The organism is Microbacterium sp. gxy059 (assembly GCF_050958665.1).
In the GTDB taxonomy this organism is placed as follows: Bacteria; Actinomycetota; Actinomycetes; order Actinomycetales; family Microbacteriaceae; genus Microbacterium.
This window is the reverse complement of record NZ_JAMXWT010000003.1, coordinates 109,508-165,291: the sequence shown is the minus strand read 5'-3', so window position 1 is coordinate 165,291 and position 55,784 is coordinate 109,508. Positions and strand designations below refer to the sequence as shown.

Here is a 55,784-nt window from a genome sequence, read left to right as displayed (position 1 = left end):
GCGCGCCTGTGAACAGGTCGTGGTCGGTCGGGGTGAGGAACAGGCTGAAGCTGAGGCCGAAGACGACGATGCCGATCGTGACCCAGATGAGCAGCTTGCGGCGGCCGAGCGCGTCCGCGAGGGGGCCGGACAGCAGCGTGCAGGCGCCGAAGAACACGACGCCGATGATCTGCATGAGCACGAAGTCGACGTAGGCGAAGCCGAGGCCGGGCACGTCCGCGTCCTGCGGGGTCTGCCCGTACGTGAGCGTGAAGCTCGTCATCAGGTAGAAGAGCACGTACGTCGCGAGCATGTAGAAGGTGCCGAGGATCAGCGCCTTCCAGTTGCGGCGGATCGTGAGCCCGAGCGGGAACTTCTGCACCTGCCCCTTCTTCTCCGCCTTCTGGAACGCCTCCGACTCGACGAGCTTCAGGCGCACCCACAGGCCGATGATGACCATGACGGCCGAGAAGAGGAACGGGATCCGCCATCCCCAGGTGAGGAACGCCTCGCTCGCCTGGCCGTCTTCTCCGGGCAGGGCGAAGTTGATGATGAGGAAGATCGCGTTGGCGATGATGAAGCCGATGGGTGCGCCGAGCTGCGGGAACGTGCCGTACAGGGCGCGCTTGCCCGCGGGGGCGTTCTCGGTCGCGACGAGCGCGGCGCCCGACCACTCGCCGCCGAGGGCGAAGCCCTGCGCGAGGCGGCAGATGAGCAGGAGGAGCGCGGCGAACCAGCCGATCTGCTGGTAGGTGGGCAGCAGGCCGATCACGAACGTCGCGATCCCCATCGTGAGCAGCGAGGCGACGAGGGTCCCCTTGCGGCCGATCTTGTCGCCGAAGTGCCCGAAGACGATCGCGCCGATCGGGCGCGCCACCATCGCCGCGCCGAAGACGCCGAACGATGCCAGGAGCGACGCGGTGTCGCTCTCGGTCGGGAAGAAGAGATGGGGGAACACGAGCGCCGCCGCCGTGGCGTAGGCGTAGAAGTCGTAGAACTCGATCGTCGTGCCGACGAGGCTCGCGGTGATGACGCGGCTGCGGGAGTTCAGCGGCTTCGCGGGAGCTGCTGTCGTGGTCATGGGAAACCTGAATTCGAGGGACGGTGCCGCAGGCGCGGCGTGCGAACGATGACGGCTCGACGCCGAGGGCGTCGAGCACGATCGCTCATTCTACGCCTGTCGACGCGCAGAATGCGCACCCGGAGGGGGCGGTGCGGGCTCCTCGTTCAGCAGATGGCGGGCAGGATCCGCTCGTCGCGCGCAACGTGATGACGAAGCGGCGGATCCGGTGCGCATGTGGGGGAGGCGAGCGCCGTCGGGATGCGCAGACTGCGTCAGCGCAGACGAAGGGCGGGTCGTCGACGAGATGTCGACGACCCGCCCTTCGGAGCGGCTCACCAGATGACGGCGAGCGCGGCGTTGCCGAGCGTCAGCAGGCCCACGAGCCAGAAGAGCGCCGCCGGGGCGGAGCCCGTGCGGCGCTGGCGCGCGCCGCCGATGCCGAGGAGCGCCCCGATCACGACGACGACGACGAGCTTGATGCCGATCTTCATGTAGTTCGGGTCGCCGTCGAGGCCCCACGGGGCGGCGAGGGCCAGGCCGGCGACGAGCGCGATGACGAGGCCCCAGTGCATGGCCTTGGTCATCTCGCGCGTGCCTCGGAACGCCTCGACGACCCACGCGCCGAACAGCACGGCGAAGCCGACGAGGTGGACGAGGACGACGATGCTGCGCAGGATCTCCATGACTTCTACCCTACGTAGAGAAACCGTGGGATGCACACCGGCGCGCACCCCCGCGGCCGCCCTCCTGGCGGGTCAGACGCGGAGCTCGCGCAGGGTGAGCGCGGCGCGCACGGCGGCGTCGGCCGCCTCGAAGCCCTTGTCCTCCTGCGACCCCTCGAACCCCGCGCGCGCGATGCCCTGATCCTCGTCGTCGAGCGTCAGCACGCCGAACCCGACCGGCTTGCCCGTGTCGAGCGCGACGCGCGTGAGGCCGTCGGTCGCCGCGTTCGAGACGAACTCGAAGTGCGGGGTGCCGCCGCGGATGATGACGCCGAGCGCCACGACCGCGTCGGCGCCGGCGTTCAGCGCGCCGAGCGCCACCACCGGCAGCTCGAACGATCCCGCCACCCGCACGACGCGGTAGTCCGCGTCCGCCTGCTCGAGGAACTGCTCGGCGCCCGCCACGAGGCCCTCCGAGATCCGCTCGTGCCACGTGCCCGCGACGACGACGACCTTCAGGCCCGACGCGTCCACGCCGCCCTGCTCGGGCGCTCCCTTGCCGCTCATGCGGTCTCTCCTTCTTCGTTCATCCTCGCGATCGCGGCCTGCAGCTCGGCCTCGCCGATGACGTGGCCCATGCGGTCGCGCTTGGTCTCGAGGTACTGGTGGTTGTTGGGGCCGACGCCGACGATGAGCGGCACCTGCTCGGCGACGTCGAGGCCGAACCCGCGCAGCTGCTGGACCTTGTCGGTGTTGTTCGTGAGCAGACGGATCCGCGAGATCCCGAGATCCGCGAGGATCGCGGCGGCCGCCGCGTAGTCGCGGGCGTCGGCGGGGAGACCCAGCTCGGTGTTGGCGTCGAGGGTGTCGAAGCCGCGCTCCTGCAGCGCGTAGGCGCGCAGCTTGTTGATGAGTCCGATGCCGCGCCCCTCGTGCCCGCGCATGTAGACGACGACGCCGCCCTCGCGGGCGACCTGGTCGAGCGCCGCGTCGAGCTGAGGGCCGCACTCGCACTTGAGCGAGCCGAACGCCTCGCCGGTGAGGCACTCCGAGTGCACGCGCACGAGCGGCGCGTCGGACGACAGGTCGCCGCTCGTGATCGCGAGGTGGTCGGTGCCCGTCACGCGATCCTTGTAGGCGAGGAACCGCAGTTCGCCGTGCGAGGTCGGCACGAGCGTGTCGGCGCGCAGGCTCACGGTGCGCGGTGCCGCCTCGGACGGCTCGCGGGGATCCGTCTCGTCGAGGTGCGCGACGAGCTGCTCGATCGTGATGACGGGGATCCCGTCGCGGCGGCCCATCTCGACGAGGCCGGGCAGGCGCATCATCTCGCCGTCGTCGGCGATGACCTCGCCGATGACCGCGACGGGGGAGAGCCCGGCGAGGCGCATGAGGTCGACGGCCGCCTCGGTGTGGCCGGAGCGATCGCGCACGCCGCCCGACACCGCCCGCAGCGGCAGGATGTGCCCGGGGCGGATGAGGCTGTCGGGCGTCGACGCGGGGTCGGCGAGCACGTTGAGGGTGCGGGCGCGGTCGCTCGCGCTGATGCCCGTCGTCACGCCGGACGCCGCGTCGACCGACACGGTGTACGCCGTGCCGCGCGCGTCCTGGCTGCGGGCGACCATCGGCGGCAGGTCGAGGCGGTCGGCCCACTCGTGCGGCATGGGCGCGCAGAGGTAGCCGGAGGTCCAGCGCACCGTCCACGCGACGGAAGCGGGCGTCGCGAGCTCCGCCGAGAGGATCACGTCGCCCTCGTTCTCGCGGTTCTCGTCGTCCGCGACGAGGACGGGCTTCCCGGCGCGCAGCGCCTCGAGCGCGTCGTCGATCGAGGAGAGGGTGAGGGGGGAGTCGCTCATCGCGCGGATCCTTCCGGTGCGCCGGCGAACGCCTGCAGGCGCTGCACGTGGCGGGCGAGGATGTCGGTCTCGAGGTTCACGCGGTCGCCCGCCGCGCGCTCGCCGAGGGTCGTCGCCCGCAGCGTCTCGGGGATGAGGGACACCTCGAGCCACGGCGCCGGGTCGTCGGCCGCGCTCACGGCGCTCACGGTGAGCGACGTGCCGTCGAGGGTGATGGATCCCTTGTCCACGACGAGCGGCGCGAGGGACAGCGGGATCCCCACGCGGATGACCCGCCACTCGTCTCCGGGGCGCACCTCGACGATCTCGCCGGTGCCGTCGATGTGCCCCTGCACGATGTGGCCGCCCAGGCGGGCACCCGCCGCGAGGGCGCGCTCCACGTTCACGGCGGCGCCCGGTGCGAGCCCGGAGAGAGTCGACATGTCGAGGGTCTGCTTCATGACGTCGGCCGTGAAGCCGTCGGCGGTCTGCTCCACGACCGTCAGGCAGACGCCCGAGATCGCGATCGAGTCGCCGTGGCGGGCGTCTGAGACGGCGCCCGGGGCGCGCACGGTGAGGCGCACGCCGTCTCCCGACGGCGCGACGCGTTCGATGCGGCCGATCTCCTCGATGATTCCGGTGAACATGCTCAGCGTTCTCCCTCTGCGTGGGGTTCGAGACGGGCGACGACCAGCAGATCGTCGCCGAGGCGCCGCACGTCGGAGACGGCGAGACGGCGCTGGTCGGTGATGGTGTCGACGCCGATGTCGGCGGTCGCGAGGCGCGGGCCGCCGATGAGCGTCGGCGCGATGTAGGCGAGCACCTCGTCGGCGAGGCCGGCCCGGAGCAGCGCGCTCTGGAGGCCGGGCCCGCCCTCGACGAACACGCGGTGCAGCCCGCGGTCGAGCAGCGCGTCGAGCGCGGACGCGAGATCGCGCGTCGGGAGGATCAGGGGCGCGTGCGGATGGCGGCGCAGGGCGGCGTCGGCGGGCACGGGCCGGGTGCCGATGACGACCGGCACGGGCTGGCGGGGGAGGAGCGCCTCCCCGTCGCGGGCGGTGAGGGCCGGGTCGTCTGCGAGCACGGTGCCGGTGCCCACGAGGATCGCGTCGGCTTCTGCGCGCCGGCGGTGCACGTCGGCCCGCGCGGCGGGTCCGGTGATCCACTGGCTCGTGCCGTCGGCCGCCGCGGCCCGGCCGTCGAGGCTCTGCGCCCACTTGAGGGTGACGTGGGGGCGCCCGCGCAGCCGGGAGGCGATCCACGGCGCGAGGAGCGCGCGGGCCTCGTCGACGCAGACGCCGCCCTCGACGTCGACCCCGGCCGCGGCGAGGCGGCGGGCGCCTCCGCCCTCGGTCTCGCCCGGATCGTCGAGCGCGTACACGACGCGGGAGACGCCGGCGGCGATGAGCGCCTCGGTGCACGGGCCGGTGCGTCCCGTGTGGTTGCAGGGCTCGAGGGTGACGACGGCGGTCGCGCCGCGCGCGCCGCCCTCGGGCAGGTGCGACAGCGCGTCGACCTCCGCGTGGGGCGTGCCGGCGCCGCGGTGCCATCCCTCGGCGAGCGTGCGGCCGTCGGCGGAGAGGATCACGGCGCCGACCTGCGGGTTGCGGCTCGCGGGCCCGCGAGCGGCGAGTTCGAGCGCGCGACGCATCGCGGCGATCTCGACATCCTGCGCCATGCGCGCTCCCTCCCTGCAGAAACCGGGGATCGCGAAGCGCGGCCATGCGGCGGCCGAGCCGTGCTGCCTTCCATCCGGACTCGCAGGACTCGCCTGCATCACCGTCGGTTCCGGAATCCCACCGGATCAGTCCCTCGGATGAGGGAGTCGCGGACTGTCACCGCCGGTTCGGATTCTCACCGACCCCGGAGCACGTTCTTCTCACAGCATAGGACAACGCCGCAGGGCGGGAGCTATTCCCGTGACGCGGGATGACGCGGGGCTCGGCGCGTGCGGTGCGCGTCCCCGGGGTGGGGCCCACCGCGTCCGCGTCATTCATGCACGACGACGCCATTTCTCGATCGGCTCGGGTGACACGCCGGGGTCGTGGGGTGGCGAGGTGGATTCTGGCGTCGTCGTGCACGAGCAGCCGTCCGGAGCGGCGGCGTGCGCGCGGGAGGCGACGCGGCGGCTCTCACCGTGCCTCCGTGCACGACGACGCCAATTTTCCGGGAGAAGGGCGGCGCGCGGGGCTTTCAGCGTGTGGAGACGGATTCTGGCGTCGTTGTGTACTCGGCCGAGGGGAGCCGGACCCGTGTCTGGGGTTCGGGGACACGCGACCCCGCACCATCCGACAGGAGATCGTCCCACTTCTCCACAGGACCCGCGGAAAACCAGGGGAGCGCGAATCGGCGATCGCCGCGGTTCCGACAGAGTGCGGGCATGCCGATCGAAGCAGAGCACCTGCGGACGTGGTCGCACGCCGCCCTGAGAGCGGAGGGGCATACCCGTGCGGATATCCGGAGAGCGGTGAGCGAGGGGAGGCTCTTCCACGCACGGCGAGACAACTACGTCGAGGGAACAGCGAGCGATGCGATCAAGTCCGCGGTGCGCGTCGGCGGACGGCTGGACTGCGTATCGCTGATGCGCGAGCTCGGAGTCTTCGTCCTGCAGGATGATCCGGGGCTGCACGTGCAGATCGAACGGGGACGCCACTGGCTGCGCGCGCCGAGGTCGCGCTCGATCCGGCTCCGTTCGGCCGCGCACCGCGTCGTCACGCACTGGCGCGTCGACGATGCTGCGGCGGATTCGACGGTCGCCTATCCCGTGGCCGCACTCGCCCAGGCGGTGCGATGTCAGACTCCGCGCGCGGCGATCGCGACGCTCGACAGCGCGGTTCATCGGGGGATCATCCGAGGCCCCGACCTGAGCGAGGTCTTCGAACGTCTCCCCGAGCGCCTGCAGCGGCTTCGCGCGCACATCGACGGCCGTGCGGAGTCAGGGCCGGAGACCTTCGCGCGCCTCATCGTCCGCTCTCTGGGCGTCGACGTGGAACTACAGGTCGTCATCGACGGCGTCGGCCGGGTCGACCTCCTGATCGACGGGTGGATCATCGTCGAGTGCGACAGCAGAGCCCATCACGGAGGCTGGGAAGAGCAGGAGAGAGACCGGAGCCGGGATCTCGCGGCCGCCGCGCGCGGGTTCGCGACGATCCGCCCGACGGCACGGCAGATCTTCGAGCAGCCCCACCTGCTGCGCGAGTCGGTCCAGGGGCTGCTGACAGGAGCTGCGGCGCGGCCGCTCCTTCTGCCAGCGCCCCGCGTTCGAGACGCGGCATGAGCGTGGAGCGGACCGAGGTCTCGCGGCCGTTGCGCTGCGGGCGGCCAGGGTGGCATGTCGCACGGCCGAGCGCGGCCGATCGTGCGCCGCCGGGTCGCCATTCCGAACTCCTTTCCCCGCGTGCTGCCGTGGCGACCTCGGCGAGCTTCGTGACGCGCGGGGCCACGCGGCCCGCTCGCGCGCAGCGGTGTCTCATCCGCCAGTACGCGGATCCTCCAGCAGGATCATCGCGCAGCGGGGGGGGGGGGGGCGCGGGCACCGATGCGAGTGAGCCACATTTCACATGCGTGAGCCGCACGGGCACCGATGCGAGCGAGTTGTCGGCCCCGGACGGCCACGGCGGCCTGTCGCTCTGGCGGGCGCGACGGAGTCGCGTCTGCGCGACGTGCACCAGACGTCGCGCCGTTCGTGCGAGGCGTGCATGGGCCCCGGCGGTGGACCGCACTGCCGACCGTCCCGAACTCGGCCCCGCGGCTAACCTGGAATGATGCCCGCCCCGCGCCTCCTCCCTCGTCCGACGGCGCGGCTGCGGTTCCGCGAGATGGTCGCGGAGGACGCGGGCGATCTGCTGCGCGTCTGGGGCGACGCCGACGCGATGCGCTTCTACCCGGCCCCGAAGACGGCCGATGAGATGGACGAGTGGATCCTCCGCATGCGCCGCCGCTATGCGGAGGACGGCATCGGGCTGTGGATCCTCGAGACGCACGACGGCGCCGTCGTCGGCGACGGCGGCCTCACGTGGCAGGAGGTCAACGGCCGTCGCGTGCTCGAGGTCGGCTACCACGTCGTGCCGGAGCAGCAGCGTCGCGGGTACGCGTCGGAGGCGGCCGCGGCGTGCGCGGAGCTGGCGCGCTCCCGGTTCGCGCCGATCGACCTGACGGCGATCATCCACCCCGAGAACGTCGCGTCGCGACGGGTGGCCGAGAGCCTCGGCATGACGCACACGGAGGACGACCACGGGCACCCGTGGATCGTCCGCACCGTGATGTCGATGTCCCTCGACGCGACTACTTGAGCAGCCGCGACAGTCGGCGGTCGGCGAGGACCTTCCCTCCCGTCTGGCAGGTCGGGCAGTATTCGAGCGAGCGGTCGGCGAAGAACACCGATCGCACGGCGTCTCCGCAGACCGGGCAGGCCCCGCCCGCACGCCCGTGGACGGCCATGCCGCGCCGCTTGGCGTCCTTCAGCTCGGCGGGCGGCTTGCCCTCCGCGGCGTTCACGGCCTCGGCGAGCGTCGCGCGCAGCGCCTCGTAGAGCCGGTCGGCGTCGTCGGCCGACAGGGTCGCCGCGATCGCGTAGGGAGACAGCCGCGCCGCGTGCAGGATCTCGTCGGAGTAGGCGTTGCCGATGCCGGCGATCGTCGCCTGGTCGCGCAGGAGCCCCTTGATCTGCGTGCGTCGGTCGCGCAGGATCTCCGCGAGCGCGTCGCGCGTGAACGCCGGCGACAGCGGATCCGGCCCCAGCCGCGCGATGCCCGGCACGTCGCCGGGGTCCCGCACGACGTACACGGCGAGCGACTTCTTCGTGCCCGCCTCGGTGAGGTCGAAACCGGATCCGTCGTCGAATCCGACGCGCAGCGCGATGGGGGAGCGGCCCGGCTTGACCGGGGTCTGCGGCAGCTTCTCGCTCCAGCGCAGCCAGCCCGCCTTGGCGAGATGGAACACGAGGTGCAGGTCGTCGCCGAGCGCGAGATCGACGAACTTGCCGCGGCGCTCGGCGCCCGTGACCTCGTGCTCGACGATCTGCTCGAGGGGCGGGTCGTATGTCTTCAGCGCCGAGAACGCCGTGACCCGCGCGGAGACGACGCGTCGCCCGACCGCGCGCGTGCGCAGGAAGCGGACGAGTCCTTCGACCTCGGGCATCTCGGGCATGCGGACATCTTCGCCGGGGCCTCCGACATCCGCAATCGTCGGCGGCGTTCGCGTCCGTCGAATCCTGCGGATCCCCGCTGAGGAAGGTACCGTCGCGGCGAGCGAGCGCGGGATCGCCGCGTCCGCGGGCACGACGATGCCCTCTTTCGGGGGCTCTCGCCGAATCGCGGGGGTTCCGCCACCCCGTCGGGCGAGATGGCGTCGTCAGGCGCGCGAGGCCGCGAGCGGAGACGACGGGGCGCCCCTCGGCTCGCCCGAGAGCGCACGAGGTCCGGGGGCGCCGGGGGCGTCGCGACCCGCGTCAGAGGCGCACGGCGCGCTTGAACCCGACGTGCGACGGGGTGAACCCGAGCCGTTCGTAGAAGCGGTGGGCGTCGACGCGGCGGGCGTCCGATGTGAGCTGCACGAGGCTCGCCCCGAGCGCGGGCGCCGCATCGTCGGCGACCCAGCGCATGAGGGCGGATCCGATGCCGCCCGATCGCCGATCGGACCGCACCCTGACGGCCTCCACGAGCAGTCGCGTCGCTCCTCGTCGGGACATGCCGGGGATCCGCGTGAGCTGCATCGTGGCGACGATCCCGTCCGGGGCCTCGGCGACGAGCGCGGCGTTGGCCGGGTCGCGCTGGATCTCGGCGAGCGCGTCCGCATAGAGCGCGCGGTCCTCGGGCGAGGCGACATCACCCCGAGACGCGCTGGCCTCGTCGTCGGCAAGCAGACCGATGAGCGCGTCGAGGTCGCCGTCGTCGGCCGCGCGCAGGACGACGTCGCCGGCGCGGGTGCTCAGGGGCGCGGGGAGGGGGAGAGCGGCGAGCATGATCCGAGTCTGCCGGAAGCGTGCGGCCGGCGGCGAACGCACGACGACGCCAATCCTCGGGGTCGACCCGCGAGCCGGCGGCGTGTCTCGCCAGCGACGGGAGATCTGGCGTCGTCGTGCGGGGGCTCTCCGAGAAGCCCGGCGAGCACATCGGCGTCTTGCCTCGCACGAACTCGACCGCATCTGGGCGAGGGGTCAGCCGACGGGCGAGCCGTCGTCGGGCGACTCCTCCCGGTGCAGCACGGACAGGACGGCCGGCCAAGCGCGCTCGCCGAGCGCGCGGTCGGCGAGCGGCGTCCCGCCGCGCCGCATGCGCATCCCCACCGCGGGCGGGCTCTCTCCGGGGAAGACGACGCGATGACCGGCGTCCGATCCGTGGATCCAGCCGGTGACGACCCCGTGCTCCTCCCGCCGCCGGAAGATGAGCCGGGCGTGATGCTCCGACGGCCAGACCTCGTCGTCTCCACCCGTGATCAGGACCACCTCGGGGATCCGCTCCACGGGGATCCGCGCGGCGGCGCACGCAGCTGGGTGCTCCCGTCGCGACCGCGCGTACAGGTCGGTGAAGGCGGGTGGATCCTGCTTCGGGACCCAGCCGTCGACGAAGGGAACGAAGGGCAGGGCATCGCCGTCGACCGTCCAGTGAGAGGTCTGGGATCCGTCGGGTCGCACCCCGGCCCAGACGACGTCGCTCGGAGCGAGTGCGACGACGGCGTCGACGCCACCGAGATGCGCGGCGGTCGCGAGCGCGGCCTCCGCTCCGAACGAGGTGCCGATGAGGACGATCCGGTCGCAGTCGACGCGCAGCGCCCGGATCCGCTCGGCGAACGTCTCCAACGGGACGAGCCAGGGGCCGGGCTGCTGCCCTTCACCGCCGAACCAGCGGATCGTCTCGGCGATCGCGCCCGTGTGGGCGAACACGCGTGCCCGATCATCGTCCGGGGCTCCGCGCGAGCCGGCCAGGACGAGAACTCCCGTGCCGGTCGCCCGCGGCGGCGCGAAGCGCGTGCCGATCGATCCGATCGGCGACGTCGTCAGATCAGCGAGCATGGCCCGAGTCTGCCGGATCGGGAGTGCGGGCCGGGGCGGCGAATGCACGACGACGCCAATTCTTGGGGCCGACCCGCGACACCGCGGCGTGTCGGACGCTCAACGGGAGATCTGGCGTCGTCGTGCACCGGCGTTCAGCGCCACGGGTCCCGAACGGCGCGCAGACGTGCCGGATCCGTGCGTTCCGCGTCCGCGAGTGCGCCGTTCGCGCAGAACGGCATCCGCGGACGTGGCCCGCCGCGCCGGTGTCCCGGCGCCCGCGGGCACGAGCCCTACAGCCCCCAGTCGACCTCGCGGCGCGGGTCGTCGGCGAGCAGGCCGGCGATCCAGCCGTCCACGCGGCCCTCGGCGCCGCCGATGCCGTGGCCGGGCAGGCCGGCGCGGCGCACGCCCTCGAGGCGGAAGCCGAGCTTCTGCGCGACGCGCGCCGAGCCGACGTTGCCGACGACCGCGTGCCATTCGAGGCGCTCCAGCCGCATGGGCCCGAACGCGAACTCGATGACCGCGCGAGCCGCCTCCGTGATGTATCCGCGGCCCCGGCCGTCCGGCGCCGTCCAGTACCCGAGCTCGGCGGCGCCACCCTGGATCCGGTGCAGCCCCACCATGCCGACGAGCTGGCCGCCGGCGCGCAGCGCCCAGACGTACTCGCTGTCGTCGCGCCACGACGCCGCGACGATCCGCACGAAGCCCTCCGCGTCCTCGCGCGCGTACGGCGACGGGACGGTCGTGTAGTGCTGGATCGCGGGATCCTGGCAGGCCGCGAAGATCGCGTCGACGTCGCCCTCGACGGGCGGCGAGAGGATCAGCCGCGGCGTGCGGAGGACGACGGGCTCATCCACGGCGCAGCAGGCCGATGCGGTCGTAGACGGCCGAGAGCGTCTTCTCGGCGGTCTCCGCGGCCTTCTCGGCGTTCGCCGCGAGGAGCCGGTCGAGCTCGGCCGGGTCGGCGAGCAGCTCGAGCGCGCGCTCGCGCACCGGCTCGAACTCCGAGACGACCACGTCGCGCAGGCCCTTCTTGAAGTCGCCGTATCCGCGGCCCGCGTACTCGTCCTCGATCGAGGCGATCTGCCGCCCGGTGAGGGCGGCGTAGATCGTCAGGAGGTTCGCGACGCCCGGCTTCCCCTCGCGGTCGTAGTGCACCGTGCCGTCGGAGTCGGTGACGGCGCGCATGATCTTCTTCGCCGTGGCCGAGATGTCGTCGAGCAGGTACAGCACGCCCGCCTGCGACTCCGCCGACTTCGACATCTTCGACGTGGGCGTCTGCAGGTCGTAGATGCGCGCCGTGTCCGACTGGATGACGGGCTCCGGCACCGTGAACGTCTCGCCGAAGCGCGAGTTGAAGCGCTCCGCGAGGTTGCGGGTCAGCTCGACGTGCTGCTTCTGGTCGTCGCCGACGGGCACGACGTTCGCCTGGTACAGCAGGATGTCGGCGGCCATGAGCACCGGATAGGTGAACAGGGCGACGCTCGTCTGGTCGGATCCGTACCGCTGCGACTTGTCCTTGAACTGCGTCATGCGCCCGGCCTCGCCGAAGCCCGTGACGGTCGAGAGGATCCACGCGAGCTCGGCGTGCGCCGGCACCTGCGACTGCACGTACAGCGTCGACTTCGACGGCTCGATGCCGGCGGCGATGTACTGCGCCGCGGTGCGGCGGGTCTTCTCGCGCAGCTCGGCGGGATCCTGCGGCACGGTGATCGCGTGCAGGTCGACGACGCAGAAGAACGCGTCGTAGGCGTCCTGCATGTCGCGCCACTGCATGAGCGCCCCGATGTAGTTGCCGATCTGGAGCGAGTCGGCGGAGGGCTGCATGCCGGAGAAGAGTCGTGCCTGAGTCACCCGACGATCCTACGCCCCGGAGCTCCCGCCCCTCACGCGCGGGCGACGTGGGTCTCGATCGCGACGATCCCGGATCCCGGGGCGTCGCGCGAGACGTGCACGACCGTGAACGAGCCCGTCTTGAGCGCCGCGCGCTCGGCGAGCTCGCGGGAGCGCACCGTGCCGGTGGCGAGGGCGAGGGCGTCGAGGAGGCCGGGCAGGACGGGGCCGTGCGAGCAGAGCACGGCGCCCTTCGCCTTGCGCACGCGCTTGCCGATGACGGCGGTCGCGTCGCTCTCTCCGCTCTCCCACGCGTCCTGGCTGATGAGGGCGGTCTCGTGGATGCGCGCGCCGATGCGCTTCGACAGGGGCGTCACGGTCTGCAGGCAGCGCCTGGCCGTCGACGCGTAGATCCGGCGCACCCCGAACGCCTCGAGCACCCCGGCCGCGCCGCGCGCCTGCTCCTTGCCGCGGGCGGTGAGGGGACGGGCGCTGTCGGGGCCGTCGACCGCCGACGGCGACTCGGCTTCGCCGTGCCGCATGAGCACGATCGGGAAGGTCCCGAGGCCGCCCGCCTCGACGAGCCGCTCGAACGCGTCGAGGATCTCGCCGTCGACGGGATAGCTCAGCCGCTCGCGCGCCTCGTCGAGCGTCACCCAGTCGATCCCGGAGATCTCCTTGTTGGGCCGGAACGTCGACGCCTTCACCGCGTCCTCGTCCACCTCGACCGCCCAGTAGCTCACGTGCTTGTGCCGGCCGGACGGCATGATGAACCGCACGGCGCCGAGCGACGGGCCGAGGTGTCCGCGGATCCCCGTCTCCTCCCAGAGCTCGCGCACCGCGGTCTCTGGCAGCGACTCGCCCGGATCCACCTTGCCCTTCGGCAGCGACACGTCGCGGTACTTCGTGCGGTGCACGAGGAGGATCCGCAGCACGCCGTCGACGCGTCGCCACATGACGCCGCCCGCGGCGTAGACGTCCGGCCGGGACGGGCGCTTCCTCTTGGCGTTCGACGAGCGGGAGGATCCCATGCGCATCACCTGGTCTTGCGCGCCCGACGCCGGCGCTGGATGAGGGACATCGTGCGGTCCTGGACATCGACCAGGGGACGGCCGTCGGCGTCGAGGTGGCGGCGCTCCCAGGCCCCGTCGGGGCCGAGATGCCAGGTCGAGCTCGTCTCGTCCATCGCGAGGTCGAAGAAGCTCACGACCTCGTCGATGTGCTCGGGGCGGGTGAGCTCCACGAGGGCCTCGACGCGGCGGTCGAGGTTGCGGTGCATCATGTCGGCGCTGCCGATGAAGGCCTTCGGCGATCCGCCGTTCTCGAAGGCGAAGATGCGCGAGTGCTCGAGGTAGCGTCCGAGCACGCTGCGCACCCGGATGTTGTCGCTGACGCCCGGGAGGTCGACCCGGATGCTGCAGATGCCGCGCACAGACACGTCGACCTTCACGCCCGCCATCGACGCTCGGTACAGGGCGTCGATGATCTCCTCGTCGACCATCGAGTTGACCTTGATGCGCACGTGCGCCGGCTTGCCGGCCAGTGCGTTCTTGCGCTCGCGCGCGATGTGCTTGAGCAGCCCCTTGCGGAGGTGCAGGGGCGCGGTCAGCAGGCGGGAGAACTTCTTCTCGATCGCGTAGCCGGACAGCTCGTTGAACAGGCGGGTCACGTCGCGGCCGACGACGGGGTCGCACGTGAACAGGCCCATGTCCTCGTACACGCGGCTCGTCTTCGGGTTGTAGTTGCCCGTTCCGACGTGCGTGTAGTGGCGCAGGTGGCCGTTCTCCTCGCGCACGACCGAGGCGATCTTGCAGTGGGTCTTGAGCCCCACGAGCCCGTACACCACGTGCACACCGGCCTTCTCGAGGATGCGCGCCCACTCGATGTTGTTCGCCTCGTCGAAGCGGGCCTTCACCTCGACGAGCGCGAGCACCTGCTTGCCGTTCTCGGCCGCGTCGATGAGTGCCTGCACCACGGGGCTGTCTCCCGAGGTGCGGTAGAGGGTCTGCTTGATCGCGAGCACCTGCGGATCCCGCGCCGCCTGCTCGAGGAAGGCCTGCACGCTCGTCGCGAACGACTCGTAGGGGTGGTGCACGAGCACGTCGCCCTGGCGGATCGCGGCGAAGACGTCGGCCTTCGCGTGCTTCGAGTCGGAGTCGGCGGGCTGGAGCTCGAGCGCCGTGACGGGCACGTGCTTGGCGTACTTCAGGTCGGGGCGGTCGACGCCGCCGAGCCCGAACAGCGCGCGGAGGTCGAGGGGGCCGGGCAGGCGCGAGACCTCCTGGTCGGAGATGTCGAGCTCGTCGAGGAGCAGGCCGAGGGTCACGTCGTCCATGTCCTCGGTGATCTCGAGGCGGATCGGCGGGCCGAACCGGCGGCGCAGGAGCTCCTGCTCGAGCGCCTGGATGAGGTTCTCCGACTCGTCCTCCTCGATCACCATGTCCTCGTTGCGCGTGAGGCGGAACGCGTGGTGCTCGAGGATCTCCATGCCGGGGAAGAGGTCGTCGAGGTGCTCGGCGATGAGCGACTCGAGGGGGATGTAGCGCGCGACCTCGGGGCTGGCCTCGCGCGGGGGGACCCGGACGAGGCGGGGGAGCATCGGCGGCACCTTGATGCGCGCGAACTCCTGTCGGCCCGTGCGCGCGTGGCGGATGCGCACGGCGAGGTTCAGCGAGAGGCCCGAGATGTAGGGGAACGGGTGCGCCGGGTCGACCGCGAGCGGCATGAGGACGGGGAAGACCTGCTGCTGGAAGAACTCGTACAGGTCGGCGCGCTCGCCGTCGCCCAGCTCGCTCCACTCGAGCATCGAGATGCCCTCGGCGGCGAGGGAGGGCCGCACCTGGTCGTTCCAGACGTGCGCGTGGCGCATCTGCAGCGCGTGCGCCTCGGCGTTGATCTCGTCGAGCACCTTCTGCGGGGCGGTGCCCACGTTCGTCGGCACGGCGAGTCCCGTGAGGATGCGGCGCTTCAGGCCCGCGACGCGCACCATGAAGAACTCGTCGAGGTTGCTCGCGAAGATCGCGAGGAAGTTCGCGCGTTCGAGCAGCGGCACGTTCTCGTCCTCGGCGAGCTCCAGCACGCGCTGGTTGAACGCGAGCCAGCTCAGTTCGCGGTCGGTGTAGCGGTGGTGGGGCAGATCGGCCTCCGGCGCCTCCACGAGGGCGTCGAAGTCGTCGTCCTCCGCGTCTCCGAGGCCGGTGTCGACGATGCTCGAGTCGTTCATGGGGGACATCCTGCCATCCTCGTGAGACATCGATGTGAACAGTTCGGAACGCGTCCGACGTCAGGCCGCGGGCGAGGCTTCCTCGTCCGGAACGGCGAAGCGATATCCGACGTTGCGGACCGTGCCGATGAGCTGCTCGAGGTCGCCGAGCTTGGCGCGCAGCCGCCGCACGTGGACGTCGACGGTGCGGGTGCCGCCGTAGTAGTCGTACCCCCATACCTCGCTCAGCAGCTGCTCGCGCGTGAAGGCCCGCGAGGGGTGCGTGGCGAGGAAGTGCAGCAGCTGGAACTCGCGGTAGGTGAGGTCGAGGGGCCGGCCGTGCGCCTTGGCCGAATACGACGACTCGTCGATCGTGAGGCCGGACGTCTGCACGCGGGTCGCCTCGGGACCGGTCGGCGCGCGCCCCTGCGCGAGGCGGATCCTGGCGTCGACCTCCGCCGGGCCGGCGGTCGGGAGGATGACGTCGTCGACCTGCCACTCGCTCGTCACGGCCGCGAGCCCGCCCTCGGTCGTCACGAGCAGAACGGGGGCGGATCCGCCGGCGGTGCGCAGCACCCGGCACAGGCCGCGGGCGCTGACGAGGTCGGTGCGCGCGTCGACGATGATGACGTCGGCCTCGGGCGCGTCGACGAGCTGGGCGGCGGCCAACGGGATCTGGCGCGCACGATGCTGACCCAGCAGCTCGAGCGCGGGGAGCGCAGGATCGGTCTGCGGGGCGGGACTGACGACGAGCAGATGTGCCACGGGGAGATCCTTCCGGGCCCGCCGGAGCCGGGCCCTGCAGGAACACCACTTTAGCGAGAGACGGGACGCGCCCGAACACGCGGCCTGTTCTCGGACTCCGTCCGGCAGAATGAAGGGACCGTCCGCCGGTGCGGATCCGCGGACGGCGAAGGGGGATCATGGCGTCGTCTGCTGCTCGTCCGCGCCGACCGCTCGCGCGTCTCGGCGCGCGCCTCGTCGGCACGCAGGGCCTCGTGCTCCCCTGGGTCGTCGCGGCCCTCCTCGGCATCGCGGTGCTCGTCGCGGCGCCGCATCTCGACTTCTGGTCGGCCAACGCGGCCGCCGCGGGCATCTGCCTCGTCGTCGTGTTCATGACGCAGCTCTCGCTCGGGCGCGTCGACGGGTTCCTCCTGCGCACCTCGACCGCCTCGCTCGGGTGCGTCCTCATCCTCGGCATCCTGTCGGCGGTGGGGCTGCTGCTCCAGGGGGTCGCGATCGGCATGGCGCAGTTCTCCGTCCTCTGACCCCGCTCTCGGGCCGGGTTCTGCGCCGCGCCGCGAGGTCGCTAGACTGATCGCATGCTCGAATTCCTCGCCGGTGTCGACGTCTTCGCGCTCGAGATGTTCTTCGTGGGGCTGCTGGGTCTCGCGAGCGTCGCGATCGCCTTCGTGTCGGGCGCCGTCCTCGTCAACCTCTTCCGCGGCCAGAAGTAGACCCTCCGCGGCGCGGCGCCCCGGGTGCCGCCTTCTCGCGCGCCCGCGTGGCATCCTCGCCGCCCGGCGCGCGCACCGGGATACCCTGGGATCATCATGATCGAGATCCCCACCGACCTTCCCGCTGACGTCGTCCCCCTCTCGTGGCTCATCGGAACCTGGGAGGGCACGGGCGTCATCGACTACCGCGTCGGCGACACGGCCTACGTCGGCGAGTTCCGCCACCGCGCGACCTTCTCGCACGAGGGCGGCGACGCGCTGCTCTACCGCGCGACCGGCACGCTGCTCGGCGACGGCGACCGGCCAGAGCAGGAGCTCGTCGCCGAGACGGGGTTCTGGCGCGTGGCGCGCCCGTCGGGCGACGGCCAGGCGGGCCCCGGCCTCCTGCCCTCGCTCGCGCCCGATGCGCCGCGCACCGCCGACGACCTCGAGGCGCTGCGCACCGCCGACGGCGGATTCCCGCTCGAGGTGATCCTGTCGCACGCCGACGGCGTGCAGGAGCTCTACGTGGGCGAGGTGACGGGGCCGCGCATCGACCTCGGCACCGACGCGGTCGTGCGATCCGCGTCGGCGAAGCCCTACGCCGCGGCGACCCGCATGTACGGCCTCGTCGACGGGCACCTCCTGTGGGCCTGGGACATCGCGGCGCTCGGCCGCGAGCTCGGATCCCACGCGTCCGCGCGCCTCGCGAAGGCGTCGTCGTGACCGACGCCTTCCTCGCGCGCGACGGCGTCGTCGCCGACGACCAGGGCGTCGTCCAGCACGCGGGGAATCCCCTCCTCGAGCAGCGGCGGCTGATCCAGGGGCGGGCCGTCGCGCCGCGCGCCGACCGCGCGATCATCGAGGTGTCGGGGGAGGACCGGCTCACCTGGCTCGACTCGATCACCTCGCAGTCCGTCGCGCGCCTCGCGCCCGGCGAGAGCGCCGAGCTGCTGGTGCTCGATCCGCAGGGGCGCGTCGAGCACGCCGCCGGCGTGGTCGACGACGGATCCGCCGCCTGGCTGCTCGTCGACCGCGGCGACGCCGAGCCGCTCGCGAGATGGCTCACGATGATGCGCTTCCGCTCCCGCGTCGATATCGCGGTGCGCGACGACCTCCGCGTCGTCGGGTTCGTCCGCGGGGACGACGCGGAGCGGCGCGCGACCGCGGCCGCGCTGCGGGGCGGCGAGACGCCGCTGGTGTGGGCGGATCCGTGGGTCGCCGTGCAGCGCGGCGGCTGGCAGTACGCGACCGTCGACGCGCATCCCGGAGCCGAGCTCCCGTGGGCCGAGGCGATCCTCGACGAGGAGGGCGCCGCCCTGCTCGCCGACCTCGACGTCGCGGGAGCGCTCGCGGTCGAGGCGCTGCGCGTGGCCAGCTGGCGGCCGCGGTGGGCGAACGAGGCCGACGACCGGGCGATCCCGCACGAGGCGGACTGGCTGCGCAGCGCCGTGCACCTCGACAAGGGGTGCTATCGCGGCCAGGAGACCGTGGCGAAGGTGCACAACCTCGGCCACCCGCCGCGCCGCCTCGTGATGCTGCACCTCGACGGATCCGACAGCGTGCTGCCCGAGAAGGGCGACGCCGTCTTCGCGGGCGAGAAGGAGGTCGGCCGCATCACGTCGGCCGCCAGGCACCACGAGCTGGGCCCGATCGCGCTCGCGATCGTCTCGCGCCGCACGGCGGCCGACGAGACGCTCGAGGTCGACCGCGACGGCCAGCGCGTCGCGGCGGCGCAGGAGGTCATCGTGCCGGCCGACGCGGGTGCGACGGCGGAGGTGCCGCGGATCACCCGCCTCTCCCGCCGCCGGCAGGCCGAGCCGCCCGCCCGCTGACCCGCCGACCTCGCCGGGTACGCTCGGAGCGTGCCCGAGACCGATCCGCTCACCGAGGTGCTGCCGACCCGGTGGCATGAGGGATACCGGCCGCGCGCGGGGCTGAGGCGCCTGCGCGAGTCCTGGCTCGCGATCGCGCAGATCGTGCTTGCCGTCTCGGCCGCCTACCTCGTCTCGGGGCTGCTCATCGGCCACGAGATGCCGCTGCTCGCGGCGACCGTGACGATCTCGAGCCTCGGTCTGCTGCGCAGCGCCCGGCCGGGCGCGGTGCTCCAGACGGTGCTCGGGATGCTCACGGGGATCGCGATCTCGGAGCTCGCCCTCCTCGTGCTCGACCCGGGATGGTGGCAGCTCGCGATCGTCCTCACCCTGACGCTCGTCGTCGCGCGCTTCCTGTCCCCGGCGCCCGGGTTCCCGATCTCCGCCGGGATCCAGGCCGCGATCGCGTTCATGCTGCCGCTCGGCGACTTCACGGGCATGCGGATCCTCGACGGCGCGGTCGGCGGGGTCATGGCGCTGATCGTCACGGCGCTGCTGCCGCGCAACCCGATGCACGTCGTGCGCCGCGACGCCCGCGCCCTGTTCGACGACGTCGACGGCACGATGAACCGGGTCTCGCAGGGGCTGCGCCGGGGAGACCGGATCCGCGCCGACCGCGGGCTCGTGAAGGCCCGCGACCTGCAGCGGCCCCTCGACGTGTGGGGCACATCGATCAGCACGGGACAGGCGATCTCGAGCATGTCGCCGTTCCTGCGCTCCCGGCGGCTCGAGCTCGCCCGCATGAAGCGCATGCAGGACGCGATGGATCTCGCCACCCGCAATCTCCGCGTGGTCGCGCGCCGCGCGCTGTACGCGGTCGACGACGGGGAGCCCCGCCCCGCGCTCGCCGACCTCGTGGGCGGGATCCGCCGCGCCGTCGCGCTCGTCGCCGCGTGCGTGGACGACGCCGCGGCCGAGCCGGCGGCCCGCGACGCGCTCGGCCGCATCGCCGAGGCGCTCGACCCCGTCGAGCTGCTCCCGGAGGCCCCGCTGGGGGATCAGAACGTGATCCTGTCGATGCGCCCGCTCGTCGTCGACCTGCTCGTCGCGGCGGGGGAGGACCGCCAGGTCGCATCCGCTCGGATCCCGCGCATCTGAGCCCGGGCGCGCACCGCCCGCTGGCGCCGGTCAGTAGCATGGGATCCATGACGCACACGCTGATCCTGCTCCGCCACGGGCAGAGCGACTGGAACGAGAAGAACCTCTTCACGGGATGGGTCGATGTGCGACTCACCGAGAAGGGTCGCGCGGAGGCCGCCCGCGGCGGCGAGCTGCTGAAGGAGCAGGGCGTGCTGCCCGACGTGCTGCACACCTCGCTGCTGAGCCGCGCCATCCAGACCGCGAACCTCGCGCTCGACGCCGCCGACCGCCTCTGGGTGCCCGTGAAGCGCTCGTGGCGCCTCAACGAGCGCCACTACGGCGCGCTCCAGGGCAAGGACAAGGCGCAGACGCTCGCCGAGTTCGGCGAGGAGAAGTTCATGGAGTGGCGTCGCTCGTTCGACGTGCCGCCGCCCGCGATCGACCCCGCCGACGAGTACGCGCAGACCGACGACCCGCGCTACGTCGGCATGGACGGCGAGATGCCGCAGACCGAGTCGCTGAAGCTCGTCATCGACCGCATGCTGCCGTACTGGGACGACGCGATCGTCCCCGACCTCCGCGCGGGGAAGACCGTCATGGTGGCCGCGCACGGCAACTCCCTGCGGGCCCTCGTCAAGCACCTCGACGGCATCAGCGACGACGACATCGCGGGCGTCAACATCCCGACGGGCATCCCGCTCGTGTACGAGCTCGACGACGACATGCGGCCCACGGGCCCCGGTCGCTACCTCGACCCCGAGGCGGCGGAGGCCGGTGCCGCGGCGGTCGCCGCGCAGGGCAAGAAGTAGCCCCGGACGCGAGGAGGGGGATCCGGCTCTGCCGGATCCCCCTCCTCGCGTCTTCCCGTCGGGTCAGACCTCGGCGAGCTCCTCGCCCGACCAGTCGCCGGTGGCGAGGTAGACGACCTTCTTCGCGACGGCGACCGCGTGGTCGGCGAAGCGCTCGTGGTAGCGGCTCGCGAGCGTCGCGTCGATGGCGCCGGGGATCTCGCCCGCGAACGAGTCGCCGAGGACACGCTCGTACACCGACGCGTGCAGCTCGTCGATGTCGTCGTCGGTGTCGCGGATCTTCGTCGCGTACGCGAGATCCTGCGTGCGCAGCAGCTCGGTGAGCGTGCGCGCCACCTCGACGTCGAGCTCGCCCATGCGGCGGAAGGTCTTCTTCAGCCCCTTCGGGATCGCCCGCTCCGGGTAGCGCGAGCGCACGAGCTGCGCGATGTGGTCGGCGAGGTCTCCCATGCGCTCGAGCGACGCGCTCGCGCGCAGGGCTGTCACGATGACCCGCAGGTCGGCGGCGACGGGCTGCTGCATCGCGAGGGTCGCGATCGCGATCTCGTCGGTCGTCAGCACGAGCTGATCGATCGTGTCGTCGTTCGCGATGACCTCCTCGGCCAGCGCGACGTCGCCGGTCTCGAAGGCGCGGGTGGCCTTCTCGATCGCCGTCGCGACGAGCTCGGAGATCTCGACGAGGCGGTTCTGGATCTCCTCCAGAGTGTCGTGGAACACTTCGCGCATCGTAAGGGCCTCTTTCTTCAGGTCAGGTCGTGGCCGACGCCCAGCGTCGCGCACGGCGGGGGCGGTCAGGTCGAGCGAAGGTTAACGGACGGTGTAACCCTCGTGAACACTGGTCCTCGCAGTCCCGGTCGGAGCCGGGAGCGTGCCGAGCGCCGTGACGGATGACTCTACCCTTGAATCATGCCCGAAGCTCTGCTGGCCCTCCTCGTCGGAGTGATGATCGGAGTCGGGGGAACCGTCGTCGTGGTCCTCGCGCTGCGCGCGCGGGCCCGCGCCGAGGAGGAGGCGTCTCCGCGCCTGCCGTCGGCGATCGCCGCCGTGCTCGACGTGCTCGACGACGCCGCGATCGTCACCGACGGGTCGGGGCTCGTCATCGCGGCCTCCCCGTCGTCGACGTGGCTCGGGGCGACGCCCGGCGAGGCGCTCGAGCAGGAGGAGCTGCGCGGCCTCATGAAGGAGGCGCGCCAGACGGGACAGTCGGAGTCGCAGACCCTCCGGATCCTGGCCGGGCGGATCGCCCGCGAGCAGCGCCTCGTCGTGGCCCGCGCCGCGCAGATCGGCCGCGGGTTCATCCTCATCACGGTGCGCGACATCTCCGAGCAGGAGCGCCTGCAGCAGATGCGGCAGGACTTCATTCAGAACACCAGCCACGAGCTGAAGACCCCGGTAGGGGCCATCGGCCTGCTCGCGGAGGCCATCGAGATGGCCGCGGACGATCCGGCCCAGGTGCGCGACTTCTCCGAGCGGATGAGCGCGGAGGCCGAGCGCCTCGGGCAGCTCACCGCCCGCATCATGAACCTGTCGCGGCTGCAGGCCGCGGACGAGCTCGTCGACATGGGCCGCGTCGCGATCGACGAGGTCGTGCAGGCCGCGGTCGACGCGCACGCCGTGACCGCGGAGGCCGCCGAGCTCGATCTCGTCACGGGCGGCGAGAAGAGCCTGTACGTCGAGGGCGACCGCCGCGTGCTCATCGAGGCCGTCGGCAACCTCGTCTCGAACGCGATCGCCTACTCGCCGCCGGGATCGCGCGTCGGCGTGGGCGTGCGCTCCGCGGACGGCGCGGTCGAGGTCGCCGTCAGCGACCAGGGCATCGGGATCGCCGAGGCCGACCAGAAGCGCATCTTCGAGCGCTTCTACCGCGCCGACCAGGCGCGCTCCCGCCGCACGGGCGGCACGGGGCTCGGCCTGTCGATCGTGAAGCACGCGATCCAGCGCCACGGGGGAGAGGTGCGGCTCTGGTCCCGGGAGGGACAGGGCTCGACGTTCACCATCAGACTGCCGCTCGCCGACGCGCCCGACCGGGCGACGGAGGGCAAGCGCGGGAAGAAGCGCGCGGGGAAGAAGCCCGCGCACGGGAAGAAGGAAGGGACCGCATGACGCGCGTTCTGCTCGTAGAGGACGAACCCGATCTCGCCGAACCGCTGGCCTATCTCCTGCGCAGGGAGGGATACGAGGTCGAGATCGCGGACGACGGCGAGAAGGCACTGCGTCTGTTCCGCGACCACGGCGCCGACGTGATCCTGCTGGACCTCATGCTGCCTGGCATCCCCGGCACGGAGGTGTGCCGCCAGGTGCGCACGACCTCCCAGGTGCCGATCGTGATGCTGACCGCGAAGGACAGCGAGGTCGACATCGTCGTGGGGCTGGAGCTCGGCGCCGACGACTACGTGACCAAGCCCTACTCGTCGCGGGAGCTGCTCGCCCGCATGCGCGCCGTGCTGCGGCGCACCGCGACGCCCGAGGAGGATCTCGAGGAGCACATCCTCGAGGGCGGCCGCGTGACGCTCGACATCGACAGGCACACGGTCGCCGTCGACGGCGCGCAGATCAACATGCCGCTGAAGGAGTTCGAGCTGCTCGAGCTGCTCATGCGCAACACCGGGCGCGTGCTGACGCGCGGCCAGCTCATCGACCGGGTCTGGGGATCCGACTACTTCGGTGACACGAAGACCCTCGACGTGCACATCAAGCGGATCCGCTCGCGGATCGAGGAGGTGCCGTCGAAGCCGGTCATGCTCGTCACGGTGCGCGGCCTCGGCTACCGCTTCGAGGGCTGAGGGCCTCGACGACGATCCCCCGGCGCCGCGATGCGGCGCCGGGGGATCGTGTTCGCGAGAGGGGGAGAGCTCAGTGGTGGCTCTCGACCTCCTTGACCTGCTCGCAGTGCGCGCCCTGCGGGTCGTCGTTGGGGGCGAGGTCGGCGTACTCCTCGAGGCAGTTGTCGAGCACGGGGATCTCGATCTCGGTGCCCTGCGCGTCGCCCGACTGGAAGAACATGCTGACGGTCGAGCCGGGCTGGGCGTCGAGGCCCGTGACGAGCAGCGGCTCGTCGCCGGCGCCGAGGCTCACCGTCTCGCCCGCGGGGATCGTGATCGCGGCGTTGCCCGCGGCCCAGTCGACCGTCAGACGCTCCTGCGAGGACCCGGTGTTGGCGACCGTCGCGACGAGGTTGCCCTCCGCGCCGTCGCGGTCGGCGACGACGAGCACGTTGCGCACGGCCAGGGCGCTGTCTCCGTCGTCGAAGATGTTCACGCCGTCGGAGGGCGTGTACTGGAAGGTCGTCGCCTGCGGGGCGACCGCTCCGCAGCCGGTAGCGGTCAGCAGCACGACGCCGCCAAGGGCGAGGGACGCGATGGTGCGCGATTTCACGGATCCTCCATGGGGTGCGGGCGCAGCCCGGCAGCGGGCCTCCCCACATCCTATAAGGGCGGCGGCTGGGAGAAGGGAACCCGCGGCGGCGAAAGGGGCGTGATCCTAGCACCTCTTGGCCTGTGGTAAACTCGATAAGGCCGGAAGGACGTAATTCTTATGCTTTTTGAGGTTGGCGAGACTGTCGTTTACCCCCACCACGGGGCCGCAACCATCACCGAAGTCAAGACCCGAGTGATCAAGGGCGAGGAGAAGACCTACCTCAAGCTCAATGTGACGCAGGGCGATCTCGTCATCGAGGTGCCCGCCGAGAACGTCGACCTCGTCGGCGTCCGCGACGTCATCGGAGAAGACGGACTCAACGAGGTGCTCGAGGTACTCAGGGCGCCGTTCACCGAGGAGCCGACCAACTGGTCGCGCCGCTACAAGGCGAACCTCGAGAAGCTCGCCTCGGGCGATGTCATCAAGGTCAGCGAGGTCGTGCGCGACCTGTGGCGCCGCGACCAGGATCGCGGGCTGTCCGCGGGGGAGAAGCGCATGCTCGCGAAGGCGCGCCAGATCCTCGAGTCCGAGATCGCCCTCGCGAAGGATCTCAGCGAAGAGGGCGCCGCGACGTTCCTCGACGAGGTCCTCGCCAGCGCCTGATCGACCACGCGTCGCCGCGCCCCGTGCTCGCCGAGCACGGGGCGCGGTCGTGTCCGGATCCCCTACTCTGAGGCCCATGGACATCGCCTCGCGCATCGACACCGCGATCGTCGTCGTGGCCGCGGGATCCGGAACGCGACTGGGCGGCTCCGCGCCCAAGGCGTTCGTCGGGATCGACGAGCACAGCATCCTCCGGCACTGCCTGGCGGGGGTGTTCGACGCCGAGCAGGCGCAGGTCATCGTCGTGGCGCCCGCGAGCCGCGTCGGCGAGGCGCTCGCCGAGGCGGAGGAGGTCGCCGGGGAGCGCCGGGAGCTCGTGACGGTCGTGCCGGGAGGGGCGACCCGCCAGGAGTCGGTCGCCGCGGGGCTGAAGAGGCTGCTGCCCACGGTCGAGACGGTGCTCGTGCACGACGCGGCCCGCGCCCTGACCCCGGGCGAGACGATCGACCGCGTCGCCCGCGCGGTGCGCGAGACGGGGCGGGCCGTCGTGCCCACGCTGCCCGTCGTCGACACCCTCAAGCGGGTCGACGACGACCGGATCGTCGGCGTGGTCGATCGCGCCGCGCTGGCCGCCGCGCAGACCCCCCAGGGCTTCGCGCGCGACGTGCTCCTCACGGCCTACGCGGCCGCCTCGCGGGAGTTCACCGACGACGCCGCCCTCGTGCAGGAGGCGGGGCACCAGGTGCTGAGCGTCGAGGGGTCGGCCCTCGCGTTCAAGATCACGACCCCCGCGGACCTCGATCGGGCGCGGCACCTCGTCGCCGGATCCTCGCGGGCGCCCGCGGTGCCGGGTCGCGCGGCCGGGGCGTCCCCCGCGCAGCTGCCACGGATCGGGATGGGGACGGACGTGCACGCCGTCGGCGGAGACGGACCGCTCCGGCTCGCGGGCCTCGAGTGGCCGGACGAGCCCGCCCTGTCGGGACACTCGGACGGCGACGCGGTCGCGCACGCCATCGTCGACGCGCTGCTGTCGGCCGCCGGGCTGGGCGACATCGGCGCGCTCTTCGGCACCGACCGCCCCGAGTTCGCGGGCGCCAGGGCCGACGTGTTCCTCGCCGAGACCCGGCGCCTCGTCGAGGAGGCAGGGTGGCGCATCGGCAACGTGTCGGCGCAGGTGCAGGCGCGGCGGCCGATCTTCGCGCCCCGTCGCGCGGAGGCGCAGGCCGCGCTCTCGGCGGCCCTCGGCGGCGCGCCCGTGTCGGTCGCGGCGACGACGACCGACGGCATGGGGTTCACGGGATCCGGCGACGGCGTCCAGGCGTTCGCCGTCGCGCTGCTCGTGCCCGCCTGATCCGCGTCGCGACCATGCCCCGCCCCGCGCGAGCGTGTCTCACGTGGGGTGGGTATGGCGGCCCTTTTCCCGCGGAACGTGAGACATGATCCGGCGGGGGAGTGCGGCATGTCTCGTCTTGCGCGGGTATGGCGGCCCTTTTCCCGCGGAACGTGAGACATGATCCGGCGGGGGAGTGCGGCATGTCTCGTCTTGCGCGGGTATGGCGGCCCTTTTCCCGCGGAACGTGAGACATGATCCGGCGGGGGAGTACGGCATGTCTCGCCTTGCGCGGGTATGGCGGTCTCTTTCCCGCGGAACGTGAGACATGCTTCCGACGGGGAGCGCGGCATGTCTCGCCTTCTGCGGGTATGGCTGTACCGTCTCCGCATGTCGTGAGACACGGATCAGAAGACCAGCATGCGGTGCACGACGCCGGGATCCGCGGAGAGCGCGGCAAGTAGGCTGGATCCGTGACTCTCCGGCTGTACGACTCCCGCGCCCAGGCGCTTCGCGACTTCGCTCCGATCGACGAGCAGAACGTCACGATGTACGTCTGCGGGCCGACCGTGCAGTCGGGGCCGCACGTGGGGCACCTCCGCGGAGCGCTCGCGTTCGACCTGCTGCGGCGCTGGCTCGCCCACCGCTACGGCCGGGTGACGCTCGTGCGCAACGTCACCGACATCGACGACAAGGTGCTGCAGAACGCGACGCCGGAGGAGCCCTGGTGGGCGCTCGCGTACCGGATGGAGCGCGCCTTCACGGCCAGCTACGAGGCGATCGGCATCCTCCCTCCCGACTACGAGCCGCGCGCGACGGCGTCGATCCCGCAGATGCAGGAGCTGATCCAGCGCCTCATCGACGCCGGCCACGCCTACGCGGCCGACGGCGACGTGTACTTCGACGTGCGCTCGTGGCCCGAGTACGGGTCGCTCACCCGGCAGGCCGTCGACGACATGGAGGACGCCGCGGAGGCCGACCCGCGCGGCAAGCGCGACCCGCACGACTTCGCGCTGTGGAAGGCGGAGAAGCCGGGTGAGCCCGCGAGCGCCGTGTGGGAGTCGCCGTGGGGTCCCGGCCGCCCGGGCTGGCACATCGAGTGCTCCGCCATGTCGCGCCGCTATCTCGGCCCGGAGTTCGACATCCACGGCGGCGGTCTCGACCTACGCTTCCCCCACCACGAGAACGAGCTCGCGCAGTCGACCGCCGCGGGCGACTCCTTCGCGCGCTACTGGGTGCACAACGGCCTCGTCACGGTCGACGGGCAGAAGATGTCGAAGTCGCTCGGCAACTTCACCCTCGCCCAGGATCTGCTGGCCTCCCGCCCGGCGCCCGTCGTGCGCTACGCGCTCGCCGCGGCGCACTACCGGTCGAACCTCGACATCTCCGATCGCGCGCTCGACGAGGCCCGCTCGGCGCTGGACCGGATCCGCGGATTCCTCCGTCGGGCCGAGAGCGCGACGGAGGAGGCGGAGCGACGGGTGAACGCGTACATGAACACGCTGCGCGACGAGGAGCTGGTCTCGGAGTCGTGGGCGCGGCTGGACGAGGCCGTTTACGAATCCGCCGGCCTGCTCCCCGACGCGTTCCGCGAGGCGATGGACGACGACCTCGGCACCCCGCAGGCGCTCGCCGTCGTCCACGAGCACGTGACGCGCGGCAACGTGGCGCTCGATCAGGGCGACGAGGCGGAGATCGTCAGCATGTTCCATGCCGTGTCGGGCATGATGGACGTTCTCGGCTTCTCCCCGGACGACGGGTCCGCGGCGCACGACGGCGCCGGACAGGCGCTCGCGACGCTCGTGGACGAGCTCATCGCGCAGCGCCAGAGCGCCAGGGCCGAGAAGGACTGGGCGACCGCCGACCGCATCCGCGACCTCTTCGCGCAGGCGGGCGTCGTCCTCGCAGACACATCAGACGGAACTGTTTGGAGCATCGATGGCTAAGCCAGGACGGCCCGGCGCGGGCGGCAAGGGCAAGAAGGGCTCGATCAAGGGCTCGGGAGGCCAGGGGCGCCGGAAGCTCGAGGGCCGCGGCCCCACGCCCAAGGCGGAGGACCGCGTCTACCACGTCGCGCACAAGCGCAAGCAGCTCGCGGAGCGCTCCGCGGCGAAGCGCGGCGGCCAGCAGCGCGCTCCGCGGCGCCGCCCCAACGACGACAACGAGTACGTCACCGGGCGCAACAGCGTGCTCGAGGCGCTGCGCACGCGGATCCCCGCGACGACGCTCTACATCGCCCAGCGCGTGGAGATCGACGACCGCGTGACCGAGATGCTCGCGATCGCCCGCAAGCGCGACCTGCCGATCCTCGAGGTCACGCGCCCCGAGCTCGACCGCATGGCCGGGTTCGACGGCGTGCACCAGGGCGTCGCGCTGAAGGTGCCGCCGTACGAGTACGCGCACCCGCAGGAGATGCTCGAGGAGATCGTCGACCGCGGCGAGACGCCGCTGCTCGTGGCGCTCGACGGCGTGACGGACCCCCGCAACCTCGGCGCCATCATCCGCTCCACCGCCGCCTTCGGCGGACAGGGCCTCATCATCCCGCAGCGCCGCTCGGCTGGCGTCAACTCGGCGGCCTGGAAGACGAGCGCGGGCGCCGCGGCGCGGATCCCCGTGGCGATGGCCCCGAACCTCACGACGACGCTCAAGGAGCTGAAGAAGCAGGGTGTGTTCGTGCTCGGCCTCGACGGCGGCGGCGACGTGCGCATGCCCGAGGTGGAGCTCGCCGATCGCCCGCTCGTGCTCGTGATCGGCAGCGAGGGCGACGGCCTGTCGCGCCTCGTGACGGAAACGTGCGACCAGATCGTCTCGATCCCGATTTCCGACGCCGCGGAGTCGCTCAACGCCGGCATCGCCGCGTCGGTCGCGCTCTACCAGGTGTCGACGCTGCGCGCGGCGCAGGAGGAGGCCGCCGAGTAGGCATCCTCTCGCGCGGGCCGCGGATCCCTTCGGGGCCGCGGCCCGCGGCGTTCCCGGGGCGCGTGCCGTCGGGCCCCGATGCACGACGACGCCATTCTGCGCGCGGCGGGGCCGCGAGCGCGGCGTGTCGCGTGGTTCAGCCGAGTTCTGGCGTCGTCCTGCACCGGGCCGTGGTTTCACGCGCCCGCCCCGCAGACGCCGAAGGGGCGCCCGCCGGAGGAACCGGCGGACGCCCCTTCGGACGCGATGCGATCAGATGGAGCTGGAGATCGCCTTCTCGATGAGGCGGTCGCCCGTCTCGGCGTCGAAGACGTGCACGTGGCCCGGGTTGGGCGCGAGCGTGACGGTCTCGCCGGCCATCGGGTGCTTGCGGCCGTCGACGCGGGCGACGAGCTCGACCTGCTCGCCGTCGATCTCGGTGTGGCCGTACAGGTAGCCATCGGCTCCCAGCTCCTCGACGAGGTCGACCTTGACCGAGAGGCCGTCGCCGCCGGGGCCGCTCACCACGAAGTCCTCGGGGCGCACGCCGGCCTTGACCTTGCTGCCGTTGGCCTTGTCGAGCGCCGTGCGCTCGACGCCGACGACCGAGCTGCCGAAGCGCACGCCGCCGTCGGCGATGTCGGCGGCGAAGAGGTTCATGGCGGGCGAGCCGATGAAGCCCGCGACGAAGTCGTTCTTCGGGGTCTCGTACAGGTCGCGCGGCGTGCCGACCTGCTGGAGGAGACCGTCCTTCAGAACCGCGATGCGGTCGCCCATGGTGAGAGCCTCGGTCTGGTCGTGGGTGACGTAGACCGTCGTGACGCCGAGGCGACGCTGCAGCGACGCGATCTGCGTGCGGGTCTGGACGCGGAGCTTGGCGTCGAGGTTCGACAGCGGCTCGTCCATGAGGAACACCTGCGGCTCGCGGACGATCGCGCGGCCCATCGCGACGCGCTGACGCTGACCGCCCGAGAGGGCCTTCGGCTTGCGGTCGAGGTAGGGCTCGAGGTCGAGGAGCTTCGCCGCCTCCTCGATCTTCTTGCGGCGCTCCTCCTTGCCGACGCCCGCGATCTTCAGGGCGAAGCCCATGTTGTCGGCGACCGTCATGTGCGGGTAGAGGGCGTAGTTCTGGAAGACCATCGCGATGTCGCGGTCCTTCGGCGGCACGTCGGTGACGTCGCGGTCGCCGATGCGGATCGCGCCGTCGTTGACCTCCTCGAGGCCCGCGAGCATGCGCAGCGAGGTGGACTTTCCGCAGCCGGAGGGGCCGACGAGGACGAGGAACTCGCCGTCCGCGATCTCGAGGTTGAGCTTGTCGACCGCGGGGCGGGTGCCGCCCGGGTAGAGACGGGTGGCGTTGTCGTAGGTCACAGTGGCCATGACTGCTTCTCCTTCACCGGCAGGTACGTGCCGGACGATCCGTAGTGAGTGGAGCGAGGCCTCGCGGCTCCGCACGCCCTCCGTTGGGCGCTCGGGCCAGTATGGCACGGATCCTGAGCGTTCGCGCAGAACGGCCGGCCCCGGCCCCGGATCGGCGGGGCCCGGAGCGAGTGGATCGCCCTCGCGCGCGCTCGTAGAATATCGCCATGTCCGCCGTCACGAGCACCTCCGCGTCCGCCTTCCGCTGGGGGCTCGTCCAGGTCTCCCTCTCGGGCGTGCTCTGGGGCACGGCCGGGCTCGCCTCCGAGCTGCTGAACGACGCGACGGGCGCGCACCCCCTCGTGCTCGGGGCGTGGCGAGCGGCCGGCGCCGCCGTCATCCTCCTCGTGATCCTCGTCGCGCTGCGGCAGCTGCGCCCCGCGATCGACCTGCTGCGCCGCCACCCGCTCACGGTGGTCGGCGCGGGCATCTGCACGGGGCTCTACCAGACCCTCTACTTCCAGGGCGTCGCCTGGGCGGGCGTGACGGTCGCGACCGTCGTGAGCCTCGGCATCGGGCCCGTCGTCGCGACGGTCGTCGAGGCGATCGCCCAGCGCCGCCGTCCCTCGTGGCTGTCGCTCGGCGTCGTCGCGGTCGCGCTCACGGGCCTCCTGCTGGCGGCCTCCGCGGGCGGACACGGAGCCGGCGGCACCCGCCCGGTCGAGGGCGTGCTCATCTCGGCGGCGGCCGGCATCGCCTTCGGCTCGGCCACGCTCATCGGCAGGGCCCCCGCGCAGCACGCCGCCGCGCTGCCCCTCACGACCGTGACGACGACCGTGTCGGCCTTCCCCGCGTCGCTGCTCGCGCTGATCCCCGTCGCGACCCAGGGTGCCGCCGTCGTTCCGGCGCAGACCGCCGGGCAGTGGGGCGGGATCATCTACCTCGCGGCCGGCACGATGGCTCTCGCCTACCTCTCGCTCTACGCGGGCCTCAAGCACGTGCCGGGCTCCGCGGCGCTCGTGGCGACGCTGCTCGAGCCGGTCACCGCGGCCTTCGCGGCCTTCGTGCTGCTGGGCGAGCGCATCGGCGCGACCGGCTGGATCGGCACCGCGCTCATCCTCTTCGCCGTCGTCGGCCTGTCGTTCGAGGCGCCGCCCGCGGACGAGGAGGATCCGGTGCGCGAGCGCCTGCCGGATCCCGCGGGGGAGGAGCGCGTGCCGGTCGCGACAGGGCCGATCCCGCGTGCGGACGGCGACCCCCTCGGCGGATGATGTCCGCCTGACGGGGTGTTTCTCAGCGCACCTCACTACCATCGGAGGGTTGCAGTCGCACACGAGCGATGCGAGGAGATCCCACCATGACGAATGACGACGCGCCCCAGGGGGCGGGACGCCGCGACGCCGTGCGCGAGAAGGCCCAGGTGGTCACCGCGCGCATCCGCCGCCGGAAGATCGCGAAGCGCGCGACGATCACGATCCTCATCGTCGCCGCGGTCGCGGCGGCGGCATGGGCTGTGTGGCGCACGGTGCAGCCCGAGCTGGAGCGGGAGGTCGTCGTGCCCGAGAACGTCACGGGCGACGGCATCGACGTGCGCACCATCCTCGCCGCCGGAGGCGAGGAGCTGCCAGAGACCGACGCGGAGCAGGATCCGATCCGCGTCGAGGTCTACGCCGACTACCTCGACGCCGACGCCGGGCTGTTCGAGCGCGAGAACTCCGAGCAGCTCCTCAGCTGGGTCGAGGAGGGCGCGATCGATCTCGCCTACCACCCGCTGTCGCTGCTGTCGGGGCAGTCCAACGGCACGCAGTACTCGACCCGCGCGGCGGCCGCGGTCGTGTGCGCGGCCGACTACGCGCCGGAGTCGTTCGTCGCGTTCAACCACGCGATCCTCGACCAGCAGCCCGAGCTCGAGAGCGAGGGGCACACCGACGAGAAGATCATCTCGATCGCGAAGGACGCCGATGTCGCGCAGATCGACGCGGTGAGCGACTGCATCGAGACGCGCGAGTTCGCGCCGTGGGTCGCGGACGCCACCGACCGCGCGCTGGAGGGATCCCTGCCCGGCACCGACGGCGTCGCGATGACGGGGTCCTTCCTCGTGCTCGTGAACGGCGTGCCCTACGAGGGCGTGCCCGACGACCCCGCCGAGTTCGCGCAGTTCGTGCTCACGGTCTCGAGCGAGGAGTACTACAGCACGCCGACGCCCGAGCCGAGCCCGGAGGAGACGGCGGAGCCGGAGCAGACCGACGCCCCCGCCGACGACGAGTAGGCTCGTCTCGCGGCCTCCGGGCCGAGCCGGCTTAGCTCAGTTGGCAGAGCACCGCTCTTGTAAAGCGGGGGTCGTGGGTTCGAACCCCTCAGCCGGCACCGCCCCGCCCCGGCGCGAGTCCCTCTCGCGCCGGGGCGCGCTCGTTCCCGGATCCCCGGATCCGCGCGTCAGGATGCTGCGAAGGCACCTTCGCAGCACGAACCAGCGTGTGTTCGCGTCATCCGGACGGCGCGTCGCCTGCGGAGCGCGAGCGCTCGGCCTGACGTATGCGCGCCGCGACATACGCGGCCCCGTAGCGTGCGGAGAAGCGATGGGCAGCCGCCTCTGGCTTCATCCCGGTGCCGACGGGCGACCGGCAGACAGACGGGTGCCGCTCGTGTCCACGACCTCCCTCGAATCCTCCGGCCGGCTCGGCGCCGTGCGCCAGACCTACGCCCGCAAGGAGGACTTCCCGCCCATCGGCCGCGCCTACGCGCAGGTGTCCCAGGTCGTCCGCGAGACGGGCCTCCTGCGGCGCGCGCCGTGGTTCTACGCCCTCGTCGGCACCGCGATCGCGGTCGGATTCGGCGGGGCTATCACCGGATTCGTGCTGCTCGGCGACAGCTGGTTCCAGCTGCTCATCGCGGGCGCGCTCGGGATCCTCTTCACCCAGGTCGCGTTCCTCGCGCACGAGGCCGCGCACCGCCAGATCCTCGCGTCCGGCCCGGCGAACGACCGCCTCGCGCGGTGGCTCGCCGGCGCGGTCGTCGGCATGAGCTATTCGTGGTGGGACTCCAAGCACAGCCGTCACCACGCCAACCCCAACCGCGTCGGCAAGGATCCGGACATCGAGGTCGACACGATCTCCTTCCTCGACGAGGACGCGGCCGAAGCGCGGGGCCTGCGCCGGCTCATCACCCGTCACCAGGGGTGGCTGTTCTTCCCGCTGCTGACCCTCGAGGGCCTCAACCTGCACCGCCTCAGCATCCAGCACCTCCTCTCCCGCGGGCCGGTGAAGGGCCGCTGGGCCGAGCTCGGCATGCTCACGGCGCGCTTCGCCCTCGTGTTGACGCCGATCTTCGTCTTCCTGCCCCTCGGCAAGGCTTTCGCCTTCCTCGGCGTGATGCTCGCCGTGTTCGGGGTCTACATGGGGGCCTCGTTCGCTCCCAATCACAAGGGGATGCCCGTCATCGCGCCCGACGCGAAGCTCGACTTCTTCTCCAAGCAGGTGCGCACCTCGCGCAACATCCGCGGCGGCTGGTGGGCCACCTGGCTCATGGGCGGCCTCAACTACCAGGTGGAGCACCACCTGTTCCCGAGCATGGCGCGGCCCCATCTCGCTCAGGCGCGCGAGATCGTCCGCGAGTTCTGCGCGGCGAACGACGTGCCCTACACGGAGACGTCGATCGGCCGCTCGTATCTCATCGTCATCGACTACCTCAATCGCGTCGGCCTCGCCGCGCGCGACCCGTTCGACTGCCCGCTGGTGTCGGCCTACCGCCGGGTGTGAGACGGGGCGCTCGTGATCGGCGGTGTGTCGGAGGCGAGCACTATATTGGTCTGACGCCGTCATCGACACCTGAGGCGCGCGGGTTCGTCTGCTGAGGCGCCCGAGCGCGAGAGCCTGCGCGCAGCAGGCGCGTCGAGGAGCGGGCACGGCCTCGTCCGGGCGCCCTGGGGCACCCGCGAGCGAGACCGTTCGGTGCGAACGATGAAAGACGAACAAGCATGGACAACCTGATCGGCATCCTCCGGGTGCTGTTCCCCTTCCCGCCGACGAGCTGGTCCGACGGGCTGACGTTGGCCTTCATCGTCGTCATCATCGCGGTCATGTGCTGGTCGTTCGTCGCGCTGCGGCGATATCGGCGAGATGCCGAGGCGCGGATCGCCGCGGTGGGCCGGCTCGCAGACAGCCTCGGAAACGGCGGATCCGCCGCGCCCGCGCCGCCGACTGACGAGGCATCCGAAGCCGAGAAGACCGCGGGAAAGCTCTGGGGGGAGTTCTGCGAGACCCTCGTCCGCGGGGACGACGGCCGGCTGCGCAACACGGTCGAGGCCGACTTCTTCTTCAACGAACGCTCGCTCGCCGGGGGCCTCTCGCAGAACCGTCTCCTCGTCGCCGCTCCCGGACTCCTGACGGCACTCGGCGTGCTCGGCACCTTCCTGGGGCTCGTGCTCGGTCTCTCCGGGTTGCGCGTGGGTGACGAGAACGACCTGCTCACCGGCATCGAGCATCTCATCGAGTCGGCGGCGATCGCCTTCGCGACCTCGGTGTGGGGAGTCCTCACGAGCATCCTGGTGAACGTCGCCGAGAAGAGTGACGAGCGCAAGGTGCTCGCGAAGATCCAGGAGCTCCAGGCCGACATCGATGGCGCGCTCCTGCGCATCACACCCGAATCCGCGCTCGTCGACATCCGCCGGTCGGCGCACGAAGCCGACCAGTCGCTCCGACAGCTCGACGAGCGCATCGGAGACAGACTCCAGGTGGGGCTCGACCAGGTGACCTCCCGCATCGAGAGCTCCCTGCACGGGGCGATCACCGACTCTCTCGGCCCCGCCATCGAAAAGCTCGTGGAGCGGACGACCCAGCAGTCCGAGACGGTGTTCGAGGTGCTCGTGAACCGCTTCGCGGAGTCGTTCAGCAGGCTCGGCGAGCAGCAGGCGAAGGCGCTCAGCCAAGCTGCGGCCGAGCTGAGCATAGCGGTCTCCGCGGTGACGCAGACGCTGGAGGAAGTCCGCGTCGCGCACCGCGAGACCGCCGATCAGCTGCGCGATCTGACCGAGGAGACGGCACGCCATCTCGCCGGAGGCGCGGAGGCGGCGAAGGAGTCGCATGAGCGGCTGGACGCGGCCGCCGAGAAGGTGCGCGAGGTGCTGAATGCCGCACTGGGTGTCATCGTCGACGTGCAGGGACGAGCCCAGCGGCAGATCGACCTCTTCGAGACGACGTCCGCTCGAGCAGCAGAGCTCCAGGAGGTCATCTCCGTTTCGGCGACGCTCATCGGCGAGGCGCAGAAGGACGTTGGTGACCAGATGACGGCGCTGACCGCCCAGCAGACCGACTTCGGGCAGCAGATCGACAGCGCGGTGCGTGCGACCTCCGAGCAGCTGTCGTCGCTGGTGTCGGACCTCGAGAAGCAGACGTCGGAATGGCTCGCTGCCTACTCCTCAGCGGTGGAGAGGCAGGTCGAGCACCGGATGGGCGTGTGGGATGAGCACAGCCGTGACTACGCGGGGAAGATGCTCACCGTCGCGCAGACGCTGGAGCAGGTGATCGGGGAGATCGACGACCGCCTTCCGCGTCGTGCTGCGGAGGCAGGGCTCCCTGCTGCACCGGTCGCAGAGCCCGCGCCGGCCGCCGCCGTCGCGACCCTGCAGCCGCCGGTGCCCCCGCGGCCTCCGCTTCCGCAGGGCTTCGGGAGGCCTGAGTGAGGACCTTCTCGCGTCGGCGCGCGGCGGCCCCAGACGAGGAGCCCTCGTACTGGATCTCGTTCTCGGACATGATGTCCGGGCTGCTGGTGATCTTCATCCTCGCCGCCGCCGCTCTCATGCTGCAGCTCATGCAGCGCCAGAGCGAGGTCGCGGCCATCCTGGAGACGCAGCAGGAGCAGGAGCGCCAGTTCAGCGCGCAGGTCCGATCCCTCAGCGACAGCGAGGTCTCGCGCGCGCAGATGCTGGGGGAGGTGCGGGACTCGCTGGTCGCCAGCGGGATCGAGGTGGTGCTCAACGCCGACTCCTCCGTGCTGAGCATCCCCATCTCGGCGCTGGGATTCGCGTCGGGCTCGGCGGACATCCCCGACGCGAACGAGGAGACGGCGCTGCGGATCGGGCAGGCCCTCAGTCAGGTCATGAACGACCAGGAGCGCGCCGCACATCTCGACACGGTGTTCGTCGAGGGCCACACCGACGGCGTGCCGTACGATCAGCCGGGAGGGAATTGGCGGCTGTCGACCGACCGCGCCATCGCGCTGTGGCAGCTGTGGGAGAGCGGGCTGCCCGACGCGGAGTCCCTCGACGCGCTGACCAACGCATCGGGTCGTCCCCTCTTCTCGGTCTCGGGGTACGCGGACACGCGTCCGGTGGAGGGAACGCCCGCGGGTGCGGTCGACCATCCGCCGAACCGCCGGATCGACATCCGCATCACGGTCGTCGCCCCGACGAGCGACGAGCTCGAGGGCATCCTCGACGCGTACCGAGACGGCGAGACGGACTGACGATGTCCGTCGATTTCGTGCCGCCGGTGGCGCACATCTCCCCGGACTGGGAGGAGGAGACGATCCGCTCGTGGGCGGGGCTCTCGACGCGGGCGGGTGGGCGGGCGACTCATGTGACGCAGGCTCTCATCGGCGACCGCGCCGACGAACTCCGGCGTCTCTTCGCCGCCGGGAGATGCCACGAGGCGCGCGCGCTGATCCGCGACAAGCGCTATGTCATCGCACTCGCGTCGATCTGGGGCCGCGCGGGGATGGACGACAGCGAACGGGGTCTCTCCGCGGCGCTCGTCGGCGATCTGCGTCAGATGAGGCGGATGCCGGCGGTCGCGCTCCCGATGCTCGCGCAGGTGTTCCTCGAGCGCTTCGACGGCCTCGACGCGGTCGAACCGCTCTTCGGCGAGGAACGACGCGGCCAGCTCCTCGACGAGCTGTCCGAGCTCCTCGCGCAGCACGAGACGACCCCGGGCCGAGCACTGCTGTGGTCGAGAGAGGGGCCGCGTCGATTCGCGTCTGCGATCTGGGATGAGGCCATCGCGCCGGGGGAAGCGATCCGGCGCGCCCGTCTGGAGGCCGCTCGCGGCGGCCGCTTCATGGATGCTCTGGACGACGAGCTCTACCTGGAGGAGCTGCGGCGTCTCCCGTTCGGTCATGAGGGGCCGGCTCTGGCGCGGCTGCGGGAGCGGGAGACGATCGATGCGCCGCACGCGGGGCGTCTCCTCGGCCACGCCGCCCTCGAGATCCTCATCGACCGGGCGAGGGAGACCGACCAGGACCCCGGCGAGGTCTGGCGCGATGCCGTCCTCGCTGTTGCGGGCGATCCTCGCCTGCGGCACAGCGACGCGCACGCGATCTGGTGGCAGCCGCTCGGGCGGGACCGCATCGACGAGGTCATCGCGTGGATGGCGCGGACCGACCTTCGCGCGTTCCTTGAAGCGCTGCGGGAGTACGCGGAGACGAGCGGTCACGAGTCGATGAGGCGTCTGTACCCTCCGCGCCAGACGCTCCTCGAAGGTCTTCTCGAGCGGGAGGGCATCGTGCGCCGCAGTCGCCTGATCGTGGGGTCGCGTGTCCGGGAGGAGATGAAGAGCAAGCTCCCGACGTCGATGCATGCGTCGCTGGCGAACCTGCAGGGCAACGGGAAGCGGGACTCCGCGCTCATCTATCTCGACTGCGGAGCCTTCCACCTCATCGAAGGCACCCACAACATGCCCCTGCACGTCTATCTGGGCACGCCGTCGCGCAGGATCATCGCCTCCACCGAGCGTCGCTTCGTCTACGAGAGCGTCACGAAGGACATGCCGGAGGACTTCGCGGAACGCTGGGAGGCCGCCCGTCCGGACGCCGCGACGGCCGGCCACAGCGAGATCTCGCATCGCGGATTCTGGCAGGAGCGGCTGCTCCGGTTCCTGGCGGAGGCCGGGATCCGCATCGCGTCGCAGCTCGTGCTCACCACGGAGGACTACGTGCGGCTGCGGAACCACGGAATCCCCGTCGTCCGTTCCGAACGGGTCGACCCGCTGCCGCTGGAAGGGGAGAACGATGGGGCTTCGTGACCTCGTGAGAACAGTGCTCGGCGACCGCTCGAGGGCTGCCGAAGAGGAGCCGGAGGGGTTCCAGATCACGACCGCAGACGACGGCATCGATCTCGTCATCGGCCGAGAGGCGCTGCGGCGTCTCGAGCGGAGAGCTGAGCCGAACCTCGCCACGGCCCAGCTCATCGCGCTTCGCATGCTGACCGAGTCGGGAGCCGCGGGTGAGACGGGCAGCGGATTCCTCATCCCCACCCGCTTCGCTGCGCGTCTCGACGAGGCGTTCCGCGAGCTGTTCGCCCTGCCGGACCGCTGGTGCGGGAGCTTCGAAGCGCGAGTGGAGGGAACGACGAGCCAGAGCCGCTTCGGCGTCACCCTCCTGGCGAGGACCGACGACGGAAGCCTCGCTCCCGTGCGCCGATACGGCGCGATCCTGACGATCGGATCAGCGGCTCACCTCGTCTCGGCAGAGCAGCTCGACGCGCTGATCGCCATCGAGGCGCACGAGGCGCTCGCTGCTGAGGCGCGGACGCCGGAGGCGAATGTGCGCCTCGTAGCCGACCTCCAGCACGCTCGCTCAGAGGGCCTGGACATAGACCTCGCGTACTTCGACAGAGGTGGCTTCGAGACCGTGACGCCGGAGACGATCGGCATCCGAGCGCGTCCGGATGCTGACGGCGGGCTGACGCTCTCCCCGACGGTTCCCGGTATCGACCCCGACGACCTCGAACCGCGATGGGGGCAGACAGCGGAGCGGAGCCAGGGAGTGGTGCGCGTGGGCACCAAGCTGATTCTGCTCGAGGAGCGGCAGATGGCCGCCGCTCACGAGATCCTGAAGAACCGGCGGATCGCGCCGGAGAGCGTGCCGCTGTTCATGAAGGCACCGAGCGCCTTCCTCGACGGGGCGCTCGTGAACCTCGACCTCGGATTCTCCGTGCGCGTCGAAGGCATCGGACGGATCGAGCACGTCGACTTCGGGATCGAGGCGGAGGGCGGACTGGACTGGTTCGCGAAGGAGCAGGCCGTCTCTCCGGCATCGCTGCTGGTCTCGATGATCCGCACGACGGAGGATCTCGATGAGGCGGAGCGCCTCATCGCCGCGGCCCGGGCGGACGGAGCCGATGCGATCCGGTTCGATGAGGTCCTCGTGGACATCGGGTCGCCTGAGGCCGTTGCGAGGGCGCTGTCCGAGGCGCGTCAGAGAATCGCCGAGCAGCCGGACGGCATCGCCTCTCCGCCCGGCGCCACGCCCACGGCGACCGGGAAGGAGCAGGTCGGGTTCCTGATTCGCGAGGCAGGGAATGCCGCGGGCCCCCTCCGTGATCTCGCTGAGCGCGCCCTCGTGCCCCGTGAGCCGGCGTATGACAGGCTGCGCCGCCGGCCCTTCCCTCACCAGCGGGAGGGAATCGAATGGATGGTCGGCCTTATGTGCGCAGCCCGGCGCGGGGACAGGACGGAGATGCACCGCCTGCAGGGAGCGCTGCTCGCCGACGACATGGGCCTCGGGAAGACCTTCATGACGCTCGTCGCCGCCGCGGAGCTGAGGCGCGACGTGGAGGAATCAGGGGAGCGGATCAAGCCGATGCTCATCGTCGCGCCGCTCAGCCTCATCGAGAACTGGGAGGACGAGATCCGCAAGACCTTCTCGGACCCGCCATTCGAGGAGGTCGTGGTGCTCCAGAGCAGCCGCGACCTTCCGCGCTTCCGGATGCGGGGCAGGGGGAGAGAGACGCTGCAGGAGTCCGCAGCGCTCGACGAGGACGGGAAGGTCGACGCGGCCCTGCTGCGCACGTCGCTTCGCGTCGGCCCCGAGTACGGATCCTCCCGGCTCGATGCGCCAGGGCGGCTCGTGCTCACGACGTACGAGACGCTGCGCGACTACCAGATCTCTCTGTCGCAGGTCGACTGGGGACTGGCGGTCTTCGACGAGGCGCAGGCGATCAAGACGTCGACCACATCGAGGGCCCGCGCTGCGAAGGCGCTTCGCGCCGACTTCCGTCTTCTGATGACGGGGACGCCCGTCGAGAACAGCCTGGCGGAGTTCTGGTGCCTCGTCGACACGGCGCAGCCGGGTCTGCTCGGGAGCTGGTCCGACTTCCGGGAGACGTTCGTCGTGCCGATCCGCGACGCGACCGGAGAGGAGGAGCGTCTGGCGATCGGGCGGCAGCTGCGCCGCGCGGTCGGGCGCTTCATGCTGAGGCGGGATAAAGAGGACCACCTCGAGGGACTGCCTCGGAAGACGGTCTTCTCGGGCGCGGCACCCGTGCATGTCGCAGAAGACCGGATCCACGACCCGGCGCTCGGCCCGCTGATGCCGCACGCGCAGCGGGCTGAGTACGACGCACGGATCGCGGCGATGCGCGAGAACGGCGCCACGGCGCTCGCGACGCTTCAGCGGCTCCGACTGGCATCTCTGCACCCGCTGCTCGACATCGGGGAGAGGCATGCGGCGCGGCCCTCATCGCTCCGAGAATCCAGCGAGCAGGTCGCGATGTCCGCGAAGGCGATCGCGGCGATGACGGTGCTGCACCGGGTGCGCGAGCGCGGCGAGAAGGCGATCGTGTTCATCCTGTCGCGAGAGGCGCAGCTCCTCTTCGCGCTCTGGTGCTCATTCGAGTTCGGCATCCGCCCCCACGTCATCAATGGCGACACGGCCGCGACGTCGAACAGCGACGGGACCTCGCGCAGGCAGCTGATCGAGTCGTTCGAGCAGTCCGAGGGATTCGACGTGATCATCATGTCGCCGATCGCGGCGGGGGTGGGGCTGACGGTCGTCGGAGCGAACCACGTGGTCCATCTGGAACGCCACTGGAACCCTGCCAAGGAGGCTCAGGCGACGGATCGCGCGTATCGGATCGGTCAGACCCGGGATGTCAGCGTCTACCTGCCTGCGTCGATCCACCCGCACTTCGACTCGTTCGATGTGCTCCTCGGTCGTCTGCTTGAGAGCAAGAACCGCGTCAAGGATGCCGTGATGACACAGGGGGCCGTGCAGGAGAGCGACATGATGAACGCGGTCTCGCGTGCCGTGCGGGGACCGACGTGAGCGTCAGTCGCCGGACTGGTCGTACCACCACGTGCGGGGCTTCGGCTCCGGCTTGCGGGTGCTCACATGGATGGCCGCGGCCTCGGCGCCGCGCCCCTGGATCACGGGCCAGCGATCGATGTAGACACGCTGCACATACCCGCCTTCGTCGCGCACGAGCACCTCGCCCGTCGGTCTGATCCGGATGACGGGGCTGTCGGAGTAGCCGAAGCGGTAGGGCAGGCCCGGCACGTGCGCCCCGTCGAGCTCGAAGGGGATGTCCTCGCCGGTCACGGCGCGGGCGGTGATGCGCCCCTGCCCGGAACGAGGATGCGCTGCGCGGCTGCGCGCGAAGTCGTAGGTGAAGGCGAGGGTGCTCTGGGTGAGCGCTTTGGCCCGGTTGTAGAACGGTGTGTAGGCGGGGTAGAGCGTCTCCTCGTGCTCCTGACCGGAATCGCCGAGCCAGCTGAGGACGAGCGAGAAGCCGGGCCTGTGGAGGTTGAGGCTGTCGTATGCCCGATCCGCGCCGAGACCGCGCGCGATCAGCGTCTCGGGGTTCCTGTCGGTATGGATCTGCTCGGGACGGAACCACTCGTGGAAGGCACGCGTGATCATGGGGACGCGCGACATTCCTCCGGCGAGAAGCACGTAGCGGATTCCTCTCGCCAGCTCCGCCTCAGCGAGGCTGCGGGCCGACTGGGGTGTCATGGAGGAGCCGTCCTCCGCGCTCTGCGTGACGAGCGCGGCTCGAGCGACAGCCCACACCTCCTGCATGCTGCGTTCGAGGAGACGCTGGAACTTCTGTTCGAACTCGGAACGGCGCACCTCGACGACGGGGAGCCGGAGCCCGGGATAGGGGATCGGCACGAGAGCCGATTCGGAGGAGGAGAGCTCGACCTTCGCCTCTCGTGCCGCGCGGACGAGCCACGCCGCGAGATCGGGGTGCGCGTCGAGCTCCCGCGTGGAGACGCCCTCCTGCACGAGCTTGCCGCGGATCGTCTTCGCGAACTCCTCGTCGACGGCGTCACCTGCGACGTCGGTGCCATGTGCGGACTGGACGGACACAGTGGCCGGGTGACCGGGAGAAGCATCGACGTCCAGGACCGCGATGTCGAGTGTGCCGCCGCCCATGTCGTAGATGAGGACCTTCCCGCGGGTGGGCTCCCGACGCCGCAGACGATCGTTCACCCACGCGATGCCCGCGGCGATCGGCTCGTCGATGAGCGTCGTGTCGTCGACGTTCAGCCCCGCGGACTGCGCCGCGTCGAGGAGACGCCTCCGCTGATCTCCGTCCCACATGGCGGGGCACCCGAGGCGGACCGTGGCATCGCGGTCCGTCACCGACTCGAACTCGGAGGCGGCGCGCTGCGAGATCGTCCGGAAGAGGTCGGCGATCACGTCATCGGCGTCCACGACGACCGGGTGGTCTCCGTTGTGGTAGATCGCGGCCTGCTCTCGCAGAGTGATCGCGCGCTTCACCGAGCGGATGAGGGAGTTCTCCGGCAGGGTCGCGGCGTCATCGCCGACGAGCCATCGGTTCCGCGTCCCACCGGCGATGGAGGGCATCCACTGCTCCTGCGCGCCGAGGGGGATCAGCTCGGCGCCGAGCGGACTGGAGACGGAGAGGAGGGAGGTCGACGTTCCGAAGTCGACCCCGCGGATGGCGGCGGCCATGGATCAGCCTTTCGACACGAGGGTCTTCACGAGAACGGCGGTGTCTCCGTCCTGCGTCCACACATACCCGGGACGTCCGACGAACACAGGATCGCCGTCATCGGGACGATCCCCCGGGGCTTCATGGAGAGCCGGGTCGAACGCGACGGTCTCGCCGCTCTCCCCGACCGGCAGGACGCCGCTTCGCGCAGCCAGCTGCCTCGCCCTCCCAACGAGCTGATCGGCGCTCACCTGACCGGCGAGCTCATCCAGAGTCGCGAGCACACGGGCCAGCGCACGGTACGCGTCGCGCGACGCCTGTGCGAGCGCGCTCCCTCGCACCTGGGCAGCCGTGCTCTGCAGATCGGCCAGCTCGGACGCGGTCGCCGACAGCCGCTCCGTCAGCTGCGCGATGATCTCGGATTGAGCGGCGATCTGCTTCTCCGCGTCGTCGTCCGAAGGCGCGGCGGGCGTCGGCTCCTCCTGCGCCGCGGGCTCCTCCGCCTGCGGCGCGAGACCGTGGACCCACGTGCGCAGCTGAGCATCGTGTGCGTGCACGTGGGCGAAGGCGCGTCGGCCCGCTTCCTCGGGGGCGAAAGCCGTCACCGCCGGCGAGGCGAGCAGACGGAACACCCGGCGCCTCTGCGTCGCGTCGTCGAGAGCGGACGCGCAGCGGCTCGAGATCTCATCTCGCCAGGCAGGGGCTCCGGTGAGGCGCTCGATCCCCGCCTGCTCGAGATCGAGGATCTCCTCGATGCCGAGGCCCTCGAGCCACGCCGCGTCGAGTGCATCGGCGATCGGCGGACGGACCAGCGAGCCGAGGAGCGCCACGCGCTCCGGCGACCAGGGCAGGGAACCGACCAGCGCGCGGACCTCGTCGAGTGCCGTGAGCAGGCCCGGAGCGTCGTCGTCGGCGACGATGCTCCGGAGCACGCGAATCGCGGTCTCACGGAGCTTCACGGTGGCCTTGCCCAGCGCATATCGCAGGAGCGGGAGCGTCTGGAGGGGCGGATCCTCGCGGAGTCGCGCGGTCACCTCGGCGTTCAGCGACGTGCGCTCCTTTGGGGCGAGGGAGGAAGGATCCTCGAACGCCCGCTCGACTCGCTCGACGAGAGTCGGCTCGATGCGCGGAGTCTGCGGATTCACAGGAGCGTCGTCGAGGTGAGCGGCATCGCCCACCTTGGCGCGGCTAGCCTTCGCTGTGCTCTTCTTGGACTCGGGCGTCGAACGATCCGGACTCGAGATCTGGGCTGGGGGAAGCGTGCCGCGCTGCGCCTTCGCGTCCCGCTCGCTGTCTTGCGTGGGGGCGCCTTCATCCGGTTTGTCGGCCTCGCGGTCGGTCAGGATTCGCACCAGGCGCTCATATCTCTCCGACCACCCGGGCGCGCGGAGGACGGGTGACTTTCCGGGCGCCAGACTGAAGACGCGCGTGCTCTTCTTCGCGCGAATCTCGACATCCGGGCTCGCCTCGGCGAGGGGGAGTGCGTTCTCGAGGATCGGCGCGCTCTTTTTCGCGGGCACACCTGCTCGCTGGGTGAGTGCGTCGGCGATCCGCTTCTGCGCCATCGGCTCTCGTGCCGGAGAGCTGATGGCGGCGAGAAGCACATCGAAGGCCGCCTCGGAGTCGCTCTCCGCTTGGTCGATGCGGGCGGGGTAGACCAATCGCAGAAGCTCGAGGCTGTTCGGCCGCACCGAGACCAGCGCGTCCGCGGCCGAATCGTTCTCAGCTACCTCGCCGTCCTCCCAGACGAGGAGCCCCGGCTTCCCCTTCTGCGCTCGGGTGATGCCGAGGCGGTTCCTCTGGCGGTCGATGACGATGAAGGCCGTTTCCACGTCGCAATCCTATGAGGCGATATCCTTCATCGAGTCGGTTGTATGCGGAGGAGACGCGGATGCGGCAGCTGTTCCTGTTCGAGTCGCAGGATCGCGACGGGACGATGCGTCGCATCGGCGGCATCGCAGAGAGCGAGCCCCGCGCCCGAGAGCTCATCCGGCAGCGCGGAGAGAACCCGGGCCGGCTCGTGGAGACGCAGCACGTCGAGGGCGTGAGCGAACAGGCGACGGCGCCGCCCGCCGCGGACCCTTTCTGTCCCGCAGAGCGGAGCGCTCCGCCCGCCGACCCTCGCCCGCAGCCTGTGGAGGCGCCGCGTCCGTCGCCGGAGTCGGCAGCACCGCGCAGCGCGCCCCCGGCGGATCCCGCGTCGAGGATCCCCACCCGGCCGCCGCTCCCGACCGCGGTGCCGAAGCGTCCCGCGGCTGCACCGTCTGTCCCGGCGCCGCACGAGACGAGTGCGCCGGTGGCTCCCGACAGCCCGGCGTCGACGGCGCCGACCGTGTCCACGCCTCCCGGGCCTGTCAGCTCCCACCCGGCGGCCCCTTCCCCGGAGCGTTCTCCCCGTGCGACGAGCTCGGATGACGAGACCGGTTCGAAGATCCCGTCGTGGGGACGCGAGCTCCTCGCACTGGAGCTGTTCGAGCTGGGCGTCGGACTGGAGGACATCGCGGCCTCGGTGGCGACGGATGCGGCGGTGGTCGCTCACGCGCTCGCGCTGCGGATCCTCCAGATGCGTGTGCCCGTTCCCGAGTTCCGTGAGGCGGAGCTCCTCTCCGACGAACGCCGCAGCTCCCTCGCGAAGCTCCACGAGGCGAATCTCGACCTGAAGACCATCGCGGTGGCCAGCAGTGTCTCCGAGGCGACGGTGGTGCTCTCGGTGCTCTTCGCGCCGAATGGGCGCCGCGCGGTCCCCGACGCCGTGCGGGAAGACCTGCGCGAGTGGATCCGTTCCGCAGCCTCCTGAGGCCTCCTCCGCTTGACCTCAACAGCGGTTGAGGTCTTACGATCTCGCTCGGAGAGGAGACGCCGTGACCTATGTGATCGCGCTGCCGTGCGTCGATGTGAAGGACCGCGCGTGCATCGATGAGTGTCCGGTCGACTGCATCTACGAGGGCGAGCGCAGCCTGTACATCCATCCGGATGAGTGCGTGGACTGCGGGGCGTGCGAGCCGGTGTGCCCGGTCGAGGCGATCTACTACGAGGACGATCTGCCTGATGAGTGGCAGGACTACTACAAGGCCAACGTCGAGTTCTTCGACGATCTTGGATCTCCCGGCGGCGCCGCCAAGATGGGCGTGATCCCCAAGGACCACCCGATCATCGCGGCGCTTCCCCCGCAGAGCGCCGACGGCTGATCCCGGGCGCTCGCCCGGATCAGAGGGAGAACCCGGCGGGGAACGGATCGGTCGGGTCGAGCATCTGCTGCGTCGTCGCGGTGATCCACGCCCGGCCGGTGATCGCGGGGACGACGGCGGGGCGACCGGCCACGTCGGTCTCCGAGGCGATGCGCCCCGTGAAGGTCGTGCCGATGAACGACTCGTTGACGAGGGCGTCTCCCGCTCCCATCCGGCCGCGTGCGTGCAGCACCGCCAGCCGCGCGCTCGTCCCGGTGCCGCCGGGGGAGCGGTCGAGCCAGCCCGGCGCGTTGATGAGCGCATGCCGGGTGCGGCGCTCGTCGGATCCGGGCGCCAGCAGCACGACGTGCTCGCATCCCGCGTAGCCCGTGGTCGGATGCACGGGGCGCATCTGCGCGTTCACCGCCGCCATGATGTCGCGCCCCGCGGCGAGGATCCGCTCCGATGCGTCGCGGCGGAAAGGGATCCCGAGGTCGTCGAGGTCGGCGAACGCGTAGAAGTTTCCTCCGAAGCCGATGTCGACGCGCAGCCGGCCGAAGCCCGGCACCTCGAGCTCGGCGTCGAGCGCGTGCGCGTACGAGGCGACGTTCGCGATCGTGACCTCCTCGGCGCGGCCGTCCCGCACCCGCACCTCGGCCGTGATGAGACCGATGGGCGCGTCCAGGCGGATCGTCGTGACGGGCTCCGCGACGGGAACCATGCCGGCCTCGACGAGCGCGGTCGCGACGGCGATCGTGCCCGCTCCGCACATCGGCAGCACGCCCGTCACCTCGATGAACAGCACGCCCCAGTCGGCGTCGGGGCGCGTCGGGGGCTGGAGGATCGCGCCCGACATCCAGGCGGATCCTCGCGGCTCGCACATGAGGAGCGTGCGCAGGTCGTCGGAGTGCGCGGAGAACCACGCGCGTCGCTCGTCCATCGTCTCGCCCGGGATCGGCGGCGCGCCGCCCGTGACGATGCGCACGGGCAGCCCCTCGACGTGCGTGTCGATCGTCTGCAGCATGCGAGTCGCTCTCATTGCTCCTCCTCGGCTCGGCGCGCGGCATCCACGAGCGCCGCGTGCACCCGCGGATCCAGCCGGACCTCCGCAACGGGCTCGCGCCTCCGGGCGAACCGCACGCCGTGCTCGGTCTCGAGGCGCGCGAGGTGCTCCTCCGCCCGCCGGGGATAGTCGTCGTCGAGCGCGCCCGGATCCACGGCGATCAGGAACAGCCCGAGGCGGGGCGACTCCTCGCCCCGGTCGAAGGGAGGGGCGTCGAGCGAGAAGGATCCGCCCGACAGCGCCGCGAGCATCTCGATCATGACCGCGATGTTGGATCCCTTCGGCCCGCCGAACGGCAGCAGGGCGCCCGCGAGGGCCGCGTCGGCGTCGGTCGTCTGCTCGCCGTCGGCGTCGAGCGCCCACCCCTCCGGGATCTGCTCGCCGCGCCGGGCGGCGTCGCGCACCCGCACCCACGCGGTCGCGCTCGCCGCCTGGTCGAACGCGCGAGGGCCGGAGGGGAGCGGCAGGCCGAAGGCGAGCGGGTTCGTGCCCGCGACCGCTGAGCGCGCCCCGGAGAGCGCCATGAGCGGCGAGGAGTTCGCGCACGCGAGCGAGACGAAGCCGCGCTCCGCGAGCCGCACGGCGTAGTCTCCGAGCTCGCCGGCGGCGTACGCACTGCGCACCGAGGCGACCGCGACGCCGCAGTCGATCGCCGCTTCCGCGAGGTCGGGCAGCAGCATCTCGAAGGCGAGCTGGGCCGGGCCCTCGTCGGCGTCCGCGGTGACGATCGCCGAGCGCGTCCGGGCGACGGAGGGGCGGGGATCGCCGTTCAGCCGGCCCGCGCGGAGCGCATCGAGGTAGTCGAGCAGGTGCGCGGCGCCGACCGCGGGCCTGCCGCGTCGCTCCGCCGCGACGGTCGCGGCCGCGAGCACCCGCGCCACCTCCGGGGAGCCGCCGGATCCGCGCACGGCGCGATCGCAGAGGCGTTCGAGGTCGTCGATCGGCAGAAGCGGAGAGGACGTCATCCCCGGCCACGATACCGAGGGACGGTCGTCGTCGGGGTCTGGGCGGGCGCGTGCTCGCCGCGCCTGCGGGAGGCGCCGGCCACAGGAGGAGTCCGAGGTCCTCGCCGGCGCGTGCTCCCCGCGTCTGGGCGAGGGCGCGCCCTGTCGCGCACGGCGACGACCGGGCCGCTCAGAACAGCATCGGCGCGGGCGCCGGTTCGGCGTCCGCGACGAGCGCCCGGCGAGGCGTCGACCGAGTGGGGCGGTCGTCGAGGCCGAGGCGGCGCAGCAGGGGGCGGACGCGCGCGGCCAGCTCGCGGCGATAGGCGACGGGCGCGCTCGCGGTCGACCCCGGGTAGAGGTCGCGGTAGGCGGGAACGAGGTCGGGGCGGTGCTCGCGCAGCCAGGAGAAGAACCAGGGCTTCACGAAGGCGCGCAGGTGGAGAGCGCCGAAGACCACCGACTGCGCGCCGGCGTCGCGGATCCCCTCCAGCAGCCGCGCGAGCTGGGGCGTCGCATCGGTGAGGTGGGGGAGGATCGGCATCACGAACACCCGGGGCGCGAAGCCCGCATCGCGAGCCGCCGCGATCGTCTGCAGCCGCGCGGCGGTGCTCGGCGTTCCCGGCTCGATCGACTGCTGGAGCGCGTGGTCGCCGATCGCGATCGACATCGCGAGATCGACATCGACCTGCTCGCGTGCGCGGGCGAGAAGCGGCAGGTCGCGGCGCAGGAGGCTGCCCTTCGTGAGGATCGAGAAGGGCGTTCCGCTGTCGGCGAGCGCCTCGATGATCCCGGGCATCAGGCGATACCGGCCCTCCGCGCGCTGATACGGATCGGTGTTCGTGCCGAGCGCCACGTGCTCCCGCGTCCACGCCGGACGCGCGAGCTCGCGTCGCAGCACCTCCGCGACGTTGACCTTGACGACGATCTCGGCGTCGAAGTCGCGCCCCGCGTCGAAGTCGAGATAGCGATGGGATCCGCGGGCGAAGCAGTAGACGCAGGCGTGGGAGCACCCCCGGTACGGGTTGACGGTGTGCGAGAAGGGCATCGCCGAGGTCTCCGGCACCCGGTTGAGGGCGCTCTTCGCGAGCACCTCGTGGAAGGCGACGCCGCGGAACTCGGGCGGCCGCACGGTGCGCAGATGGCCGGGCATCGCCGCGACCGCCGCGAGCTCCATGCCCGGCAGGGCTCCGTCCTCGCTCGGGGGATCCGTGACGCTCTGACCGCTCCATCTCATGAGAAGATTCGAACAGATGTTCGATGGATGCGCAAGAGCGTCCTCTCTGCTCGTATCCTCATACGGTCATGGGAATCCCGAGCAGAGGCCGGGCTGGCCTCGCGGTCGGCGTCATCGGCGCCTACCTCGTCGGAGCGCTCACCGCCCTGCAGGCGCGCCTCAACGGCGACCTCGGCGCGGGGCTCGACGACGCCTTCCTCGCGGCCGTCATCTCGTTCGGCTCCGGCCTCGTCATCGTCGCCGCGCTGTCGGCGCTGCTGCCGGCCGGGCGGCAGGGGCTGCGGCGCCTGCGCGAGGGCGTCCGCCGCGGCGCACCCGACCGGATCCCCTGGTGGATGCTCTGCGGAGGCGCCGCGGGGGCCTTCACCGTCACGACCCAGGGCCTCACCGTGGGGGCGATCGGCGTCGCGCTGTTCTCGGTCGGCATGGTCGCCGGGCAGACGGTCGGCGGCCTCGTGCTCGACCGGATGGGCGTCGGCCCGGCGGGCGTCGCGCCCGTCACCGCCCCACGGCTCGTCGGCGCGCTCCTCGTGCTCGCCGCGGTGGTCGTCTCGCTCGGAGGCGACGCGCTCGCGAGCGTCCCGTGGTGGATGCTCGCGCTGCCGTTCGCGGTCGGCGCGGGAGTCGCCTGGCAGACGGCGGTCAACGGCCGCCTGCGGCAGCGGGTCGGATCGGCGCTCGCCGCGACGACCGCGAGCTTCGCGGGCGGCACCGTCCTGCTCGCCGTCGTGGCCGCCGGGAGCGTCCTCGCGAACGGATGGCCGACGTCGTTCCCGACTGAGCCCTGGACCTACGCCGGCGGCCTGCTCGGCGTGATCTACATCTTCACCTCGGCGACGCTCACGCCCCGCACCGGGGTGCTCGTGATGACGGTCGGATCCGTGCTCGGGCTCATCACCTCGTCGATCGCGTACGACCTCATCTGGATCCCCGACGTCCCGACCCCGCCGTGGCGCACGATCGCGATGGCGGCGCTCGCGCTCGGCGGCGTGGCCGCGACGCTCTGGCGGCGCCGGCGCTGAGACGCCGCGCGCCCCGGGGAGCGGTCTCCCCGGGGCGCGCGACGGCGCGGGCGCGTCAGTCGGCCAGCGCCTCCTCGATGAGGGGCACGAGGTTGTCGATCGCGTACTCCTGCGCGCCGACCGTGCTGAGCGAGTAGGCGCTCGACAGGTCGCCGTCGATGACGATCGCGCGGCCGTCCTCGACGGCGGGGATCGCGTTCCACAGCGGGTCGTCCGTGATCTCGGTCGTCTCGATGTAGATCGGGAACGCGACGATGAGGTCGGCGTCGAGGGCGTCGAGCTGCTCGTTCGAGAGCGCGACCGAGAAGCCCAGCGCGTCCGTCTCCATGTCGGCGATCGCGGGGTTCTGCACGAAGCCGAAGCGGGTCAGCAGGTCGACGCGCTCCGTGCCCTCGATGTACGCGCCCCCGCCCTCGCTCGTGCGCGTCGCAGAGCTGACCGTGAGCCCCTCCCACTCGGGGTGCTCACGGCCGTCAACCGCTTCATCATCCTGCGCGCCGAGACCGAGGTGGCGATGTCGGCGTCGATCTGGCAGGCGGGATCCATCTCGCTCGTCACGTGGGGCGAGGTGATCCCCGTCGCCGTCGCGGTGCTCGTCTGCGTCGTCGCGTTGGCGGCGCTCGCGCCGTCGCTGCGCCAGCTGGAGCTCGGCGACGACGCCGCGAAGGCGCACGGCGTGCGCGTCGAGGCGGCGCGGATCCTCCTGCTCGTCGTTGGCGTCGCCCTCACGGCCCTCGTCACGGCGAGCGCGGGGCCCATCGTGTTCGTCTCGCTCGCCGCCCCGCAGGTCGCCCGTCGGCTGTTCGGCGGCCCGGGCATCCCCCTGGCGGGCAGCGCGCTCGTGGGGGCGTTCCTGCTGCTGGCCGCGGACGTCGTCGCGCAGCACGCGCTCCCCGCCGCCGTGCCCGTCGGCATGGTCACGATCCACGATCGTCGTCGGCGGCATCTACCTCATCGCCACTCTCGTCACCCGATCGAGGAGGACCTCGTGACCGAACCCGCCCGGCTGCGGACCCGCGGCGCGACCCTGGGATACGACGGACGCGTCATCTCCCGAGACCTGTCCGTCGGGATCCCCGACCGCTCGTCCACCGCGATCATCGGCCCGAACGCGTGCGGCAAGTCCACGCTCCTGCGGGGTCTCTCGCGGCTGCTCGCCCCGTCGGCGGGGGAGGCCGTGCTCGACGGCAAGGTGCTCGCGTCGTACCGTCCGAAGGAGTTCGCCCGGGCGGTCGGGCTGCTGCCGCAGACGTCGATCGCGCCCGAGGGCATCTCGGTGCGCGACCTCGTCGCGCGCGGACGCTTCCCCCACCAGGGGCTGATCCGCCAGTGGACGGCCCGCGACGAGGAGGCGGTCGCGGAGGCCATGGCCGCGACGCACCTCTCCGACTTCGCGGCCCGCGGCGTGCACGAGCTGTCCGGCGGTCAGCGGCAGCGGGTGTGGACGGCGATGGCCCTCGCGCAGGAGACGTCGATCCTGCTGCTCGACGAGCCCACGACGTATCTCGACATCGCGCACCAGTACGACCTCATGGACCTCCTCTCGGCCCTGCACCGCGACGGGCGGACGATCGTCGCCGTGCTGCACGATCTCGCCCACGCCGCCCGCTACGCGACGCACCTCATCGCGATGAAGGACGGCCGCGTCGTCGCGGAGGGGGCGCCGCGCGACGTGCTCACGGCCGACCTCGTCGAGGAGGTCTTCGAACTCGCGTGCCTCGTGATCGAGGATCCGCTCACCGGCACGCCGCTCGTGGTCCCGCGTCCCCGCTCCTGACGCGGCGCGGTCAGCTCTCCTCGGGCGCGAAGTCGAGCGAGAGCGAGTTCATGCAGTAGCGATCCCCCGTGGGCGTGCCGAAGCCGTCGGGGAACACGTGGCCGAGGTGCGACCCGCACCGGGCGCACCGCACCTCGGTGCGCCGCATCCCGAGGCTGTCGTCGTCGAGCAGCTCGACCGCCTCGGGGCGCACCGACTCGTAGAAGCTCGGCCATCCGCAGTGCGAGTCGAACTTCGTGCCGCTGCGGAAGAGCTCCGCGCCGCACGCGGCGCAGGTGTAGAGCCCCGCGCGGTGCTCGTCGAGGAGGTCGCCCGTCCAGGCCCGCTCCGTGCCCGCCTCGCGCAGCACCGCGTACTGCTCGGGCGTCAGCTCGGCGCGCCACTCGTCCTCGGACCTCTCCACCTCGTAACCCATGGCCTCAGGATACGTCCGCGGGGGAGGGCGGGGCTCGGGTTGAATGGGGGGCATGACGGATCCCCTCCCCGCCGGCCGCGACGTCGCCGAGCGGTACGCGCGGTTCGCGCGCGACGAGGCGCCCGGCCGCAGCGCGATCTACGCGGAGTGGGCTCACGGGGTCGCGGAGGATCCCGCGATGCAGCGCCTCCTCGCGCCCCTCGCCTCCCCGCACCGGCAGCCGCCGGTCGTGTTCGCGGTGACGCGGATGCTCGGCGCCCCGCTCGCGGGCTACGACGTCTGGGCGGCGTTCGTGCGGGAGCGCGCCGATGAGGTGATCGCCGAGTGCGCCGAGCGCACCACCCAGACGAACGAGCCGCTGCGCTGCGCGGCGCTCCTCGCCGCTCTCGAGCGGATCCCCGGTCCGATCGCGCTGCTCGAGGTCGGAGCGTCGGCAGGGCTGTGCCTGTTCCCCGACCGGTTCTCGTATCGGTTCCGCGCGGGCGACGCCTGCGCGGCGGCCGACCCCGCGGACGGGGCGAGCAGCGTGACGCTCGCGTGCGAGCTGCGCGGGGGACAGCCCGCGCCCGCCGGATCCCCGGAGATCGTGTGGAGGGGCGGCATCGATCCGCAGCCGCGCGACGCGGCGGATCCGCGCGATCGGGCGTGGATCGAGGGCCTCGTCTGGCCGGGGGAGACGGCCAGAGCCGCCCGGATCGCCGCGGCGCTCGACATCGTCGCCGCCGATCCGCCGCACCTCGTCGCGGGGGACGCCGCGGAGCCGGGAGCGCTGGAGGCGCTCGCGTCGCGGGCTCCCTCCGACGCGACGCTCGTCGTCACCACTCCCGGCGTGCTCCCGCACATCCCCCGCGCGGGTCGCGAGCGCCTCATCGAGACGATCCGCTCGCTCGACGCGCGCTGGATCACGCTCGACGCCCCGCGGCTGCACGACGCGTGGACGCGGCCGATCGATCCCGACTCCTGGCCCGGCTTCGCGCTCGCGCTCGACGGCGATCCCATCGCGGCCGCCGACCCGCTCGGGTCGTGGCTCGCCCGCGTGTGATCGGGGCGTGTCTCGGCGGGCGCCCAGCGCGCCGGGGCTAGCCTGACGCCATGGAGCGACAGGCCGGAGAGTCCCGAGAATCTGCGCCGCGCGGCGGCCTCGACGAGACGGCGCGCGCCATCCTCGCCCTCGAAGCCGAGTGGCCCCGGTACAGCGGCGCGAAGGAGGAGGAGATCCGGTCGCGCCTCGGCCTTCCGCCCGCCCGCTACTACCAGCTGCTCGGCCGGCTCGTCGACGATCCCGACGCGCTCGCGGCGGAGCCGCTGCTCATCGGGCGGCTGCGGCGGCTGCGCGAGCGGCGCTCCGCGCACCGCTCGCGTCTGCTCGCGACATGACGCCCGCCTCGTCGGCCCGCCCGGTTACGATGTCCCGGATGTCCGAGCCCACCTTCCCGCGCGATCGCTTCGACGACCTGCCGCACGATCCCGACCGCGTCGGCGCGCACCGCGCGCCGCGCCCCCGCTACGGCTGGGTCGTGGCTCTGCTGTGGTGGCTGCTCGCGGTCGCCGTGCTCACGGGCGCCGGGATCCTCGCCTTCATCGTCATGTCGCAGAACGACGTGCCGCTCCCCGTCTCGCGCCCGACGCAGGAGGCGCCCGCCGAGGTCGAGCCCGTCGTGGATCCGTCGATCCCCGTCCTGCTGTTCAACGGCGCCGGGGACGAGGTCACGCTCGACGGCATGGAGGAGCAGCTCTACGCGGAGGGGTGGGCGGACGCCGACGTGCTCACCGCCGTGGACGACAGGGACATCCCCGCGACGAGCGTCTTCTACATCTCCGAGGACCAGGAGGCCGCCGCGCGCGGCGTCGCGCAGGTGCTCGGCATCGAGAGCGTCGTGCTGGATCCCGAGTTCGCGTCGGTGAACTCGGACGGCGTCACGGTGCTCGTCGGCCTCGATCGGTGCGACGCGCCCGCCGAGTGAGCCGGATCCCTCCCGGAGGTTTGCACTCGCGGGGGTCGAGTGCCAGAATGCTTTTAGCACTCGGCTCGTCTGAGTGCTAAAGACCACACGCCTACGTCCGGGAGGGACGACAACACATGGCAAAGATGATCGCTTTCGACGAGGAGGCCCGCCGCGGCCTCGAGCGCGGCCTCAACACGCTGGCCGACGCCGTCAAGGTGACGCTCGGCCCGCGCGGCCGCAACGTCGTGCTCGAGAAGAAGTGGGGCGCTCCCACCATCACGAACGACGGTGTGTCGATCGCCAAGGAGATCGAGCTCGACGACCCGTACGAGAAGATCGGCGCGGAGCTCGTCAAGGAGGTCGCCAAGAAGACCGACGACGTCGCCGGCGACGGCACGACGACCGCGACCGTTCTGGCCCAGGCGCTCGTGCGCGAGGGCCTGCGCAACGTCGCGGCCGGCGCCGACCCGATCAGCCTCAAGCGCGGCATCGAGAAGGCCGTCCAGGCCGTCACCGCCGAGCTGCTCGAGAACGCCAAGGAGATCGAGTCGAAGGCGGAGATCGGCGCGACCGCATCGATCTCGGCTGCCGACCCCGAGATCGGCGCGCTCATCGCCGAGGCCATCGACAAGGTGGGCAAGGAGGGCGTCGTCACGGTCGAGGAGGCCCAGGCCTTCGGCACCGAGCTCGAGCTCACCGAGGGAATGCGCTTCGACAAGGGCTACCTCAACCCGTACTTCGTCACGGACCCGGAGCGCCAGGAGGCCGTCTTCGAGGACCCGTACATCCTCATCGCGAACCAGAAGATCTCGAACATCAAGGATCTCCTGCCGGTCGTCGACAAGGTGATCCAGTCGGGCAAGGAGCTCGTCATCATCGCCGAGGACGTCGAGGGCGAGGCTCTCGCGACGCTCGTGCTCAACAAGATCCGCGGCATCTTCAAGTCGGTCGCCGTCAAGGCCCCCGGCTTCGGCGACCGCCGCAAGGCCCAGCTGCAGGACATCGCGATCCTCACGGGCGGCCAGGTCATCACCGAGGAGGTCGGCCTCAAGCTCGAGAACACCGAGCTCGAGCTGCTCGGCCGCGCGCGCAAGGTCATCGTCACGAAGGACGAGACGACGATCGTCGAGGGTGCGGGCGACGCCGGCCAGATCGAGGGTCGGGTCACGCAGATCCGTCGCGAGATCGAGGCGACCGACAGCGACTACGACCGCGAGAAGCTCCAGGAGCGT

53 protein-coding genes, 1 tRNA gene, 1 pseudogene and 1 riboswitch (2 of these 56 running past the window's edge) are annotated in these 55,784 nt (G+C 71.6%); of the genes and pseudogenes, 31 read left to right on the top strand and 24 right to left on the bottom strand.

Annotated features, from left to right (window positions below):
- The 6 genes from NHL53_RS03740 to ribD form a co-directional block, all read right to left on the bottom strand.
- Window positions 1–1,060, bottom strand: partial view of an MFS transporter gene (locus NHL53_RS03740; protein ID WP_433775295.1) — the 5' portion only. Its footprint begins 311 nt before the window's first position; only the first 1,060 of its 1,371 coding nucleotides appear in the window; the start codon lies at window positions 1,058–1,060; its stop codon lies off the left edge, out of view.
- A gap of 314 nt (window positions 1,061–1,374) precedes the next feature.
- Complete coding sequence (locus NHL53_RS03735; protein ID WP_433775294.1) at window positions 1,375–1,725, bottom strand: Fe-S protein; 351 nt, start codon at window positions 1,723–1,725, stop codon at window positions 1,375–1,377.
- A gap of 72 nt (window positions 1,726–1,797) precedes the next feature.
- Window positions 1,798–2,271 (bottom strand): 6,7-dimethyl-8-ribityllumazine synthase, encoded by a 474-nt coding sequence (ribH, locus tag NHL53_RS03730; RefSeq protein ID WP_433775292.1) that lies wholly within the window; start codon window positions 2,269–2,271, stop codon window positions 1,798–1,800.
- Window positions 2,268–3,557, bottom strand: coding sequence for a GTP cyclohydrolase II (ribA, locus tag NHL53_RS03725; RefSeq protein ID WP_433775290.1), 1,290 nt, complete (start codon window positions 3,555–3,557; stop codon window positions 2,268–2,270). Before ribA ends, ribH begins: the two co-directional genes overlap by 4 nt.
- The gene (locus NHL53_RS03720; RefSeq protein ID WP_433775288.1) at window positions 3,554–4,183 is read right to left on the bottom strand and encodes a riboflavin synthase; all 630 of its coding nucleotides are present in this window, start codon (window positions 4,181–4,183) and stop codon (window positions 3,554–3,556) included. Before NHL53_RS03720 ends, ribA begins: the two co-directional genes overlap by 4 nt.
- Before the next feature lie 2 nt (window positions 4,184–4,185).
- Window positions 4,186–5,214, bottom strand: coding sequence for a bifunctional diaminohydroxyphosphoribosylaminopyrimidine deaminase/5-amino-6-(5-phosphoribosylamino)uracil reductase RibD (ribD, locus tag NHL53_RS03715; protein WP_433775286.1), 1,029 nt, complete (start codon window positions 5,212–5,214; stop codon window positions 4,186–4,188).
- A gap of 57 nt (window positions 5,215–5,271) precedes the next feature.
- A riboswitch (FMN riboswitch) is annotated at window positions 5,272–5,411 on the bottom strand.
- Window positions 5,412–5,736: 325 nt separating this feature from the next.
- Here ribD and NHL53_RS03710 point away from each other — a divergent pair.
- Both NHL53_RS03710 and NHL53_RS03705 read left to right on the top strand, forming a co-directional pair.
- Window positions 5,737–6,813, top strand: coding sequence for a hypothetical protein (locus NHL53_RS03710; RefSeq protein WP_433775284.1), 1,077 nt, complete (start codon window positions 5,737–5,739; stop codon window positions 6,811–6,813).
- Window positions 6,814–7,300: 487 nt separating this feature from the next.
- On the top strand, window positions 7,301–7,828 hold the full coding sequence (locus NHL53_RS03705) for a GNAT family N-acetyltransferase (RefSeq protein ID WP_433775282.1): 528 nt from the start codon (window positions 7,301–7,303) through the stop codon (window positions 7,826–7,828).
- On the opposite strand, the gene NHL53_RS03700 is transcribed toward NHL53_RS03705, so the two are convergent.
- The 8 genes from NHL53_RS03700 to NHL53_RS03665 form a co-directional block, all read right to left on the bottom strand.
- On the bottom strand, window positions 7,821–8,684 hold the full coding sequence (locus NHL53_RS03700; protein WP_433775280.1) for an Fpg/Nei family DNA glycosylase: 864 nt from the start codon (window positions 8,682–8,684) through the stop codon (window positions 7,821–7,823). The genes NHL53_RS03705 and NHL53_RS03700 overlap by 8 nt on opposite strands.
- A 301-nt stretch (window positions 8,685–8,985) precedes the next feature.
- The gene (locus tag NHL53_RS03695; RefSeq protein ID WP_433775278.1) at window positions 8,986–9,498 is read right to left on the bottom strand and encodes a GNAT family N-acetyltransferase; all 513 of its coding nucleotides are present in this window, start codon (window positions 9,496–9,498) and stop codon (window positions 8,986–8,988) included.
- Window positions 9,499–9,693: 195 nt separating this feature from the next.
- Window positions 9,694–10,548, bottom strand: a complete 855-nt coding sequence (locus tag NHL53_RS03690) for an acyl-CoA thioester hydrolase/BAAT C-terminal domain-containing protein (protein WP_433775276.1) — start codon at window positions 10,546–10,548, stop codon at window positions 9,694–9,696.
- 272 nt (window positions 10,549–10,820) lie between these two features.
- Complete coding sequence (locus NHL53_RS03685; RefSeq protein WP_433775274.1) at window positions 10,821–11,387, bottom strand: GNAT family N-acetyltransferase; 567 nt, start codon at window positions 11,385–11,387, stop codon at window positions 10,821–10,823.
- Window positions 11,380–12,384 (bottom strand): tryptophan--tRNA ligase, encoded by a 1,005-nt coding sequence (gene trpS / locus NHL53_RS03680; RefSeq protein WP_433775272.1) that lies wholly within the window; start codon window positions 12,382–12,384, stop codon window positions 11,380–11,382. Before trpS ends, NHL53_RS03685 begins: the two co-directional genes overlap by 8 nt.
- A gap of 32 nt (window positions 12,385–12,416) precedes the next feature.
- Window positions 12,417–13,394 (bottom strand): NUDIX hydrolase, encoded by a 978-nt coding sequence (locus tag NHL53_RS03675; RefSeq protein ID WP_433775269.1) that lies wholly within the window; start codon window positions 13,392–13,394, stop codon window positions 12,417–12,419.
- Window positions 13,395–13,399: 5 nt separating this feature from the next.
- Window positions 13,400–15,586 (bottom strand): RNA degradosome polyphosphate kinase, encoded by a 2,187-nt coding sequence (locus tag NHL53_RS03670; RefSeq protein WP_433775319.1) that lies wholly within the window; start codon window positions 15,584–15,586, stop codon window positions 13,400–13,402.
- Window positions 15,587–15,646: 60 nt separating this feature from the next.
- Window positions 15,647–16,330 (bottom strand): response regulator transcription factor, encoded by a 684-nt coding sequence (locus tag NHL53_RS03665; protein WP_433775267.1) that lies wholly within the window; start codon window positions 16,328–16,330, stop codon window positions 15,647–15,649.
- 158 nt (window positions 16,331–16,488) lie between these two features.
- Here NHL53_RS03665 and NHL53_RS03660 point away from each other — a divergent pair, with 158 nt between their 5' ends.
- The 6 genes from NHL53_RS03660 to NHL53_RS03635 all read left to right on the top strand — a co-directional run bounded on the left by NHL53_RS03660 (window position 16,489) and on the right by NHL53_RS03635 (window position 20,764).
- On the top strand, window positions 16,489–16,833 hold the full coding sequence (locus NHL53_RS03660; RefSeq protein WP_433775265.1) for a hypothetical protein: 345 nt from the start codon (window positions 16,489–16,491) through the stop codon (window positions 16,831–16,833).
- 54 nt (window positions 16,834–16,887) lie between these two features.
- Complete coding sequence (locus NHL53_RS03655) at window positions 16,888–17,022, top strand: hypothetical protein (protein WP_433775264.1); 135 nt, start codon at window positions 16,888–16,890, stop codon at window positions 17,020–17,022.
- Between the two features lie 96 nt (window positions 17,023–17,118).
- Entirely contained in the window at window positions 17,119–17,727 is a 609-nt protein-coding gene (locus tag NHL53_RS03650) for an FABP family protein (RefSeq protein ID WP_433775262.1), read from the top strand.
- On the top strand, window positions 17,724–18,836 hold the full coding sequence (locus NHL53_RS03645; protein ID WP_433775260.1) for a YgfZ/GcvT domain-containing protein: 1,113 nt from the start codon (window positions 17,724–17,726) through the stop codon (window positions 18,834–18,836). Before NHL53_RS03650 ends, NHL53_RS03645 begins: the two co-directional genes overlap by 4 nt.
- A 30-nt stretch (window positions 18,837–18,866) precedes the next feature.
- Window positions 18,867–19,973: an FUSC family protein gene (locus tag NHL53_RS03640; RefSeq protein WP_433775258.1), complete on the top strand. Its 1,107-nt coding sequence runs from the start codon at window positions 18,867–18,869 to the stop codon at window positions 19,971–19,973.
- 38 nt (window positions 19,974–20,011) lie between these two features.
- Window positions 20,012–20,764: a phosphoglyceromutase gene (locus NHL53_RS03635; protein WP_433775256.1), complete on the top strand. Its 753-nt coding sequence runs from the start codon at window positions 20,012–20,014 to the stop codon at window positions 20,762–20,764.
- A gap of 63 nt (window positions 20,765–20,827) precedes the next feature.
- On the opposite strand, the gene phoU is transcribed toward NHL53_RS03635, so the two are convergent.
- The gene (gene phoU / locus NHL53_RS03630) at window positions 20,828–21,490 is read right to left on the bottom strand and encodes a phosphate signaling complex protein PhoU (RefSeq protein WP_433775254.1); all 663 of its coding nucleotides are present in this window, start codon (window positions 21,488–21,490) and stop codon (window positions 20,828–20,830) included.
- 180 nt (window positions 21,491–21,670) lie between these two features.
- Between phoU and NHL53_RS03625 the strand changes: the two genes are divergently transcribed.
- On the top strand, window positions 21,671–22,867 hold the full coding sequence (locus NHL53_RS03625; protein WP_433775252.1) for a sensor histidine kinase: 1,197 nt from the start codon (window positions 21,671–21,673) through the stop codon (window positions 22,865–22,867).
- Entirely contained in the window at window positions 22,864–23,547 is a 684-nt protein-coding gene (locus NHL53_RS03620) for a response regulator (protein ID WP_433775250.1), read from the top strand. Before NHL53_RS03625 ends, NHL53_RS03620 begins: the two co-directional genes overlap by 4 nt.
- 70 nt (window positions 23,548–23,617) lie before the next feature.
- Here the strand turns inward: NHL53_RS03620 and NHL53_RS03615 are convergent, their stop codons facing one another.
- On the bottom strand, window positions 23,618–24,139 hold the full coding sequence (locus NHL53_RS03615; protein ID WP_433775248.1) for a DNA modification methylase: 522 nt from the start codon (window positions 24,137–24,139) through the stop codon (window positions 23,618–23,620).
- A 159-nt stretch (window positions 24,140–24,298) separates the two neighbouring features.
- Here NHL53_RS03615 and NHL53_RS03610 point away from each other — a divergent pair, with 159 nt between their 5' ends.
- From NHL53_RS03610 to rlmB, 4 genes are all read left to right on the top strand, one after another.
- The gene (locus tag NHL53_RS03610) at window positions 24,299–24,784 is read left to right on the top strand and encodes a CarD family transcriptional regulator (RefSeq protein ID WP_433775246.1); all 486 of its coding nucleotides are present in this window, start codon (window positions 24,299–24,301) and stop codon (window positions 24,782–24,784) included.
- Window positions 24,785–24,860: 76 nt separating this feature from the next.
- Window positions 24,861–26,075 (top strand): 2-C-methyl-D-erythritol 4-phosphate cytidylyltransferase, encoded by a 1,215-nt coding sequence (ispD, locus tag NHL53_RS03605; RefSeq protein WP_433775244.1) that lies wholly within the window; start codon window positions 24,861–24,863, stop codon window positions 26,073–26,075.
- A 452-nt stretch (window positions 26,076–26,527) separates the two neighbouring features.
- Window positions 26,528–28,000 carry a cysteine--tRNA ligase gene (gene cysS, locus NHL53_RS03600; protein ID WP_433775242.1) on the top strand — a complete coding sequence of 491 codons (1,473 nt, stop codon included), beginning with the start codon at window positions 26,528–26,530 and terminating at the stop codon, window positions 27,998–28,000.
- On the top strand, window positions 27,993–28,973 hold the full coding sequence (rlmB, locus tag NHL53_RS03595; RefSeq protein ID WP_433775240.1) for a 23S rRNA (guanosine(2251)-2'-O)-methyltransferase RlmB: 981 nt from the start codon (window positions 27,993–27,995) through the stop codon (window positions 28,971–28,973). The genes cysS and rlmB overlap by 8 nt, the downstream gene beginning before the upstream one ends.
- A gap of 252 nt (window positions 28,974–29,225) precedes the next feature.
- Here the strand turns inward: rlmB and NHL53_RS03590 are convergent, their stop codons facing one another.
- The gene (locus tag NHL53_RS03590) at window positions 29,226–30,332 is read right to left on the bottom strand and encodes an ABC transporter ATP-binding protein (protein WP_433775238.1); all 1,107 of its coding nucleotides are present in this window, start codon (window positions 30,330–30,332) and stop codon (window positions 29,226–29,228) included.
- 206 nt (window positions 30,333–30,538) lie between these two features.
- On the opposite strand from NHL53_RS03590, the gene NHL53_RS03585 reads away from it, so the two are divergent.
- The 8 genes from NHL53_RS03585 to NHL53_RS03550 all read left to right on the top strand — a co-directional run bounded on the left by NHL53_RS03585 (window position 30,539) and on the right by NHL53_RS03550 (window position 41,348).
- Window positions 30,539–31,582 carry a DMT family transporter gene (locus NHL53_RS03585; RefSeq protein WP_433775236.1) on the top strand — a complete coding sequence of 348 codons (1,044 nt, stop codon included), beginning with the start codon at window positions 30,539–30,541 and terminating at the stop codon, window positions 31,580–31,582.
- An 86-nt stretch (window positions 31,583–31,668) separates the two neighbouring features.
- On the top strand, window positions 31,669–32,580 hold the full coding sequence (locus NHL53_RS03580; RefSeq protein ID WP_433775235.1) for a DsbA family protein: 912 nt from the start codon (window positions 31,669–31,671) through the stop codon (window positions 32,578–32,580).
- A gap of 25 nt (window positions 32,581–32,605) precedes the next feature.
- A tRNA-Thr gene (locus tag NHL53_RS03575) sits at window positions 32,606–32,678 on the top strand.
- 278 nt (window positions 32,679–32,956) lie between these two features.
- A complete protein-coding gene (locus NHL53_RS03570; protein WP_433775233.1) occupies window positions 32,957–34,069 on the top strand; it encodes a fatty acid desaturase family protein in 1,113 nt (370 codons plus the stop codon).
- A gap of 218 nt (window positions 34,070–34,287) precedes the next feature.
- Window positions 34,288–35,991, top strand: coding sequence for an anti-phage ZorAB system protein ZorA (gene zorA / locus NHL53_RS03565; protein WP_433775231.1), 1,704 nt, complete (start codon window positions 34,288–34,290; stop codon window positions 35,989–35,991).
- Window positions 35,988–36,773: an OmpA/MotB family protein gene (locus NHL53_RS03560; protein WP_433775229.1), complete on the top strand. Its 786-nt coding sequence runs from the start codon at window positions 35,988–35,990 to the stop codon at window positions 36,771–36,773. The genes zorA and NHL53_RS03560 overlap by 4 nt, the downstream gene beginning before the upstream one ends.
- Window positions 36,774–36,775: 2 nt before the next feature.
- Window positions 36,776–38,326: an EH signature domain-containing protein gene (locus NHL53_RS03555; RefSeq protein ID WP_433775226.1), complete on the top strand. Its 1,551-nt coding sequence runs from the start codon at window positions 36,776–36,778 to the stop codon at window positions 38,324–38,326.
- Window positions 38,313–41,348 carry a DEAD/DEAH box helicase gene (locus NHL53_RS03550; RefSeq protein WP_433775224.1) on the top strand — a complete coding sequence of 1,012 codons (3,036 nt, stop codon included), beginning with the start codon at window positions 38,313–38,315 and terminating at the stop codon, window positions 41,346–41,348. The genes NHL53_RS03555 and NHL53_RS03550 overlap by 14 nt, the downstream gene beginning before the upstream one ends.
- Before the next feature lie 3 nt (window positions 41,349–41,351).
- Here NHL53_RS03550 and NHL53_RS03545 read toward each other — a convergent pair whose 3' ends face one another.
- Complete coding sequence (locus NHL53_RS03545; protein WP_433775221.1) at window positions 41,352–43,001, bottom strand: Hsp70 family protein; 1,650 nt, start codon at window positions 42,999–43,001, stop codon at window positions 41,352–41,354.
- Window positions 43,002–43,004: 3 nt separating this feature from the next.
- Window positions 43,005–44,813 (bottom strand): hypothetical protein, encoded by a 1,809-nt coding sequence (locus tag NHL53_RS03540; protein ID WP_433775219.1) that lies wholly within the window; start codon window positions 44,811–44,813, stop codon window positions 43,005–43,007.
- Between the two features lie 464 nt (window positions 44,814–45,277).
- Here NHL53_RS03540 and NHL53_RS03535 point away from each other — a divergent pair, with 464 nt between their 5' ends.
- Window positions 45,278–45,778, top strand: a complete 501-nt coding sequence (locus NHL53_RS03535) for a hypothetical protein (protein ID WP_433775217.1) — start codon at window positions 45,278–45,280, stop codon at window positions 45,776–45,778.
- A 64-nt stretch (window positions 45,779–45,842) separates the two neighbouring features.
- Window positions 45,843–46,169, top strand: a complete 327-nt coding sequence (gene fdxA / locus NHL53_RS03530; protein WP_433775215.1) for a ferredoxin — start codon at window positions 45,843–45,845, stop codon at window positions 46,167–46,169.
- 19 nt (window positions 46,170–46,188) lie between these two features.
- On the opposite strand, the gene NHL53_RS03525 is transcribed toward fdxA, so the two are convergent.
- The 3 genes from NHL53_RS03525 to NHL53_RS03515 all read right to left on the bottom strand — a co-directional run bounded on the left by NHL53_RS03525 (window position 46,189) and on the right by NHL53_RS03515 (window position 49,392).
- Entirely contained in the window at window positions 46,189–47,187 is a 999-nt protein-coding gene (locus tag NHL53_RS03525) for a proline racemase family protein (RefSeq protein ID WP_433775213.1), read from the bottom strand.
- Window positions 47,184–48,176, bottom strand: a complete 993-nt coding sequence (locus NHL53_RS03520; RefSeq protein ID WP_433775211.1) for an Ldh family oxidoreductase — start codon at window positions 48,174–48,176, stop codon at window positions 47,184–47,186. The genes NHL53_RS03525 and NHL53_RS03520 overlap by 4 nt, the downstream gene beginning before the upstream one ends.
- Before the next feature lie 169 nt (window positions 48,177–48,345).
- A complete protein-coding gene (locus tag NHL53_RS03515) occupies window positions 48,346–49,392 on the bottom strand; it encodes an Rv2578c family radical SAM protein (RefSeq protein WP_433775209.1) in 1,047 nt (348 codons plus the stop codon).
- A 68-nt stretch (window positions 49,393–49,460) separates the two neighbouring features.
- Between NHL53_RS03515 and NHL53_RS03510 the strand changes: the two genes are divergently transcribed.
- Window positions 49,461–50,414 (top strand): DMT family transporter, encoded by a 954-nt coding sequence (locus tag NHL53_RS03510; RefSeq protein ID WP_433775206.1) that lies wholly within the window; start codon window positions 49,461–49,463, stop codon window positions 50,412–50,414.
- Between the two features lie 55 nt (window positions 50,415–50,469).
- Here the strand turns inward: NHL53_RS03510 and NHL53_RS03505 are convergent, their stop codons facing one another.
- Window positions 50,470–50,766: a hypothetical protein gene (locus NHL53_RS03505; RefSeq protein ID WP_433775204.1), complete on the bottom strand. Its 297-nt coding sequence runs from the start codon at window positions 50,764–50,766 to the stop codon at window positions 50,470–50,472.
- A gap of 162 nt (window positions 50,767–50,928) precedes the next feature.
- On the opposite strand from NHL53_RS03505, the pseudogene NHL53_RS03500 reads away from it, so the two are divergent.
- Together NHL53_RS03500 and NHL53_RS03495 are read left to right on the top strand one after the other, a co-directional pair.
- Window positions 50,929–51,276, top strand: a pseudogene (locus NHL53_RS03500) (iron chelate uptake ABC transporter family permease subunit); the annotation flags it as partial.
- A 126-nt stretch (window positions 51,277–51,402) separates the two neighbouring features.
- Entirely contained in the window at window positions 51,403–52,191 is a 789-nt protein-coding gene (locus NHL53_RS03495; RefSeq protein ID WP_433775317.1) for an ABC transporter ATP-binding protein, read from the top strand.
- Between the two features lie 10 nt (window positions 52,192–52,201).
- Here NHL53_RS03495 and msrB read toward each other — a convergent pair whose 3' ends face one another.
- Window positions 52,202–52,606, bottom strand: a complete 405-nt coding sequence (gene msrB / locus NHL53_RS03490) for a peptide-methionine (R)-S-oxide reductase MsrB (protein WP_433775202.1) — start codon at window positions 52,604–52,606, stop codon at window positions 52,202–52,204.
- A 52-nt stretch (window positions 52,607–52,658) separates the two neighbouring features.
- Here msrB and NHL53_RS03485 point away from each other — a divergent pair, with 52 nt between their 5' ends.
- The 4 genes from NHL53_RS03485 to groL form a co-directional block, all read left to right on the top strand.
- Window positions 52,659–53,648 (top strand): DUF2332 family protein, encoded by a 990-nt coding sequence (locus tag NHL53_RS03485; protein ID WP_433775201.1) that lies wholly within the window; start codon window positions 52,659–52,661, stop codon window positions 53,646–53,648.
- A 50-nt stretch (window positions 53,649–53,698) separates the two neighbouring features.
- A complete protein-coding gene (locus NHL53_RS03480) occupies window positions 53,699–53,983 on the top strand; it encodes a DUF3263 domain-containing protein (protein ID WP_433775199.1) in 285 nt (94 codons plus the stop codon).
- Window positions 53,984–54,021: 38 nt separating this feature from the next.
- Window positions 54,022–54,570, top strand: a complete 549-nt coding sequence (locus tag NHL53_RS03475; protein ID WP_433775197.1) for a LytR C-terminal domain-containing protein — start codon at window positions 54,022–54,024, stop codon at window positions 54,568–54,570.
- A 116-nt stretch (window positions 54,571–54,686) separates the two neighbouring features.
- On the top strand, window positions 54,687–55,784 hold the 5' portion of the coding sequence (gene groL, locus NHL53_RS03470; RefSeq protein ID WP_433775195.1) for a chaperonin GroEL. Its footprint extends 522 nt past the window's final position; 1,098 of the gene's 1,620 nt are visible here — the first part of the coding sequence; its start codon is at window positions 54,687–54,689; its stop codon lies off the right edge, out of view.

Excerpts from the sequence above, each read along its gene's own strand:
- NHL53_RS03735 (WP_433775294.1), bottom strand. The coding sequence starts at position 1,725 with ATGGAGATCCTGCGCAGCATCGTCGTCCTCGTCCACCTCGTCGGCTTC.
- ribH (WP_433775292.1), bottom strand. The coding sequence starts at position 2,271 with ATGAGCGGCAAGGGAGCGCCCGAGCAGGGCGGCGTGGACGCGTCGGGC.
- ribA (WP_433775290.1), bottom strand. The coding sequence starts at position 3,557 with ATGAGCGACTCCCCCCTCACCCTCTCCTCGATCGACGACGCGCTCGAG.
- NHL53_RS03720 (WP_433775288.1), bottom strand. The coding sequence starts at position 4,183 with ATGTTCACCGGAATCATCGAGGAGATCGGCCGCATCGAACGCGTCGCG.
- ribD (WP_433775286.1), bottom strand. The coding sequence starts at position 5,214 with ATGGCGCAGGATGTCGAGATCGCCGCGATGCGTCGCGCGCTCGAACTC.
- NHL53_RS03705 (WP_433775282.1), top strand. The coding sequence starts at position 7,301 with ATGCCCGCCCCGCGCCTCCTCCCTCGTCCGACGGCGCGGCTGCGGTTC.
- NHL53_RS03700 (WP_433775280.1), bottom strand. The coding sequence starts at position 8,684 with ATGCCCGAGATGCCCGAGGTCGAAGGACTCGTCCGCTTCCTGCGCACG.
- NHL53_RS03695 (WP_433775278.1), bottom strand. The coding sequence starts at position 9,498 with ATGCTCGCCGCTCTCCCCCTCCCCGCGCCCCTGAGCACCCGCGCCGGC.
- NHL53_RS03690 (WP_433775276.1), bottom strand. The coding sequence starts at position 10,548 with ATGCTCGCTGATCTGACGACGTCGCCGATCGGATCGATCGGCACGCGC.
- NHL53_RS03675 (WP_433775269.1), bottom strand. The coding sequence starts at position 13,394 with ATGGGATCCTCCCGCTCGTCGAACGCCAAGAGGAAGCGCCCGTCCCGG.
- NHL53_RS03670 (WP_433775319.1), bottom strand. The coding sequence starts at position 15,586 with ATGAACGACTCGAGCATCGTCGACACCGGCCTCGGAGACGCGGAGGAC.
- NHL53_RS03660 (WP_433775265.1), top strand. The coding sequence starts at position 16,489 with ATGGCGTCGTCTGCTGCTCGTCCGCGCCGACCGCTCGCGCGTCTCGGC.
- NHL53_RS03655 (WP_433775264.1), top strand. The coding sequence starts at position 16,888 with ATGCTCGAATTCCTCGCCGGTGTCGACGTCTTCGCGCTCGAGATGTTC.
- NHL53_RS03650 (WP_433775262.1), top strand. The coding sequence starts at position 17,119 with ATGATCGAGATCCCCACCGACCTTCCCGCTGACGTCGTCCCCCTCTCG.
- NHL53_RS03635 (WP_433775256.1), top strand. The coding sequence starts at position 20,012 with ATGGGATCCATGACGCACACGCTGATCCTGCTCCGCCACGGGCAGAGC.
- phoU (WP_433775254.1), bottom strand. The coding sequence starts at position 21,490 with ATGCGCGAAGTGTTCCACGACACTCTGGAGGAGATCCAGAACCGCCTC.
- NHL53_RS03625 (WP_433775252.1), top strand. The coding sequence starts at position 21,671 with ATGCCCGAAGCTCTGCTGGCCCTCCTCGTCGGAGTGATGATCGGAGTC.
- NHL53_RS03620 (WP_433775250.1), top strand. The coding sequence starts at position 22,864 with ATGACGCGCGTTCTGCTCGTAGAGGACGAACCCGATCTCGCCGAACCG.
- NHL53_RS03610 (WP_433775246.1), top strand. The coding sequence starts at position 24,299 with ATGCTTTTTGAGGTTGGCGAGACTGTCGTTTACCCCCACCACGGGGCC.
- ispD (WP_433775244.1), top strand. The coding sequence starts at position 24,861 with ATGGACATCGCCTCGCGCATCGACACCGCGATCGTCGTCGTGGCCGCG.
- rlmB (WP_433775240.1), top strand. The coding sequence starts at position 27,993 with ATGGCTAAGCCAGGACGGCCCGGCGCGGGCGGCAAGGGCAAGAAGGGC.
- NHL53_RS03590 (WP_433775238.1), bottom strand. The coding sequence starts at position 30,332 with ATGGCCACTGTGACCTACGACAACGCCACCCGTCTCTACCCGGGCGGC.
- NHL53_RS03585 (WP_433775236.1), top strand. The coding sequence starts at position 30,539 with ATGTCCGCCGTCACGAGCACCTCCGCGTCCGCCTTCCGCTGGGGGCTC.
- NHL53_RS03580 (WP_433775235.1), top strand. The coding sequence starts at position 31,669 with ATGACGAATGACGACGCGCCCCAGGGGGCGGGACGCCGCGACGCCGTG.
- zorA (WP_433775231.1), top strand. The coding sequence starts at position 34,288 with ATGGACAACCTGATCGGCATCCTCCGGGTGCTGTTCCCCTTCCCGCCG.
- NHL53_RS03555 (WP_433775226.1), top strand. The coding sequence starts at position 36,776 with ATGTCCGTCGATTTCGTGCCGCCGGTGGCGCACATCTCCCCGGACTGG.
- NHL53_RS03550 (WP_433775224.1), top strand. The coding sequence starts at position 38,313 with ATGGGGCTTCGTGACCTCGTGAGAACAGTGCTCGGCGACCGCTCGAGG.
- NHL53_RS03545 (WP_433775221.1), bottom strand. The coding sequence starts at position 43,001 with ATGGCCGCCGCCATCCGCGGGGTCGACTTCGGAACGTCGACCTCCCTC.
- NHL53_RS03525 (WP_433775213.1), bottom strand. The coding sequence starts at position 47,187 with ATGAGAGCGACTCGCATGCTGCAGACGATCGACACGCACGTCGAGGGG.
- NHL53_RS03520 (WP_433775211.1), bottom strand. The coding sequence starts at position 48,176 with ATGACGTCCTCTCCGCTTCTGCCGATCGACGACCTCGAACGCCTCTGC.
- NHL53_RS03515 (WP_433775209.1), bottom strand. The coding sequence starts at position 49,392 with ATGAGATGGAGCGGTCAGAGCGTCACGGATCCCCCGAGCGAGGACGGA.
- NHL53_RS03510 (WP_433775206.1), top strand. The coding sequence starts at position 49,461 with ATGGGAATCCCGAGCAGAGGCCGGGCTGGCCTCGCGGTCGGCGTCATC.
- msrB (WP_433775202.1), bottom strand. The coding sequence starts at position 52,606 with ATGGGTTACGAGGTGGAGAGGTCCGAGGACGAGTGGCGCGCCGAGCTG.
- NHL53_RS03485 (WP_433775201.1), top strand. The coding sequence starts at position 52,659 with ATGACGGATCCCCTCCCCGCCGGCCGCGACGTCGCCGAGCGGTACGCG.
- NHL53_RS03480 (WP_433775199.1), top strand. The coding sequence starts at position 53,699 with ATGGAGCGACAGGCCGGAGAGTCCCGAGAATCTGCGCCGCGCGGCGGC.
- NHL53_RS03475 (WP_433775197.1), top strand. The coding sequence starts at position 54,022 with ATGTCCGAGCCCACCTTCCCGCGCGATCGCTTCGACGACCTGCCGCAC.